Source organism: Anabaena sp. CCY 0017, assembly GCF_963920885.1.
GTDB lineage: Bacteria > Cyanobacteriota > Cyanobacteriia > Cyanobacteriales > Nostocaceae > Nodularia.
The window spans coordinates 1-57671 of record NZ_CAWUDG010000015.1 but is presented as its reverse complement, the minus strand read 5'-3'; the positions used below and the strand labels follow the sequence as shown (position 1 = coordinate 57671).

Below are 57671 nucleotides of genomic sequence, written 5' to 3'. Positions count from 1 at the left end.
GTTACCATTTATCATTAAGAGTTTTAATTACTACCTGATTACCACTGGTATTATCTATGGCAAAATAAGTAATACCAAAACCACCTTGACCTAATACACCTTGAATTGTGTATTTACCATTATTTAGGGTTTTATTAGCATTCCAGACCATAACGTGAGCGTATGTATAGATGTTTTCCTCAGTATAACTAAAAAATAGTATTTTTTGATCACTTTGGTTTAGGACATTTTACTGTAACTTTTTGGGTATGAGTCGGGAGAGCGATCGCACCATCAAATACCAACTTAACCCCCTCACTCCTGCTGACAGATGTAGGTTTTTTACAATTAGGAGGAGTTAAACCAAAAAAAATCGTCAACAGGAGTATGAGGAAAAGAACTCCAGCGACGAAGACGAATAGGAAGATGGTTGAGTAAATCAGCAATCAGGATCAATAATCGCAACAGAAAACAAGATATCACCTGAAATAAACTTAAACTGATTTTTGTCAAATCAAGAAACTGAATTTTTAATTTGTGATCAAGCTGCGCTTAAAATTTGTTGAATTTACTCATGTCTAACTAATCATTTGCACGTTACTAAGGTGTTTGATTAAAGTATTTACACATATCAATCCATTTTTTACGTATATCTTCATGAGATTGACGGTCTGGATACCAACTAATAGTGGTACGGCGACAACCTTTACATTTTTCACCTTGGGAAACTTGTTGTTGTCTATTACAATGACCACAATAGAGAACTTCACTATCGTAGCTACCCATATTTGACTCCTTTCATAATATCTAGTAGTAGGGACAAATAATCTATTCATCCCTAAGCATTAAAAAACTATGATTTCTTGCCACCTTTAGCGGCTTGAGCCGCTGCTTGTGCGATCGCCGCTTGAGCAGCACGATTTGGTTCTTTAGAGCCTTTTTCTGCGTTACCTTGCTCTCTATTACCGTTTCCTTTTGAGTCCATGCTTTCAGACATTATTGTTGTCTCCTCTATCTACTGGTTAAATTTACGGTTTTTGGAGGTGATTTTTCGTCACTTTTTTAGGGTAACAATCCTCTTCATCAATCAGCCAGATCAGTTAAAGTAGATCAAAACTGATCCTTAAAGGATCTTGACAAATGAAATAATTAGATGCAGGGCTATTTCAGCCTAGATTTAAGCGACGAATTTAGGTATTTTCAGCCATCGTGAGATAGAATCCCTGAAGCCAAAAATAACGACATTCTCGTAAATACATGAAATGTCGGATTTTAGAATGAAATAGCCCTGTATTTAGATGTGTATCAGCAAAATGTCTTAAGTCACTGCTTGGAGATACTTGACAAATGAAAGATTTAAATACACTTCACTCAGCCGAGAAAAGCTAGATTAAGAATTATTACTTAATCTCAAATAAAGCTCTGCCCAAACGTTGTAAAACCACAAGCGATCGCGCCGCCACTAGAATTGGTTTATCATCGATATAACGTTTACCACGTTGGACAAAGCGGGGCTTAGTTGTGTCAATAATAGTCAACCACTCCCAATTCTGTAACCCTTTGGGAATAGCGAACTCCAACATTTCATGGTGAGCATTGAAGCACCACAAGAAGGAATCATCCATAATTCGTTCCCCCCGTGGCCCAGGAGTCGCTATTTCTTCGCCATTCATAAAGACACCAATAGCCTTCGTAAAACCTTCATTCCACTGTTCTTCTGTCATCTGCGTACCGTCGGGATTGAACCAACCAATATCATGTACCCCAGAACCGTGGATAGCTCTACCTTGGAACCACTTGCGTCTGCGGAAAACTGGATGCTTGCGGCGAAAATCAATCAGTTGACGGGTGAAATCTAATAGCGCTTCATTTTCTTCTGGTAAATCCCAGTCTAACCAAGCCACTTTATTATCTTGACAGTAGGCGTTATTGTTTCCCCCTTGACTCCGCCCCATTTCGTCACCCATCACCAACATCGGTACACCTTGGGAAAGCAGTAAAGTTGCCAAAAAATTTCGCCGTTGCTGTTTCCGTAACTTTAGGACTACCGGATCATTCGTTTCCCCTTCAACGCCACAGTTCCAAGAGCGATTATGATTTTCTCCATCCCGACTATCTTCCTCATTCGCCTCATTGTGCTTCTGGTTGTAACTGACTAAATCATTGAGAGTAAAACCATCATGGGCGGTAATGAAGTTAATACTAGCGCTGGGATTGCGTCCATTTAACTGATACAGGTCAGAACTACCCGTAAACCGATAGGCAAACTCTGCCAAACGACTATCTTCACCTCGCCAGAAGTCCCGCACAGTATCTCTATACCTACCATTCCATTCCGACCACAAAAGAGGAAATTCACCCACTTGATAGCCACCTTCACCCACATCCCAAGGTTCGGCAATTAATTTCACATCAGCTAAAACCGGGTCTTGGTGAATAATATCAAAGAAAGCCGCCAACCTGTCAACTGCGAACAGTTCCCGCGCCAGTGCAGAGGCTAAGTCAAACCGGAAACCATCAACGTGCATTTCTAGTACCCAGTAACGCAGACTATCCATAATCAGTTTCAGCACTTGGGGATGGCGCACATTCAAAGAATTACCGCAGCCGGTGAAGTCCATATAATAACGAGCGTTACCATCCACTAGGCGATAATAAGAGGTATTATCTATACCTCGCAGAGATAAAGTAGGCCCTAAATTATTACCTTCTCCAGTATGGTTGTACACCACATCTAAAATCACCTCCATTCCGGCTTTGTGTAGTGCCTTGACCATCTGCTTAAACTCTTTCACCTGCTCGCCATGACCAGAATTAGCACTATAACCGTGGTAGGGAGCTAGATAGCAGATAGAGTCATAACCCCAGTAATTTCTCAGTCCTGTATCGACTAAGTGTCGGGGATATGCCAGATAATGATGCACAGGCATCAATTCCACGGCTGTCACACCCAGAGACTGGAGATGAGAAATACTGGCAGGATGAGCTAATCCAGCATAGGTTCCTCGGAGTTTGGCAGGAATTGCTGGGTGCAGCTTGGTAAAGCCTTTGACGTGGGTTTCATAAATTACCGTTTCATGCCAAGGTATTTGCAGCAGTTCATCCCCTTCCCAATCAAAAGACTCATCCACCACCACAGCTTTAGGTACGAGGTGCGCGTCATCCAGTTCCGAAAATCCCAAATCCTCTTGAGGATCATCCCAGCGATAGCCAAACATTTCTTCCCCAAAACCAATTTCGCCGTCAAGTGCTTTGGCGTAGGGGTCTATCAACAGCTTATTGGGGTTAAATCGATGCCCTTCTTGGGGGTTAAAGGGTCCGTGTACCCTAAATCCGTATCGCTGACCAGGGACGATAGAGGGGACGTAACAATGCCAAGTAAAGTTACTAATTTCTGTGAGAGTTAGTCTAGTTTCTCTGTCTTGCTGGTCAAACAGGCACAATTCAACCCCTGTGGCGTTTTCGGAAAATAGAGCAAAGTTAGTGCCTTTACCATCCCAAGTTGCTCCTAAAGGATAGGGTTTACCAGGCCAGAGAGAGAGATACATATCGTCAAATTATCCTTATGGAATAAATACACCTATCTTCAGTATTAGAGTAAGTCTGCAACTATTGCAAATACACAAGAGGCTCAGACTACTTCTAATAGACATCTGGTAAAAATAAAATATGCGTTATCACAGAACCGTTGTAGAGATGTTTCATGGAACGTCTCTACATTCTTTGTCGGAGATGTCTAATAGCTATAACAACTGCCAAGGCGATTAATACGTTTTTGCTAGTTTCAAAACTTGAAGTAACAGGTTTATACGCTGCTCAACGCCTTGTTATAACTAATAACACTTAGAATTTTGCTATAGTACGTAAAAACTATTACACTGTTAATAAAGGTGTAAAATAAAAGCATCGAAAGATAGAATTTATCTGATTATGCTATGCAGAAGTTTACATCTGTAAAGAACAGAGATTTTATGCGGCAATTTGCCACATTTACCGCAATTATTGGCGCTTTTGTTGTCAATGTAGTATCAAACATTTTTCCGTTAAATGGATTAAGTATAGGAGAAATTTCTAATACTGTATTCTCTAACGTGTTGATTATCCCTGCTAACTATGCTTTTGCAATTTGGGGACTGATTTATCTGGGCTTGTTCGCATTGGCAATTTATCAATTTCTCCCGAAGCAAAGGCGTGATGGATATCTACGCAAAACTGGATATTTATTGGTCATTGCGTCTGTGGCTCAAGGTGTCTGGGTATATCTGTTTCTCTCTAGACTTTTTGCTTTGTCTGTGATAGCGATGGTGTTAATTTTGGCATCACTGATTGCTATTTATATGCGTTTAGACATTGGTCGCAAGGGTGTTTCTAAAATTAAGAAGTGGTGCGTTCATTTTCCCATCAGCATTTATCTGGGTTGGATTAGTGTGGCGACTGTTGTGAATGTCGCTTCTTGGTTGTATTTTGTGGAGTGGAATGGATGGGGCATTTCTGCTGAATTATGGACTGCTATGATGTTATTAGTAGCTTCTTTGATTGCCGCATTCATTGTGAATAAGCGTCGAGACTTTGCTTACACAGGAGTTACAGTTTGGGCATTGATAGCGATCGCAATCAAGCAATGGAATAACTCTTTACTCAGAAATTTAGCCTTAATTTTGGCAATTTCTCTGATTCTGATGATCACGATTAAAGGTCTACAGAATCAACGGAGAGTAATTCGTAATTCGTAATTCGTAATAGAAACTGGGTTTATGCTCATCAGCACTCAGCACTCTCCCTACTCAGCATTCGGTGTCCGGGCGGGTTTACTAAGGATTTTGACGAACCACCCATAGACTGACTGCTTGAACCCGCCCCTACTCACTCAGCACTTTCCTATTCAATCAGCGATTTTGTATGCGCTGTAAATCTGGCGTTTTGCAAAGCTTGAACTGTTCTACCAGAATACTGCACACAAAATTGCCAACCCAAGCGCACCAATTGGCGAGAATTTTCTGATTGTATAATTCCAATTACTGGCGTTCTTGCCTGTTCTTTATCCCCTGACTGTTCTTGTAAAATTGTCTTTAAATGATGTAGATGTTCAATGTCACCAGCTTCTTGAGGATTTAGTTCAACCATCACCATTTTGACTTCCTCTACTTTTTCTACATCTTCAACAATCAGTTGAGTTTGGTCATCTCGCCGATCTACTTTACCCCAGATAATTAACCTGACATCTACGATAAGTTGCTCACTGATGCGTTCATAGGTTTTAGGAAAAACAACTGCTTCTGATTGGGTTGTTAAATCTTCTATTTGCAAAATTGCCATTTGATCACCTTTTTTGGTCATCACTTTTTTGACATTATTCAGCATGATCACCGCACAAACTTTGGTATCTTCTTTTTGTTCATTAAGTTGTGAAAGGTTAATCGGACTCAGCACCGATGCTGCTTGTCTTAAAGCTTTTAGGGGATGATCTGACACATAAAAACCCAGCAATTCTTTTTCTTTGCGTAACTTCTCTTGTGGGGGAAAATCCTTCTCCACAGGGTCAGCTTTAGGAACGACTGCAAAAGCATTACTTCCTTTTTTAGGATTAGTATCAGTAACGCTACCACCTAGACCAGAAAAATCAAAGAGATTTCCCTGACCGCTAGCTCTATCTTTGTCGCGGGATTGCGCCCAATCATAAACTAGTAATAAATCATTAATTAACTGTTGACGGTTTGCTTCAATTTTGTCAAAGGCTCCACAGTGAATCAACGATTCTACCGTGCGGCGGTTAACAGCACGCAGATCGACGCGATCGCAAAAATCAGCCAGTGTTTGAAATTCGCCACCCTCATCTCTGGCTGACAAAATAGAGGCGATCGCATTCTGCCCCACGTTCCGCACTGCTGTAAACCCAAATAAAATCTTGTTGGCTGCTGGTGTAAAATCCAACCCAGAACGATTAATATCCGGCGGATCTATGGTAATCCCCATATTCACGCAGTTATTAATATATTTCTGCACTTTATCGGTATCGCCACTGTTCGCTGTCAACAGTGCCGCCATATACTCTAAGGGATAATTAGCTTTTAAATATGCGGTTTGATACGTGACATATCCGTAGGCAGTTGAATGGGATTTATTGAAACAATTGGAGGCGATCAAACCATGTTTAATTGTAAAATTATGGTAAAGTTCAACCCCAATATCATAGACATTTTCTCTGCCTACAAATTTACGACCAGTGATTTTGACCATTTTTATCAACCTCCAAAACAGAATTTATAAAAGGGACTGGGAAGAACCAGGGGGGCAGGGGGAGAAGAGGCAGGGGGCAGGGGGCAGGGTGCAGGGGAGAATAAACCTTAGCACTCAGCACTTTAAAAACGGATGCCTGTATTTCCCAAGGATTTGTGGCACTGTGATTGATGCTGAGGCGAATAGTGCTAATATAGTCAAAATATAAGATAAGTAGACAACGTAAAAAGTATTTCTGAGTTGAAATACTGTGTCATTTCGTAGTCTACCAACTAAATAAACACACAAAACCGGTTTGTTATAGTACGGCAGGACAGTCCGGATTTTAGGCTTGGGGAGAAAAGGCCTCTGCTTTGATACGTCATGTCAAAGCAAGCAGCTTCGTAGAACCAAGAATTTCCTGATTTATAATCAGGAGAGTGTCAAAATTGAATGTCTGGGTAAAGTTAACAGGATTAGATTAAGGAAACTCATGTCCCGATATAGAGGGCCACGCCTCAGAATTGTACGTCGCTTAGGCGAATTGCCAGGATTAAGTCGCAAAACTGCTAGACGAGCCTATCCACCAGGGCAACATGGTCAGAACCGCAAAAAACGTTCTGAGTATGCAGTCCGTCTAGAAGAAAAGCAAAAAATTCGGATGAACTACGGTTTGACCGAAAAGCAACTATTGCGTTATGTACGTAAAGCTAGACGCGTCACTGGTTCTACCGGACAAGTGCTGCTACAAATGCTAGAAATGCGCTTGGATAATACCGTTTTTCGCTTGGGTATGGCTCCCACGATTCCAGCTGCTCGTCAACTGGTAAATCACGGTCATGTAACAGTTAACGGTAAGCGAGTCGATATTGCTAGTTACCAGTGCCGTCCCGGTGAAGTAGTTGCAATCAGAGACCGCGAAGCTTCACGGAAGTTGGTAGAAGCCAATTTGCAATATCCCGGTTTAGCCAATCTCCCCAGTCATCTGGAATTTGATAAAGCTAAGTTAACTGGTAAAGTTAACAGCGTCATTGAACGAGAATGGGTGGCGTTACAAGTTAATGAACTGCTTGTTGTGGAATACTACTCACGTCAAGCTTAGTTATTATTTTTTGGTCATTGGAGTGCGGATTTAATAAAAGACATAACCTCACCCCAGCCCCTCTCCTTGGTAAGGAGAGGGGGGACTTGGATGAAAATGACTAACCACCGATTTGCGACATGGTACGGCTGTAAAGACCGGCAGTACCAGAGTCGCGCCCTTTAAAGTTAATTTCTGGTTTAATTTCTAATAGCTGTCTGACTTGTGCTTGTAGTTGGTCAGTGCTAGTACCAGTACGCAGGGCTGTTTTTAAATCAAGTTGTCCAGTTTCATTTAATAAACAGGGACGCAGCCAACCATCGGCAGAAAAGCGCATCCGGTTACAGCGATCGCAAAAACATTCTGACATCTGACTAATAAATCCCAGGGTTCCCTTCGCACCTGGAATTTGAAATACATCAGCAGGCCCAGCACCACAAACTTGGGATGTTGTCAAGCCCCAGCGATCGCGGATACGTTGGCGCAAGTCTTCTGAAGATACCCAACCGCGATCGCTAAATAAATCGCCATTACCAATGGGCATAAACTCAATAAATCTGACGTGCCATTGTTTATCAAGGGTTAACGCCGCTAAATCCAGAATTTCATGGTCATTGACACCAGGAATTACTACTACATTCAGCTTCAAAGGGTCAAATCCTACCCCATAAGCTGCTTGAATCCCTCGCCAAACTTGTTGCCAACGAGAACGACCATGATTGCCGATAATTTGGTCAAAGGTGTTAGAGTCCAGGGAATCCAGGCTAATATTTATTCGCCGGAGACCAGCATCATAGAGCTTTTGGGCTTGGGAGGCTAATAAAAACCCGTTGGTAGTCATAGAGAGGTCTTGGGTTTGGGGTAAAGAAGCGATCGCCTTAACCAAATCTGCTACACGGGGGCGCAGCAAAGGTTCCCCACCCGTCAATCGAAACCGGGTAAAACCCACAGGAATAAATACCTCTTGAATCAGCGTCAGCAATTCCTGATCAGTTAATAATTCTTGTTTGAGCAGATAATCTAGCTCTGCCCCCTCTGGCATACAGTACTGACAACGAAAATTGCAGCGATCGACAAGGCTAATTCGGAGATAGTCTACCTGGTTCATAGTTTGGTGTTTATTCTCTATCCTACAAAGTGCTGAGTGGGGAGTCAGTAGGGGCGGGTTCAAGCAATCAATTTGTGGTTCGTCAAAATCCTTAGTAAACCCGCCCGGAAAGCGTCAAGAGTAAGTTTATTCCCCCATGCCCCTGCTCCCTGCCCCCCTGCCTCTTCTCCCTGCCTCTTTACCTACGGTGTACACACAAGTGATCTGATCCCCCTAAATCCCCCTAAACCCCTTCGGGGATGCGCCTTCGGCGTAGAAAAAGGGGGACTTTGATTCTAGTTCCCCCCTTATCAAGGGGGGTTAGGGGGGATCGAAACGCTCTTAGGCAACTTGATAAGACTTGTGTGTACACGGTAGGCCTCTTTACTGACGATTAATATCTTGCAGATCAAGAGCATAATTTAGTCGCAGCACATTGACTCCCGGCTCACCAAAAATCAAGAGAAACCTGCCATCAGTGAATCTATTAATTAAAGGTAATATTTCATCTTCTCCGATACCACGGGTGCGAGCAACTCGTCCCAACTGCTGCCTTGCTGTTCTGACAGAAATATGTGGGTCTAAACCAGAACCAGAAGTATAAATTACATCAGCAAAAGGTTGAATATTCTCATCTCGAAATTGATTTGCCTTGGCGACAATTCGATCTAGCAGTACTGGATTGCTAGGAGCCAAATTACTCGCACCAGATATACCAGTGGGACTGGCCTGTTCTCCTTGGCTATATCTCACACTACTGGGACGACTTTGAAAATAACTATCAGATGTGAATGTCTGACCAATTAAAGCAGAACCAATTGTTTCGGCTTCTACATTCACCATCACACTGCCATTAGCTTGAAATGGAAACAAGGCTTGACCCATAATCAAGATTGCCAAAGGATAAATAATTGCCGTTACTAACCAAAGCACCAGAATCAAACGAAAAGCCTTGATAATTTCGCGAATAAAACTCATAAAAATTCCTATTGTTCTGAATGTATAGCAACCGTCAAGGTGGTGAGGACATTATTGATTGCTGAAAGCCTGGAAGTAGGGGCGGGTTTACAGATATGTTCAATTACCAATAATAATTTTAATAAACCCGCCTTTGTTTACTTTATTGAGATGCAAGCTAAAAGTTATTTTTAATTTCTAAACTAACCCTGTTGTCGCCAGGAGCATATCTATTAACTTAATAGCAATAAACGGTGCAATTACCCCACCTAAACCATAAATTAAGAGATGGCGTTGTAGCAGTTGATTAGCTGTCAGGTATTTTAACTCCACACCTTTCAAAGCCAAGGGAATGAAAGCGCAAATAATCAAAGCATTATAAATGAGTGTCGATAACACAGCAGTATTAGCACTCGACAAATTCATAATATTCAAACTTTGTAGATTAATGGTAGTAAAGATAAATGGGATAATTGCAAAGTATCTAGCAATATCATTAGTCAGGGAAAATATAGTCAAAACTCCACGAGTAATCCGTAACTGTTTACCAATACTGACAATATCAATTAGCTTTGTGGGATCAGAGTCCAAATCGATGATATTGGCGGCTTCTTTAGCAGTTTGAGTCCCTGTATTCATGACCACGCCAACATTGGCCTTTGCTAGTGCGGGAGCATCGTTAGTGCCGTCTCCTGTCATTGCTACTACTTTACCGGCTGCTTGTTCTCGGTGAATAACCCTGACTTTCTCCTCTGGTGTAGCTTCAGCAATAAAGTCATTAACTCCGGCTTCCTGGGCAATCACAGATGCTGTAATCAGGTTGTCGCCAGTCAGCATAATAGTATTGATCCCCATCCGGCGTAACTGCTCAAAACGTTCGCGGATGCCGGGTTTAATTATATCTTTGAGATAAATCACACCGTAAATTTCTTGATCTAGACAAACTGCTAGGGGTGTACCTCCTTGTCGGGAAATCCTTTCGTAGACAGTATTCAATTCAGGGGGTACTTGTCCATTGCGGAGACGGATAAATTCTCTAATTGCTCCTACTGCTCCCTTGCGGACTTCACGCCTCCCCGACAAGTTTGTGCCACTCATTCGGGTGTCTTCAGAAAATTCTACTCCTACGGCTTGGTTGGGATCGAAATCAAATTGTGCGCCATAGCTTTGTGCCAGTCGGATAATTGATTTTCCTTCAGGCGTATCATCCAAGATACTCGCTGCTAAAGCAATATGAGCCATTTCCTCTAATGAATGACCATTGATGGGAATTAACTCTTCTGCCAAGCGATTACCCAGAGTGATTGTGCCTGTTTTGTCGAGAATGAGGGTGTTAACGTCGCCACAGGTTTCTACGGCTCTTCCAGAGGTGGCAATGATGTTAAATTGGGCAACCCGATCCATGCCAGCAATCCCAATCGCACTTAATAATCCGCCGATGGTAGTGGGAATCAGCGCTACCAACAGGGCGATTAACATTGTGACGCTGACTGGACTCTCAACGTAGTAAGCAAATACTGGCAAGGTAGCCACAACCAACAGACAGATTAAACTTAAAACGGCGAGGAAGATTGTCAAGGTAATTTCATTCGGTGTTTTACTGCGTTGTTTTCCTGCTAATAAAGCAATCATCTGGTCAATAAACCCTTTATCCGGGTCAGATGTAATCCGCACAATTAATTCATCAGTGATCATCCGCGTACTACCGATCACCGAACCGGCAACGTCTGAGCCGGATTCTTTGAGGATTGGTACTGTTTCCCCAGTAATTGCTGATTCATCCACTGAGGCCACACCCATGATCACTTTGCCATCAGCAGGAATGATATCGCCTGCTACCAAATAAACAGTGTCACCTTCTCTGAGGCTAGTAGAAGGAACTTCAGAAATTGCGCCATCGGGGGCAAGTTTTTTAGCTATCGTCTTTGACTTCGTAGATTGCAAAGCATCGGCTTGGGCTTTACCTCGTCCTTCAGCTAAGGCTTCGGCAAAATTAGCCAGCCACACAGTAAGAAACAAGATTGCTGTTAATAAGCCATTAAAAAGTTGTGGGTTATTTTCTGGGGCTGTTGTCCCCAATAAGTTGGGATCAATGGTGAATCCCAAGGTGGTCAGTGTCCCCAACCAAACCAAAAACATGACAGGATTTTTAATTGCATGGCTGGGATTAAGCTTGATAAAAGCATCCCTGATGGCTAGGAGATAAAGTCTTTTGGTATTGATTTTGGTTTTTTTGAGGGCTTGGCGGCGATCGCCAGAACGAAAACGTGATGATTTAGAGGTAGGTGCAACGTTCATTTTAGATGCGGAATGGTGATTGGGGATTGGGCAATAGGGATTGGGCAATAGGGATTGAGAAATAGGGATTGGGAAATAGGGATTGAGAAGTTTCTTCCCCCTGCACCCTGCACCCTGCCCACCTGCCTCTTCTAACTACCGACAGCTAGTTTAAAACTTTCGGCGATGGGGCCTAAAGCTAAGACTGGAAAGAAAGCCAACATTCCCAAAATCACTACTAATCCAGCCGTAGCCGTGGTAAATAAGAGTGAATCTGTTTTGAGGGTACTAGTGGTTTCTGGTATCGTTGGTTTACGAGACATACCATCAGCTAATAGCAAAAGGGCAATCATCGGAATGTAGCGCCCGGTCAACATACTGAAACAGGTACTTAAATTCCACCATAGGCTGTCGTTCTTCAATCCTTGTAAACCGGAAGCATTATTTGCACCGGCTGAAGCATATTCATAAACTACTTGGGAAATGCCGTGAAATCCAGGGTTAGTAATTCCAGATAGAGAAAAAGGATAAGCCAATGTAATAGCGCTGGGAATTAAAACCACAATGGGATGAATCAGCAGCACCACACTAGCAAGGATGATTTCTGTCCGTTCAATTTTGCGCCCTAAAAATTCTGGGGTGCGTCCTACCAGTAATCCTGTTAAGAACACAGTCAAAATCAGGTAAATAAATAGGTAAGCTGTCCCTGTTCCCTGTCCTCCCCAAACCATGCGGAGGAATAAGTTGAATAAGCTGGAAAATAACCCTTGTGGCATTAAGGAATCATGCATCCCGTTGACTGCACCGCAAGCGGTGGCGGTAGTGATAACTGACCAGAGTGCTGTTTGTACCCAACCTAAGCGAATTTCTTTGCCCTCTAAATTTGGCAGTTCTAAGCCCAGTGTGCCATTCACTAGGGGATTACCTTGTTGTTCTCCGCCCACTGCTATTGAAATGAGAATTATAAACACCACAAATACCATCCAGAATACCAACCAAGCCTGTTTGATATTTTCAGCAAATATGCCGTATGTATAAATTAAGGATGCTGGAATGGCAATCATGGCGATGATTTCGATTAAATTAGTAGCCCCATTCGGATTTTCAAAGGGGTGGGCTGAGTTAACGCCAAAAAAACCACCACCGTTATCACCCAACATTTTAATCATCTCAAAGGACGCTACAGGCCCTCTGGCAATATATTGGGTTCTGCCCTCCAAGGTTTGCACAACTAGGGTTCCATCTAATGTTTGGGGTACACCGAAGAAAACTAAGGCGATCGCTCCAATCACTGAAATGGGTAGTAATATCCTCGTAATGGCACGAGTCAAATCCACGTAAAAGTTACCCATCTTTTTGCCTGTCAAACCCCGAATAAAGGCAATTCCTACCGCTAAACCTGTGGCGGCTGAGGTGAACATCAAAAAGCCTAAAGCTGCTACCTGGCTAAAATAGCTTAAAGTTGTTTCCCCAGTGTAATGTTGCTGCCCAGTATTAGTTACAAATGAAACAATTGTATGTAGTAAGATATCCCACTTCGGCGCATCAAGATTATTGGGATTCCAGGGTAATAATTGCTGCAAAAATATGAGTGCGTATACTAAAATCCCCATCACGAGGTTGCTGGACAATACTGCCTGAATATACTGCCAACCCGTCAGATCATCTTTACTCCGAACACCTGCTAAAACGAAGAAACTGCGCTCTATCGGGTTCATTAATGGATCAAGCAGTGTTTTTTCTCCCAAGAAAACACGCGCCATGTATTTTCCCAAAACTGGAACGATTGCTATAACAATACACAGCGTTAAGCCAATTTGCAAAAAACCTTGTCCCATCTATTTCGTACTCAATTCAAGTTTTATGATAGAAAGCTAATTATTTACATAATCCAATCAATTACTCTGCAATTAAATCACGAGCAGTGTAGTAATGTCTCTTATATCTAACCTCAATCGATTTAGTTTTTTCAGTTATTACTAGTTTTCAGATTTTTTTGCAAGTTTCAGTCAAAAATACTGAAATTTCACTCTTATATAACTTATTAATATAACTGCGTCATACAACAAATTACCGAAATTTGCTAATTTAAAATACATGGTTAACTAAGATACATTTATTACACAATACTTCTGTATTTGTATACATTTACACTAAATATTATCCATGTCCGTAAAATAAACTCGAAGTTAGCAAAAAATTATATTGCATATTTATTTCGAGATGCAAGCTCTTATCAAGAATATTTTCTGATTTCCTGCCTCTAAAATTTATCTATGGGGTGTTGAAAAGAGGCAGGGGTGCAGAGAGCAGGGGCAAGGATTCAGGATTTTCCTTGCCAAATTAGATATTTTCCGATAAAAATGTATCGGTAGGCCAAATATTAACTTATATGGATTAATTACTAAGGAAATATGAGGAAAATTAGCAATAAGAGATTGTCGATTATATAAAGTTTATTAAGGGGTGAACGGATATTAAATAAAAATGTCATGTAGTCCGGCTTCACTTGTAGGCTGAATTTTATGCCTAGGTAATTATCTCAAGGGCATACAGCTGACTTTAGTTTTTTACTCTTTTGAATAATAGGAGAGTTGCTATGTATCAACCATATTTATCTCCAGACGATTTGCCATCTAATAAAACAACGCTTCTGAGTGGGATTTGGCTAACCCAATTAGAAGAAGCCACCAAAAATAGCTTTTTCTTAGCCTGTAAGAGTACAGTCCGGATTTTGTTATCGAGTTGTCACTGGTATTTCAAAGTCAATAGCGGCATTCTGATTTTAATTTTGGTCTGTCATGATCTCAAAAGCTATCAACATCTAATGACGACTATTCCTTATTTAGCCAATAAGTTAAAACGATTTGCTAACCAAGCTAAAATTAGTGTCAGTTCTCCAGTTAATGAAGGTATACCCTGGATGGTTAATATCAATGAATTCTGGACTGGGGAAGATTGAATCTAGTATTTAAATTCAAACTGCTACCAGATATATGACTTGTGTAGCACTTGTGAATCATTGAACATCGACCTAAATTAAATATGCTTGTTATAGCGGTTATCAGTTAAGTGAGATACAAGAACCCCACCCCCAACCCCCTCCCCGCAAGCGAGGAGGGGGCTATGATGTACTTCATTGAAGTGGATACCGCTATATCAAACTTTTGTAGAGACGTTCTGTGGAACGTCTCTATATTCTGTGTTACATGATGTTTAATGGGTCTACATCTATCGTTAAACTCACAGACTTATCATCAGACTTATCACCATACTTATTACTAGAATTAGGACAAAGCGATCGCACATACTCCCAATCAGGTAAATTTGGTAAAGCATCGGGATCAAACTTGAGCATAATTTGCCAACGATAACGGTTAGCTACTCGCATAACACTAGCTGGGGCTGGACCGAGAATATCAAAGCCTTGGCTAGAACTTAAAGCTGTGGCGATAATTTGCGCTGTGTTCTGGACTTGAATCGGATCTAAACTACTCAAGCGCAATAAAATTAACCGTCCATAGGGGGGATAATTCAGCGCTTGGCGTTCTTCTAATTCTGTGTGGGAAAAAGACTGATAATCATGTTGTTTTACCGCCCCAATTACGGGATGTTCTGGGGTGTAAGTCTGCACAATTACTCGACCGGGATCATCGCCTCTACCAGCCCGACCGGCTACTTGAGTTAAGGTTTGAAAAGCTCTTTCACTGGCGCGATAATCTGATAAATGCAGTAAACCATCAGCAGAAACCACACCTACCAATGTCACCTGGGGTAAATCTAAACCTTTGGTAATCATTTGTGTCCCAATTAATAAATGAGCTTCACCGTTAGCAAATTGAGTCAATAGGTGACGGTGTGAGCCTTTGTTGCGAGTAGTATCGCTATCAAAACGAATATAACTCAACTGGGGAAACTGTTTTGCTAATTCTTGGGCGACACGCTGAGTCCCGCTACCAAAGAATTTCAGGTAAGGGGAACCACATTCAGGGCAGTGTTGGGGATGCGATCGCGTATAGTTACAATAATGACAGCGTAGTATTTGCGGCGCTCCTGCTTCTGTCTGGTGATAGGATAGCGACACATCACAATGGGGACATTCCATCACATAGCCACAGCTGCGACAAGAAACAAAAGTACTGTGTCCTCGGCGATGAATAAATAAAATTCCTTGTTGTTGCTTCTCTTCTAGTTGCTGTAAAGCTGTTTGTAGCGACCGACTAAATATAGAACGATTTCCCTGCTGTAACTCTAATCGCATATCGACTAATTCCACCGGTGGTAATGGGCGGGAGTTGATGCGTTCGGGGAGGGAAATGTAGTAGGTGGGGTGTGGGGTGTGGGGTGTGGGGTGTGGGGTGTTGGTGAGATTTACCCAACTTTCTAATGAAGGGGTGGCGGAACCGAGAATTAAAGGACAATTTTCTAATTCGGCGCGCCATTGGGCGACGGTGCGGGCGTGATAGGTGGGGATGGGGGAATCTTGTTTAAAACTGCTGTCGTGTTCTTCGTCTAAGATAATTAAACCTAAATTGGGTAAAGGGGCGAAAATGGCGCTCCGAGTCCCGATGACTATTTGGGGTTCCCCTGTAAGCATTTGTCGCCAAGTGTCGTAACGTTCGCCGTCGGAAAGGGCGCTGTGATAAACGCTGACTTTACCACCGAAACGAGCGCGGAAACGGTCTGTTAGCTGAGGCGTGAGTCCAATTTCGGGAACTAAAACTAGGGCGGATTTTCCTTGGTTGATTAGCGGGGCGATCGCTTGTAAATATACCTCTGTTTTGCCTGACCCTGTAATCCCATGCAACAAGACTTGAGCAAACCCATTGATGGCTTGTATGGTGGTTAAGGCATTTGCTTGATGAGGATTTAAAGTTTTGGGGACATCTGGGGCTAATGCTAGCCCCTGTTCTGTTCGCAGCACTTCTTTTTCATCGATGACAATGTAGCCCTTTTCTGCCATCGTCTTCAGGGTAGAGGAACTAGCATGACAAATTTGCAATAGTTCGGTTTGCCATAATTCTCCGCCACGTCGCCGCAATATTTCCAAAATTTCTCGTTGGCGTTTAGTTAAATCACCATCGATGGAACCAATCAAGGTAACGGCTTTTTGTCTCTTGGGTCGATTTAGTCGCGGTGGTTCTAAGTAACTTTCTACTAACCCAAATCGCAACAATTCCCGCACACCTCTATAGGCTGTTTTGACTTTTTGTTGCAGGTAGACGAAGCTGTAGTCTCCGGCTGGTTGAGATTGCAAAAGGTTTAAAACTTGCTGGGCTGCGGGACTAAGGAAAGTTAAAGATGAGGAGATTTGTCCTTTTATTTCTGCGTCTGAGAGCAAGCGGATACGACGTTGCGATCGCCCCAGTAACCCTGGTGGTAACGCCACCCGGATCACCTGAATTAAAGGCGTATAGTAATATGCAGCTACCCGATTTAATAGTTCCCAATAGGTACTGGGGAAGAAACCTTCGCTAACTATATCTTCTACTTCTTTGATTTTTTCTGGTGGTAGATCGGTATTTAGTTCTGTCAATAAACGAATGGCGATCGCTCCCACTTTTTGAGTACCAAATGGTACACTTAAAATATCACCAGGTTTGATTTTTAACTGAGTTGGCAATCGATAGGTAAATAATCCGGTAGTTCCTGGACAGTCTACCAGGACTTCAATCCATCGATTTACATTTTCCGCCTGGTAAGTTTCTCCTGGTTCAGCTACCACCAAATTAAGTAAATTTATGCCAGTTTTATACATGATTTTGCAATTTTATAGACAAATGTTTCTATTACTTTCGCTAAGTCCTTTAGAGTTCACCTAGCTTTACGAAAAGTTTTTATTTTTTGGAAGTAAAATGTGTTTGATAATACTTTTGTTTCCGAGAATACTTGATAAGTTTCCCTTTATGTAATTTACCAGACAATTTTGTCTTTACAATCCATGCCATAAATATTTAAAGTCCGCTATAAAGAATAAAATTCTCTTTTTTTGAGATTCCCGAATATAGTCTGACTAACTACTAAATAGGACATATCGTTTTTCAGCCCCTTGATAGATATTCAACCCTTTGTGTATATGAGATGCTTTTATACAAATAACTTATTTCCTGAAAAATAGACTACTCAATCCGTGTCCTTGAGAAAGCTGCATGAAATAAGCACCAAACCCAAAGCAAGACTGTGATTTTTGGCATAATTTCTCACCGATGAAGCTTAAAAACTGATGTAACTTATAAAAGATTTAAGCTGGGGGGTATTTACTAGAGTTTTTTATATTTGTTAAGGTGGATAAAGGTTGGGGGAATTTGACAGATTTGGGTATTAAGAAAAAAATAAGGAAAATCTCTGTTGGAACCTGAGAAGATAGCTTTTGGGTGCAAAAACCAGTATTTGTTAGAGGTTCTATCTAGCAGGAGCCAAGAAATGACAGCGAGGGGCTGATTTTCACTAATGAATAAGCAATTAGCAAGAAGATGTATTTTTCTGACAAAGGGGTGCATTTGTTTGTTAGGGAAAACTACCAAAGCTTCAAGCAAGCTGCTGTCACTAAATTATGTACCAAACAAAGCAACAATCCCTAAAGGAAACTATGAACATTGCTGAATTGGGAACAATGGAAATACTGGAGACTACTGTCGAACATGAAGATCCTTCACTCGAACTTCTAGAACCAGTGGTGGAGTCAGAACCCCCAATCATTGAAAATCTGGAATCAGACGAACGTGATGGGGATGACATGGCGGCGGCTCGGCCTTCAGGATACAATAAAACCGAGCATGATGATGCTGTAGGCGCGTTTTTTAAAGAAATGGCGCGTTATCCGTTGTTAAAACCCGACGAAGAGGTAGAGTTAGCACGGCGAGTCAGGTTTCTAGAGGAAGTTAGGGAAGTCCAAGCTGCTTTGGAATTAGAACTGGGACAGCCAGTCAGTAAGGTACAAGTAGCCGGACAGCTAGAAATGACTGAAAAGCAACTAGAAAGTCGCTTATATCAAGGTAGAGTGGCGAAACGCAAAATGATTCGCTCCAACCTGAGATTGGTGGTCTCCATCGCCAAGCGATACCTGAATCGGGGTGTACCGTTTCTGGATTTAATTCAGGAAGGCGCAATGGGCTTAAATCGCGCCACAGAAAAATTTGATCCCGATAAAGGCTATAAGTTTTCGACCTACGCCTACTGGTGGATTAGACAAGCAATTACGCGAGCGATCGCTAACGATGCGCGAACTATCCGTTTACCGATTCACATTGTTGAAAAACTTAACAAACTCAAAAAAGCCCAACGGGAACTCAAACAAAAACTCTGTCGCAATCCCAACGAAGCGGAAATGGCCGAAGCGTTGGAAATTAGCGTCCAACAATTGCGCCAATTACAACAGTTACGGCGACAAGCCCTTTCTCTAAATCACCGTGTAGGTAAAGAGGAAGACACAGAACTGATGGATTTGCTCGAAGATGAGGATAACTTATCTCCCGAAGCAAAAATGAATGAAAATATGATGCGTCAGGAAATTTGGGATGTCCTGGGTGATGTGCTGACTCCACGGGAAAAAGACGTGATTTCCTTGCGCTACGGTTTGACCACCAGCGAACCCTGTACCTTAGAAGAGGTGGGTAATATGTTCAATTTATCCCGTGAACGAGTCCGCCAAATTCAAAGCAAAGCGATGCGGAAACTACGTCGCCCTCATATCGCCAAGCGCTTAAAGGGTTGGTTAATTTAATTCGTAATGCGTAATTGTTTATGGTCAAGGTGGGTGACGCTACTTGTTTCTGGTGACGGTGGGTTACGCTACGCTAACCCACCCTACGGTTTTGGGTAATTTATCTGGTGTTCTCTAAGTCCTGAATTTTGTCTGTAGTTATTAATTATTAGTCACAAATTTGACAGCATTGACTATAAACTATGGACTATGGACTATGGATGATGGACTAATGATTTCTCGTAGCGATTTGATTTTGCGTTTAGCTGAACCAGATGATAGCAACGTACTGTTTGATTTAATTAAGGGGCTGGCTGAGTACGAAAAATTATCTCACGCCGTAACTGGGAATGCCTTGGATCTTAAGGAGCATTTATTTGGCTCTCCCAAGTATGTTGAGGCAATATTAGCAGAATATGCAGGGCAGGCGGTTGGTTTTGCCCTGTTTTTTTATAATTATTCTACTTTTCTAACTAAGCCAGGAATTTATTTAGAAGATTTGTTTGTCTTACCAGAATATCGCCGTCAAGGTATTGGTAAAGCTCTTTTGTCTAAATTAGCTCAAATAGCTGTAGAGCGCAACTGTGGACGCTTAGAGTGGAGTGTATTGCAGTGGAATGAATCAGCGCAGGCATTTTACCGCAGTATGGGTGCTGCTATTTTAGATGATTGGCGAATTTGTCGCGTCACACAAGAAGCAATGCAAGAGTTAGCAAATAAAGGTTGAATCGGTTAATTACAATATCTTTCATCAAAGTGAAGTTTGACAACTTGTCTTTTGACGCAGGCAATTCATTGAACTGACAATTATGAAAGGTATTGTACCTAATCAGCCGTTTTGCAGAGAGAACACGAAATGAAAAGAATTATTTCCTTGCTACTTTTAGGTATCACTATCTTCACTTTTGCCTTTAGTAGTCCAGCTTTGGCAGCCGATACAGTCAACGGAGCTAAAATATTTAGTGCTAATTGTGCTGCTTGTCATGCTGGTGGTAGAAATCTAGTTCAAGCTCAAAAAACTTTGAAAAAGGACGCTTTAGAAAAGTACGGTTTGTACTCGGAAGCAGCAATTATTAGTCAGGTGACAAATGGTAAAAATGCTATGCCTGCCTTTAAAGGTCGTTTAAAATCAGAACAAATTGAAGATGTTGCTGCTTACGTATTGGAGCAAGCTGATAAAGGTTGGTAGTTAGAGGTTGTTTGAAAAGTCCTTAGTGACGTAGCAAAAAGTTTTAGATCCCCCTAAATCCCCCTTCAAAAGGGGGACTTTAATTCCCATTCCCCCCTATGGTGTACACACAAGTCCAAAAACCTTTCATTTGGTAGGGTGCGTTATAGACTAAAGTTTTAACGCACCGAAATTTAGGATGGTGCGTTGCGCTACGGGACAACACACCCTACAAAAAGAGATTTGGGGTAATTCAATTATTTTTATGTAGACAGTAGCGCTAGCGGAGAGGGGAGAAATATCAATCTAATATCCGCGCTCTTAGGGAAATTATTCCCAGGCGATCGCTGATTTGAAAAAGGCATCTGAATACTTTGAAAACCAAGGGAACAGCATCGCCCGTGAAAAAACTTTAAATTTGCTCCATAAATTGGGGTAACAACTCCAATTTGTCAGCGAAATCACTTAATCTAAAACTATTAAATCTCTCCAGTGTTCCCAAAAATTTATTTCTCTGGAAATAAATAGATAACTACCAGCAAATTTAATGATAATACTCGTTATCATTGATATTAGTGAAAAGGAAAACGAGTAATCATCCCACACTATGTATCACTCATCGATAGACTCCTGCGAAGCAATTGTAACAGGCGAAGAACCTCCGCCGTTACCATTGTCAGAAGAAGTGAAAATCCAGGAGACTAAAGACATATTAAGTGATTGGCAACCAGCCGAGATAGCCACAGAAATTACCGAGCTTCCCTATGGTTGGCAAGCAGAAGCCTTTTATAAGCTACCAAGACATCAAGCGATCGCAGTTTACCAAACTCTGAGTACCAGTGTCCAAGAACACCTGAGAGAAGATTTCCAAAAAAAAGATGATTTAAATTTTACCAACGAATTATCAGCAGACGAGCGGATACAAATATTTGAGTTACTGTATAAACCCAACGCCGAACATGATGCACAGCCAGAGGAGAATCACTATTCTGATAATAGCCCTATAGCAATTGTGAAGCGACGGTTAGGTTGGCTATTTATTCTGCTGCTTGCTAGTACTGCAACCACAACTGTGATTAAAAGTCAAGAATATATTTTAGAACAAGTCGTGGTACTTGCTAGTTTTATCCCCCTGCTGATTGCTTACGGCGGAAACGTCAGTACCCAAACAGCCACAGTTGTAGTCCGGGCGTTGAACGTTCAGAATACTCAGTTAAAAACTCTGATTCTCCAAGTTCTTTACCGAGAGATGGCTTCTGGCGTTATTCTCGGAGCAATTTTGGGAATACTGGTGACAGGTGAAGCCATGCTGTTGCAAGACAATCAAATTATAGCGATGGTGATTGGGGTGAGCTTGTTTACCATTTCCGTCTTAGCTAGTTTCTGCGGTGCGATGCTGCCATTTTTCTTCCAAGTTCTCGGATTTGATCCGGCTTTAATGTCTGCTCCTTTAGGCGCTACCCTGGTAGATGTAGCCGGAATCCTGATTTATCTACAAATAGCCCGGTTGTTTTTACACATCTAAAGTCTCCGATTCAAAAAAGCTAACAAATGCTAACAAATGCCAGCTTTTTCTTCGGTGCCTCTTCCTGGAAGTGTTGGTACTGTCCAGTCCACAGGCTAACACGAAATACGGCTACTAAAAAGCCGGGGTCATGCCCCGGGCTTTTTAGGTCTGCGTCGTTTCGATTCAACAGCCGTCTGGCCCGCAGAAAGTGTGCGCGTACAGTACCTCCGCGTCACAGATATAAGCAATGCCCGCATAATCGTTGAAAAACTTCATTGCGATCTGATCCGCAATATTCTCGGCCATATCCCGATTTTCGGTGAGCACCTCAAACTTTATATTCGCCTGGGTATCGGAAACGTTGGGTTGTCCCGACGAGCGCACGTTGCGACTGCCTTTACCGCCAGTTTCCACCACCGTATAACCAGTCACTCCGGATTCATCGATGATATTCGCGACCTTTTTCAGCAGAATCTTTTCCGTGATGATGACGAGCTTTTTGGCTGACTTGGCCATGTTGGTTACCTCCTTACCTACGTACATTGATATTATATATTGAGTTGCTTGGTCTGCTGGGTCAAGGGAGCGCCGACAGACTGCAACTAGTCTGGGATTAGCTGCCGCCTATCGCCTGGGCAAGACCGAGGAAGAGCGGTATTGCCACGCCGATCGCAATGGGTGTACCGATGGCTGTGGATGCGCCGATGTAGGCGGAGGGATTGGCCGACGGAATCCCGGCTCTCAACGTGGGTGGCCCTGAGATGTCTGAACTGGAGGCGGCAATGACGGACAGAATCACGACACCGCCAAGGCTGAATCCTGTTGCGTAGTGGGCAATCATACCGAGACCGAAGGCAATGAACCCATGCAGCAACGGTGCTATCAGGCTATACACGACGTACCACTGGGCCACCTTACGCAGTTCGCCAATCCTTGACCAAGCCTCCATACCCATGACCAGCATCAAGATCGAAAGCAGTCCACGGAAGGCTGGGTCGTAGAAGCTTTTATAGACACTTTCCGGCTGAGTGAACATTCCAAGAGCAAGGCCGAGCAACATTGCCGATAGGGCAGGTCCCCGGAGGCTTTCCTCCACGATCGGCCATATCTTGACCCGATCATCCGGAGACTGCTGCTTGCTGAGATACTCTTGCCGGGTGCTGGGATAATCTTGCTGATCGGGATAATCCCCTGCTGTAACGGGCTGCTTGCCTAGATACTCCTGCTTGCTGACATACTCGTCTGCTTCACTACGCTTTTTCTGTTTGTTGAGATAAATGTTGGCTATCACAATCGCAGTTACGAGTGCTGGGATATCCATGAAGGGATAGAGTGCGCCCGCCCATGGATCGTAATAAATGCTTTGTTCGTCCAGTACCGTCAGGGCGGCGGCCATAGTAGAGCCACTCACAGCACCAAACAACCCCCCGGTCGCAATCGCATCCACGGTTTTGACCTTCGGCAGCTTGGCTAATGTATAGCGCGCGATGAATACAATGATAATCCCTACTAATACAGAAAACAGTACGGGTAACACCATCTCCGTCAGGTTGGAATTGCGGATCGCAATACCACCAGTCAGACCGATTTTGGTGAGCAGCATGAAGACGATGATCTTAGAAATCGACTCTGGAATTACCAGTTCGCTACCAAGGGCGGCAATTATCATACCACCAATCAGAAAGCTGAGTGTTGGGGACTGCAACTGCTTAACGAAGTCAATGAAAAAATTGGACAAAAAATCCACGAATACCTCCTTCCGGCTCCTCTAAACGAAGAGCGATTATTGTGATAAGTGAGCTTTAAAAAGTAAGGATGAAGCGCTTCATCCCTACAGCACAGGTGTTACGCGAATACCCGCCGACAGGTTGTTCAGAGGTGGTCACTCTCTGAACTGGGCTAGAAGGTGTCGCTTTCCCGAAGTAATTCCTAAACCAAGACCTATTAAGAACAAAATTTCTATGTGCTTAAGTCTATCCTTAAATCTGCACAAATTTGCGATCGCTCTACATGGATCTACTAAGTAATTTCCAATTCAAATCATAAGTTTTCCTTTTACTTTCAGAAAACCCGCATATCTCTGGTTAATGTAAATTGCGATCGCAGAATTTTCTCTATAAGTTTTTTTTATTAAGAAGGGTTTTCTATGACTGCACTTCGCAAATTGCGTTGGATAGCGCTGCCAATCGCAGTCGGCTTGGGAGTCATTAATTTGTCTCCAGAGCCAGCTGCTGTGTCCGATGCCTCTATAAAGACCTTTGCTGCTGGTGCGCTATAGTTCAGTCTGCTCTGATCCCGTTGGCTTCTGCATCCCGCACAACACTGCATCTTGGCGAACCCGCTTTCCCAAAGGATAAGTGTTTTTTATAAAATGCTTCCGCTAATCTGAGTCAATCTTTCTCAACAGAGCGTAGTGGATTCGCCGATCTTTGGCATAATCTTAAAAGATGTGGTTCAAGGCAAAACCATATTGTAATGACATCTGAGAGATCCCAGAGAGCTAGAGCGGTTGCCAGAAACGGGTTTGTTCTACACCATCGTCAGTTCGTTTCGCCAGCGTTTGTCGTCGCTAACCGGACAAACGCACGGGCAAAAATACCCGCTATGGGATGGAGGATACCGCTTTGAGCGCGTTTAGCGTGTTCTTCACCCGAACCCCGTCCTTATCTGGCTTATCAACGCATGGTGGCGGGCAGTAAGGGGAAGAGTACAGTAATTTATTCTTTGTCAATTGATAATTTAATTGTTTAACTATTTTCTCTCTCATTGTTTGAGTGCGTGTGAGAATTTGTCAATCTGTTTTTGGTTTTTAGTTCTTGATAATGGAACCGCGAACTCTTTTTCATGATTTTACCCCCTCTTTTTCCTTAACCGAACAGTATTAGGTTGGGGGTGAGGTTCTATATTTTAGTAATTTTAGGAAGATTACCCTCAGTTTTGAGTTGAAGTATCGCTTTTTGGTAAGCGGTATTTTTTTATGCCCCATTAATTTTTCTATCAGGTAATAATTGAAGCAGAGCAAATTTTTAATATGATTAATTTTCCCTTAACAAAAAGTTACACCTATGTCAGAATTATGGACTAATTTATTTACAGCAGGGCAATTTATCCCCCACGGACACTGCTATTTATGGAAACCAGATTTAGTCTGGTTACACTTAATATCTGATTTGGTAACAGGACTAGCCTATTACTCCATTCCAGCGACACTGTTTTACTTTGTTCGCAAACGGCAAGATTTACCCTTTAATTGGATGTTTCTGCTGTTTATTGGATTTATCTTAGCTTGCGGCACAACTCACTTCATGGCAGTTTGGACACTTTGGTATCCCACTTATTGGCTGTCGGGGCTAATCAAAGCAGTAACGGCAATTGTATCTTTAGTTACAGCATTAGAGCTTATACCCTTAGTTCCCCTAGCTCTTGCACTTCCAAGTCCGGCTCAACTAGAACAAGCCAACCAAGAACTGCAAACACAAATAGTTGAACGATTACAGGTAGAGGCAGAATTGAGAAAACACCAAAATCATTTAGAGGATTTGGTCGCTATTCGTACCAATGAGATTACTCAGTCCAACGAGCAATTGCAGCTAGAAATTTCTGAACGCCAGCGCATTCTATCAGTTCTCGAACAAAGTGAAGAGCGCTACCGTTATTTGGCTGAGTCCATTCCCCAACTTGTATGGACATCTGATGCCGATGGTAATACTGACTATTTTAACAGCAATTGGTGTAAATACACGGGACTGAACATGGAGCAGTCTATGGGTTTTGGTTGGTTGACAGCGTTGCATCCTGACGATGTAGAAAGAGTAGGTCAAGTATGGTTAAATGCCGTATCTAGTGGGACTTTATATGAAACCGAATACCGCTTCCAACGAGCTGATGATGGTTGCTATCGCTGGCACTTAGGGCGAGGCTTACCACTCAAAGATGAGCAAGGTCGTGTAGTTAAGTGGTTTGGTACTTGTACGGATATCCACGAACAAAAGCAAATACTAGAAGAACGGGCGCACCTGCTGGAATTAGAACAAACGGCCAGAGAAAAAGCCGAAACAGCTAATCGAATTAAAGATGAATTTCTGGCGGTACTTTCCCATGAGTTACGCACCCCACTAAATGCCATTCTGGGCTGGTCTAAGTTATTGCAAACCCGGAGTTTTGATCAAGCCAAAAGATTAGAAGCACTAGCGACAATCGAGCGCAATGCTAAATTACAGGTGCAACTAATTGAGGATTTGTTGGATACTTCCCGCATTTTACAGGGCAAATTGACGCTGCAAATTATGAATATCAATTTGGCATCTACAATATTATCTGCATTAGATACCATGCGGTTAGCATTAGAAACCAAATCGATTCAGGTGACTACAATTTTTGAACCGAATGTGGGCATGATTCTGGGTGATTCTACTCGCTTGCAGCAAGTGGTCTGGAATCTTCTTTCTAATGCGATTAAATTTACACCCAATCAGGGCAAAATAGCAGTGGAACTCAGGCAGGCGGATGGTTATGCTCAAGTTATAGTCAGTGATACGGGTAAGGGAATTAATTCGGAGTTTCTGCCCTATGCTTTTGATTATTTCCAACAAGCAGATAGCAGTTCTGTGCGGAAATTTGGCGGATTAGGACTAGGATTAGCCATTGTGCGTAATATTGTGGAGATGCATGGCGGTATGGTCAAAGCAGAAAGTCTTGGTGAAGGAGAAGGGGCAACTTTTACCATCAGTTTACCGATTTGTCCAGATGACAGCCCCAGTGTCCTAAATTCTGCTCATCTCCCCACAGATTTAGCAGCTAACTCTTTACCTCTAGCGGGGATAAAAGTTTTAATTGTTGAGGATGATGCTGATTCGCGAGAATTTGTGCTTTTTGTATTAGAACAAGAAGGGGCTGAGGTGATGGGAGTATCTTCGGCTTTTGCAGCTTTGGAAGTCTTAACACAGCTAAAGCCCGATATTTTAGTCAGCGATATTAGTATGCCTGATATGGATGGCTATATGCTCTTACGTGAAGTCAGAACTTTGACCCCAGAAGCAGGTGGAAAAATTCCGGCGATCGCCTTAACAGCCTATGCTAGAGATGAGGATCAGCAACAAGCACTACAAGCCGGATATCAAATGCACTTATCTAAGCCTCTGAACATAGAAAAATTAGTTGCAGCCATTGTGAAACTTGTGGCTGGAGAGTTTAGGTAGTCGCCAAGTATGAGAGCGATCGCTTGCAGAAAATGCTGGTATTTGTTAAAAGTTTTGAACCGGTTCTCCAAATAATTCTACTAATAATTCTCTTGTGTCTTCCAGAGAGTCTAATACTCGATAAGCCCAACGTCTAATTTCCATAGATGGTGCTTCGATATCGGGAACCATAATGGGACACATCCCCGCCTGAAAAGCTGCTTCTATACCCACAAATGAGTCTTCAAAAACCACACACTGCACAGGCTCAATATTCATCCGGCGGCTGACTTCCAGAAAAATATCTGGTGCAGGTTTGCCCTCAGCTACATCTTCACTCGTCACAATTGTGGTGAAATATTGAATAATTCCAGCGTTTGTTAAACGTCGGATAGCTCTAATTCGAGCCGTCCCGGTGGCTAATGCAATCTTCACACCCAGGTGATTTAATCTAGAAAGCAAATCTAAAACCCCTGGTTTCATGGGTAGACCTTCTTGCAATTCTCTCTCATCACCAATTTCAATGCGTTGGACTGTCACAGACTCAAATGGCAAACTGTCCCCGTAAATTTTTTTGAGTAATTTTTCCCGCCATGTCAAGTCTCGCCCAACAAACTCCATATATAAATCGTCGTTCATTATATAGCCATGATCTTTGAGAGCCTGCTTCCAAGCCCATCGAGCAATACTCTCCGTATCAAAAAGCAGACCATCCATATCAAAAATTACGGCTCGGTAACTTGATAACACATTCAATTCCTTGATCTTTGTCAACATTTAACTATTTAACTATGTTTCTAACGAGAATAGACCGGGTTTCTGCTTAAGCTAGAAATAAAAATCAAAAAATAATCGCAAATGGCTGTACATTAACAATTTTCTTCATACACGTGCTATTTAGTTGAAAAAAAGGCTTTTTTAGTCTCGGATCTCAATTTTTGCCTGACTATTGCTGATCATAGCTCATTTCCTGTATAAACTAATACGTTTCAATTCAGAATGCAGATGAGGTTTCTATCTTGATTTTAGGTTTTGTTATTATTAAGAGAATTTCGCCCTAATCGCCTGTTTTACAACCATTACCACAAACGATTACAATTGGTATGGGCTGTACTGGTTATAATAACCAAATATGGGTTATTATGTATTTTCAGCCTTGATGATGAGGTAAATATAACAGTGAACATTAAACAACAGGATATACCTATAGACAAAATTATATTAGATGATAACTTACAAATTCTGCATAATTTGCCCGATGATTGTGTCGATTTGATTGTATCTTCACCACCCTATAATCCAATACAGTTCAGTTAAGCCTAAAAGTCTACGACTACGTAGGTTGGGTTGAGGAACGAAACCCAACGCTTGCATGACTTTGTTGGGTTTCACTTCGTTCTACCCAACCTACAATTTTCTTAACTGAACCGTATTGCCCTATAATCTGGGTAAAGAATACGAATCTAAGCAAGCTCTTGATATTTATTTACAAGAACAAACAGCCGTCTTACGAGAATGTAGCCGCATTCTCAAGAATTCCGGTTCGCTATTTTGGCAAGTTGGAGCTTTTGTTGATAAAGGGATGCTTATTCCTCTAGATATTCGGTTTTTTCCAATACTTGAATCTTGTGGATTAATTCCTCGTAATCGAATTATCTGGGCTAGACAGCATGGATTACACGCTAAAAAAAAGTTTTCGTGTAGACATGAAACTATTCTCTGGTTTACTAAATCTGATAGTTATAAATTGAATTTAAATGATATTCGAGTTCCACAAAAATATCAAAATAAAAAGCATTTTCGGGGTAATCGTAAAGGAGAACTTTCATGTAATCCAGATGGTAAAAACCCTGGTGATATTTGGATGTTCCGTAATGTCAAGCATAATCATGAGGAACAGACAATACACCCTTGCCAGTTTCCAGAAGATTTAGTAGCTAGAATCATCTTAAGTAGGTAGGCACAAATAAACCTAACTATGTAACAAAATGTAAAAACCTCAAAACCCTTGCGTTCGCGGAGCGTGACCGCTTCGGTCTTATGCTTCACTCCGCTACGCTCCGTTCGCAATGACATACCTTGAAATTTTTCCGCCTACCTACTTAGCTACAACTGAAAAAAATGATATTGTGTTAGATCCTTATATGGGTACTGGTACTGTAGCAGTTGTAGCTAGAGATTACGAGCGCCATTTTATAGGAACAGAAATTGAAGCGAAATATCATCAAGTTGCCCTACGTCGTCTAAGTGGCGAACCTGATGAACATGGATATTTTCCCAATTTGAAAACATTGCGTGATTACGTTGAAAAAACTGGTCAATCTATCGATAAATTTAAATTTGATTTGCAAATAGGGAATAAAGCTTCAGAACGCAGCAAAGCCAAAATTTATTCAGAAGACTATCACCTGCAAGAAATGGAAGAGAGACTACTTTATGAAGAAGCTACTTTTAGTGCTAGTTTGCGAGGGGAAGAAATTCCTGTAGATCCCAAATTAAATGGGAATGGAAAGAAGACATCCCTGCCCAATAAAATAGCCAAACCAATAGAACGAGTTGAACAAATTGAATTGAGTTTATGGAGTTAATAAAATTATTATTAATAATTGTATCTGCTGCATTAAAGTCAATATATTGAATAATTATAATTAATTCTCCTTTTGGGTTTTCAGCAATTCCTGAATAAAAGCGAGTGCATCTATTTCCAGAACTTGAACAAGTTCCAAAAATTCAATTAAGTCAAGACGACGCTCCCCACGTTCATATTTTGATACGTAAGATTGGGGACGCTTTAACTTGGCTGATAACTCTGCTTGAGTGAAATTTGCTGCTTTGCGAACTTCAATTAGCATCTGGCGAAACCGATAATATTCCTCGCTATAAACGGATTTAGGCACTTGTTCCGGCCTGTAATTGGCGTTAGTCTGTTTCATCTTAAAACCTAATATAGGATAAACCCAAAATAGGTTTTCATGATGTACAGTAACGCACTCACAAATTGGCAACATTAACTTAACCACTCTTTAAACTTGCCCATGTATAATGCCAGATGCCTGTAATTCTCAGGGGCATTATGGCGAAAACTCAACGGCTAACGTTTATAATTTTCTTGTTTCTATGCCTTACCCTGGTAAGCGTGCGTTCTTATGGGCAAACAACTATGATATCAGCACCGCATCTGCTGACCGACCCATTTTTGCAACTACCCACTACCAACTCAGTGCAAGTAGTTTGGTTTACAGAGTTTTCTGGTAAAAAACACGTAGTGAGCTACGGGGAAAATCTGGATAAATCAAGCTTGGCTATCACTACGAAACTCAGCCGCACAAGAGAAGACCAACAATCAAAAGTAGCAAATATAACTATAAATCAGCCTGTTCAACGTGACATTTGGCGACACGAAGCCGAGGTAACTGGGTTAACTGCTGGTGTGCGTGTTCCCTATCGTGTCATGAGTGTGCGCGAAGATGGCGCAAGTGTCAGCAGTGATGTTTTTACCCTCGCACCGACTCCAGAACCAGGACAAGCACTGAAGATTTTATTGACTTCAGACCATCAGCTAAAACCGATGACAGCAGCAAATCTGCAAAAGGTTGTGGAAACAGTGGGACAAGTTGATGGGGTGTGGTTCGCTGGGGATTTAATTAATGTGAGCGATCGCGCCTCAGAATGGTTTGATGATAGTCGGGGTGGTGCATTATTTCCCGCTTTACAAGGTCGGGCTAATTATGAAATGGCACACAATGGCGTTAAAACTACCTATACAGGGGGTGAAATCATTCAACACGCTCCTATGTTTACAGCTATTGGTAATCATGAAGTTATGGGACGGTTGGAAAGAACAGACAGTTTAAATAATGAATTTAATGATCCTATTCCCCGTGACGTTGCTCAAAAATTATATAGTGGTCAATCTTTAATAGATAATTCCTTTAATACTTATACTTATGAAGAGATTTTCAGCCTACCCCAAAGTAAAGCAGGGGGTAAAAGGTATTATGCAGTTAGTTTTGGTGATGTGCGTTTGGTAGTACTTTACATCACTAATACGTGGCGGACTCCCAACTTAAATACAGCATATAAAGGTAGATATAAAGAAGCACCACAGGATTTAGAACATCCAGAAAATTGGGGTTATGGACAGTTAATTTTTGAACCAATTGCTAAAGGGAGTCAGCAATATAATTGGTTAGAAGCAGAACTAAAAAGTGCAGAATTTCAACAAGCCAAATACAAAGTTGTGATGTTCCATCATCCACCTCATACTCTGGGTGATAACATTGTCCCAGCTTATACTAATCCAGTGCAGATAATTGAACGTGAGCAAAACGGTAAAATCAGCGCAGTTCGTTACGAATACCCCAAAGATGCAGATTATATCAACCGTGATGTTGTCCCTTTATTAGAAGCGGCTGAGGTGCAATTCGTATTATATGGACATTCCCATTTATGGAACCGCTTTGTTAGTCCTAGTGGAATGCACTTTCTCGAAACATCAAATGTCGGTAACTCTTATGGTGCAGCTTGGGGGAACAAAAAACGAGAAATACCAAATGGATATAAAGAAGATTATGTTGCATTGGGAGATCCTTACGGATTGGAACCAGTAACCCCAACAATTGCACCATTGTTAGGCGAAAATAGTCAACCTATTCCCTACATAGCTAGTAACGAAATCACTGTTTTTAGTATATTTGACACAGGCAAAGGAATAGTAAGCAGTTATTATTTTGATACCAGTCAACCCGATTCAGACGTAGTAAAATTTGATGAATTTAAATTGAAATAATTCAGCGTACACCGAATGTCTTTCCTTCTTCCTTCTTTCTTCTCCCAAGGGGAGACGCTACGCGAACGTGTACTTTGCGTACTTTGCGGTATGCGCTTCGCGCACGCTACGCGAACGTTCCTCATATCCCACATTCCGCAGAACCAAACTAAATTTCTAGTCCTCACAAAAAAATATAGCAACCACAGCAGGTTATGATACGCTATCTGCCAGAGAACAGAAGAGGGTACTAAAAATGACTAAGCTGCGGGTGGGACTGCTGTTTGGAGGTCGCTCCGGGGAACATGAAGTTTCAATTAGTTCAGCAAGAGCGATCGCTAAAGCCTTAAGTGCAGAACAAAACGCTAATAAGTACGAAATATTGCCTTTTTACATCCAGAAAGATGGATGCTGGTTAGCCGGAGAAATACCTCAAAAAGTTCTAGACGCTGGTATTCCCCACATAGAAGACAAAAACCTAAGTTCGTGGCGATTACCCGATCAAGTCACAGAAGTAGATGTGTGGTTTCCCATTCTGCATGGCCCCAACGGTGAAGACGGTACGATTCAGGGGTTACTCACATTGATGCAAATCCCCTTTGTCGGTTCTGGGGTTTTAGGTTCAGCTTTGGGTATGGATAAGATTGCCATGAAAATGGCCTTTGAGCAAGCCGGATTACCCCAGGTAAAATACAAAGCTTTAACCAGAGCGCAAGTGTGGTCGAATCCTTGTATATTTCCCAAACTCTGCGATGAAATTGAAACAGCTTTAGACTATCCCTGTTTTGTCAAACCTGCTAACTTAGGTTCATCAGTGGGAATTGCTAAAGTGCGATCGCGTCAAGAGTTGGAAGCGGCCTTAGATAATGCTGCTACTTACGACAGACGGATTATAGTCGAAGCAGGCGTAGTTGCTAGAGAAGTAGAATGTGCCGTATTAGGTAATGATCAAACTAAAGCCTCTATCGTTGGAGAGATTACTTTCAATAGTGACTTCTATGATTATGAAACTAAATATACCGCAGGTCAAGCAGATTTACTGATTCCCGCCCCCATTCCAGATGCAGTCAGCCGCCAAATCCAAGATATGGCATTACAAGCCTTTGCGGCCGTTGACGCTGCGGGGTTAGCAAGAGTAGATTTCTTCTTCGTAGAAACTACCGGGGAAATCTTAATTAACGAAATCAACACCTTCCCAGGCTTTACTGCTACCAGTATGTATCCCCAACTCTGGGATTATAGTGGCATACCCTTTCCCGAATTAGTAGATCGGTTAATTCAATTAGCGCTAGAAAGGTATTCTGGCAAAGAATCGCAGTCATAACCAAATTAATAATTTACTAAAACCGCTAAATTAGTCAAAAATTTGGGATTTGGTAGCATATATTTCCAAAAAAAAGCTACTAAATTCCCAAATTAAGCTACGGATACCTGATGGCTGACTCCTCCAGTACAATCATTGGCTAGAGGGGATCAATCTGAAAGTCATCATGGAACATACTCACAGCTTACAAGATGAGCCAAACCCAGTCAGAAGGCAGACCAAGAGTCAATCGGGATTAATCGGTAGCTCCAAAATTTTTATCTATCTGCTGATCAGTCATCCAGGCTTACTGTTAACTGGGTTGTTAACAATGCTGATTGGAACTGCTGCCTTAGCTTTGTATAGCTTGGGTTACGCTGGTAATGCAGATCATGTAGAAATAGTAGAAGAAATTCCGGCTGTAGTGGCCAAGCCAATGGTAACATCCTCTGAGCATAGCAATCCTACACCTTTATGGTTGGTAGCTGCGATCGCTCTCAGTTGTGCTAGTGGTTGCTTCATGATTGTCCGGTTAGTCAACGGTCCGAAGAAGAGTCCACAAGTGCGTAAACCCATCAAACGCGATGGTAGTTCTCGCGCCTCAAGACCCTTAAAACCAAGCCATAATCCAGAATGGGAACCCAAGACTGTAAAGAATGCCCCAGTGTTTGTACCACTGCGACCGCTGAAGCCGATGCTGCCAATGCGAGCTAAATCAAAGTCCCTAGTCACCGTTCTACCATCCGAACATCGGCATCCACTAGATAAAAGGAAAGAAACTTTGGCAGACTTGATGGATATTCGTAAACAAGCTTCTTTGTCTACAATTTTACAGAAATATTAATCTTCTTTTCCTACAAAAACCTGTAAACTCTTGATTTCACAGGTTTTTTCAGGTAAATAAACCACCTGGTAGGGGCGCAAGGCCTTGCGCCCTCGATGACAGATGTGGTTCAAAGACATGAAAACTGATTTAAGTACAAAGGGTACGCCTCACCGTACCCTTTCTGCTTGCTCCAGAAATTTAAAAATTACAATCAAAAAGTAATATACGAACAATTTAGAAAAATCTAAAAACCTGCCAAAATGGCAACAATAGTGAGATTAACTGAGTTAAATTGTAGAAGACAAAAAACAAAAAAGGTTTTATTAATCGAGATAATCAAAAAGTAATTAACCTAGATAACTGATAACTACTTTAATAATTAGACTTGGTATTTGTCGCACCAGGAATATTAAATGTGTATGGGCATTGTCATTGATATACACATTAGCCCCCTAAATAAAGGGCAGCGCCTGTACATATTCCTGAACACTACAGTGACAAATACCAGAGTGAGAGATTAGAGGCGCTTGGTATGCCTCCTCTCACTTTTTTTTTTATAAAAAATTAGTTTCTTGCAAAAAATCAAGAATAGCTGCATTTACGACATGAGACGAACCAGCAGAGGCATCATGATAGCAGTTATCTAAAATTTTTAACTGGGATAAGGGAATGCGTTGATGTAATTTTTCCCCATGACTGGCAGGAAACCAACTATCTTGATCTCCCCACATAATGAGTGTGGGACACTTAATATTACCCAGATTATTTTGAATTTTACTGAGCATATTAGGTTTATTGGCTTGCCAATTCTCTATTTCCTGCGCTGCTAGTTGTAACTCCTCAGCCACTTTCACAATAGTTCCAGGAAGCTCAATAAATGGATAAGTTATCCAATACACATCTTCAGTTGTCAAAATTGATGGATCGAACAGCACCTTACGCCTTTCTATAGCCATAACTTCTCTGACTAGAGGTGCAAATAGATATGCTAAACGCCAAGAATCAATGGCTTGTAAGATTTCTAGTGGCGTTTTGGCAAGTATCGACATTGCCCAATGTGGTAAATTTTCTGTAAAAACAGGTACATTTATCACTATTAAACGGGCGATTAGTTGGGGATTGTGTTGAGCTAGGGCTAAAGCTACTAACCCCCCTAAAGATTCGGCGGCAATGATCGCAGGTTGATCACATAACACCTGAAGAATGCGTTCTAACTCAATCAGTTGATGCCCATTTTTTTCTCGACGCAACCCAGGTTTTTCCGAAAAACCGTAGCCTTTAGCATCAAAACAAATCACCCGAAAATATTTAGATAATGGAGCGATGCTGTGTCGCCAATTATAGCTCCAACTACCCATTCCATGTAAGAAAACTAAGGGTTTACCTGTACCTACTTCCCCATAAGCAATTTGTACAGGATATCCATCTGTATCACTAATGATTAGACTTTGCCTTCCTTGGGGAAACGTAGCCTGCCACCAATCTTCCATTCCTTTATCAAAAATTTGTTTAAAGCATTCTAATTATTATCATGGGAATGCTATTAAGACAATGGCAAAATAAATTAATGGTTTAAAGTTTCCTGCTTTGAGGTAACTGCAAATGTGCTTCTAATAGTTTGATATTATACTCATTAGCTGTCCAAGCAAAATCAAATAAATCTCCCATTACTGGTACAATTCCGACTAAACCATCAATAGCAATATTCCAAAACATTCTGCCTAAAGTAGCTTTAGGTACACCCATTCGTGCAGCTTCTAAGATGATGTAGCTAGAAAGCACAAATCCCACAAAGTCCCCAGCACCAAACACTAAACCCACAATGGGATCTATGCCAATGTGAATTGGCGTTCCGGGAATAGTCACCACTTGATCGAGGATACGACTCAGCCTACGTAGGCGTTTCAATGTGACTGCTTGAGCTTCAGAATCAATATAATACTCCCGTCCATAAGAATCAGGCATGAAGGCGATCGCTTATTTGAGGTTAGATGAAATACTTGAATACTGTAGTTATTTTTTTATTCCTTGTCCATTAAGTTTTTAGCTGATTTTAGGTGTATTTGTTCACCGACAGTCACATTTAATTGGTCGCCGATCAGCATCACCGCCGCACTCATCCACAGCCACAGCATTAAAACTATCACTGCACCCACAGCACCATAAACTTTGTTATAGTTGCCAAAATTGGCTACATAAGTCCGAAATAAGGCTGACAGAATTGCCCAAAAAACGGCTGCTGACATAGCACCCGGCATTATTGGTGTCCCTGATTTCCAGACGCTTGGACCATAGCGATAGATAAGGCTAAAGGCAGTGGCAATAATCCCCAATGCCAAAGGCCAGCGTAACAGTTGCCAAATATGCAGCAAAAACGTTAAATAACTACTTTCATTTACCGCCATTCCTAATAGTAGGTCGCTGATAAATACGAGGAAAGAAGCCAAGATAAATAGTAAAATAGTACCGCTTGTTAATCCTAGGGAGACAAGTTTGGCTTTCCAAAAAGGACGTTTGTTCTCGGAGGGAACTTGATGAATTTGATCGAAGGCAGCCATTGCAGTACTGATCGCCCCTGAAGCAGTCCAAATGGCGATCGCAAAGCTGGCAGAAAACAAACCACCATTTCTAGAGTTAGTAATTTCTCTACTGGCAAAATCACGGACTAAGACTAACACTTCTTCAGGTGCGACTTGACTGAATTGATCTGCCAGCTGTTTAAAGGTATTTTGGAAGGATTCTTCAAATAAGCCGATAGCTGTCAGCAATGCGAGAATCGCCGGAAACAACGATAACATAGCATTGAAGGCAATTTCCGAGCCAAGTCCTAAAAGTCGCCTTTCGGTTGTCCTGGCAAAAGTGTTTTTCAGGGTGCGCCCATTGACATGGCGAAAGAAACTGAAAAAACGAGTCTTTGGCATAACTAATCTTCTCTCTGTCTCCAATTAGCGCGATTCGGGCATAGTTGCCACCGGCGGGTTTCTCCGTGATTTTACCGTAAGTTGGAGTATTGCGCTACGTTGAGACTCAGTTCCTGTTTTCCACTCGATGCGATTAGCGCTACTAATTTGCCACTGTGATTCCAGATATTCGATAATTGCTTGCGATCGCGCCAAGACAACTTCTGATAACTCGTCTTCTTCCTGATTGACAATTATTTCCAGATTTAAACTAGGCTGTTGCTGTAAAATTTGCCCAACCCGGTCTAATAATTGAGTATTTTCTGGCGTAATTTCTGATTGCTCATTCTCAAAGGATATAGCTCCTTGATTGCTGGCTATTCTTTGCATACTCACTACAGCAGACTCATAATTTAGCCGATTTCTGACGCTATCGGCCACTAGAGTTTGAGCATCTCCATCAATATCGCGTTCACTCAGATATACTACTCGGATGCTTAAAGGTGTAACTGGACTAGTAACTAACTCGTAATTAACCATTTCAGCTGGCGGGGGAAGTCTCAAATCACGCAAAGCAGATTGAACTTCTTGCACAAAAGTTAATTGTAATTGAGCGATGGTTAAAACTGGTTCGGGAGGTTGTTCCTTCGGTACTGGGCGTAAAAGTTCGTTGGAAGCAGTGGGAATTTCCACCAACTTTAGGGCTAATAATTCTGGAGGTTTACCCAAACGGGCGGCTAACTGTTGAATATAAATATCCTGTTCATCAGATGAATATTGCTGACTCGTAAACACCTGAAGTTGAATTGTCAGCTTCTCATTTTGTTCTGATGTCGAGATATTACTAATGAAAGAACGTGCTTCACCATCAGGAAAGGTTGCAAAGTTTTTCTGCCAGACATCCGTTGCCAAACTCCGGTTACGATTATCCTGTTGCTGGAGAGCAATTTCTCTTCCAAGTTGACTGAGGGAGCGATTGAGTGGAAAGATAATGGCGATAATAGTAATAAAAATTAATAATAATCTCCCTGGAAGCGAGCCAATTTTCCGCAATTTACTATATGCGGGTAGTTTCTCCAATAAACCTTGAACCCAGACACTTTCAGGATGTGTGTGCCGCCATTCCCTAACTCTTTCTCTGACGAGATGATTATCAATATGCAGTCCCAGAAATACCAGCATGGCGGTAAAGGTAATCGCGACCAAGTTGGTGAAAAAAAGTAAGCCGCCACCACTAGCTACCTGTATTCCCTGAGCGCTATTGAGGCTGATAGCGACCCCGATACCATATCCTACAACGCATAATGGCGGCATTAAAGCCACTGCGATCGCCACACCAGGAATGGAAGTAGCCACGCCTTTGGGTTCTTTACAAATTGCCACAGACCCCACAGCACCAGAAAATAGGGCGATGACTAAATCTAGAATATTAGGTCGAGTCCTGGCTAAAATTTCACTGGTAATTTCCTTAAATGGCAGTAATGACACCAGTAATACAGCAAAGGAAATAGCCACCAAACAACTCAATAACAAATTCAGCAGTGAGCGCATCGCTAAAATTACATCACCCGCAGCTAGTGCGAGTCCATTGGCTAAAATCCCCCCCATTAAGGGAGAAATCAGCATCGCGCCAATAATGACGGCTGGACTATTTAGCACTAGTCCCAGGGTCGCAATACCAGCCGAGAACAGAACTTGAATCCAATAACTCACATCGTCCAGGCTGAGTGAATTGCATATTTCCAGGTACACTTGCTCTTTACGAGCTTGACTCACTCCCAAGTTGTTGGCAAACCAGTCTCTAAACATATCAAAGTCCTAATTGTGCTAATTTGATGGTTGGTTTCTGTACTGTTGAAAAATAATCATCTCATTACCAACAACTGGGTTACGTGCTATCAGCTTGTCTTGGGAGTCGAGAATTTCTAAATGAGTAAAATCAAGTTCTTGAGCGCGTTGTAATATTTCCGCCGCTAGTTGCTTTTGTTCAGTTTCTGGGAGAGTGTACCAATCGTCATTAATTTTGACAATCAAATTACTGGTACGGAAGTTAGCTTGTATTGACTGTATCAGACCAGAGGCAAAGCGATCGCTTATTTCAGCCACTTGATTTTCAATAGCTGCGATCAAAGATTCTTCTGGTGTTAATTTGACGATAGGCGTTGGTTCCGGTACAGGTTCTGGCGTTGGTTCCGGGATAGGTTCCGGCGTTGTTTCCGGGATAGGTTCCGGCGTTGCTTCTGGTGCTGTTAACTCTGGTGGAATAGTTATTGTCGGTGTAGGTGCTGGAACTTCCTCAATTGGCACTTCTTCAACTTGCGGAACTGTAGCTACTTCAGTCGGCTTCTTCGTAAAAACAGTTGCAGTTGACCAAACTACCGCCACAGTAACTACCGCTAAAATTCCCGTCAACACTGTATCTGACAAATTGTTAGACACATTTGATGGTATAAACAAACGAACTTGTCTTAAAAATCGATTCCATTGTGTTTCCAGAAGTTGCCAAAAACTGGGTGTTTCTTCAGCACCTGGTGGGGGTAAAGTTTCCAGTTTGACTACCGCCGTTTCTAAAATTCCCATCGTCCCCCTGAGAATTTGGATGATTTTAACCTTCCAAATGGGTAGTTGAGGCGAAGAATCAGGTTGTGAATTTTGATTGTCTTGTGACATGGAACTTTTCCCAAAAGCAGCGACTCAAAGACAAATAACTGGCATTATTAATGCTGCGGCCTGTTTGCCTTAATGTATCACCAAAAAAGTGCTGCTAAACTGACTAAATATTGAGTTTGGTAAGTTTATGAACCTGAAACGCCGTCAATTCTTATTTTTAGGCAGTCTTGGCACTATGGGAACAGGACTTGTAGGCTGGAAGTTAGCTCGTCAAAATAGCCAAATTGCTAATATTGCCGATTCAGCAGTTATAGCTGCTACCCCACCCAAAAAAAAGTTACTATTGCGTTTTAGTTCGGTTGCAGACACAGGAACTGGTGCTAGAGGTCAATATGCCGTAGCTGGGGCGATGAATTATTATCACCAGCAAAAGCCTTATGATTTAGTGGTTTTAGCGGGAGACAACATTTACAACAATGGCGAAATTGAAAAAATCGGTGCAGTTTTTGAGCGTCCCTACAAAGAATTATTGACCCAGGGCGTAAAATTTCATGCTTGTTTAGGTAATCACGATATTCGCACCGAGAACGGTGATCCACAAATTAAATATCCCGGCTTTAATATGAAAGGGCGTTATTACACGTTTCGCCGTGACGCTGTGCAGTTTTTTGCTTTAGATACTAACGGTAATGCTGATTGGGAAAAACAAGTAGTTTGGTTAGAGCAAGAATTAAGCCTTAGTGATGCACCTTGGAAAGTGGTATTTGGGCATAATCCCTTTTATTCATCAGGTCATTACGGAGTTAATCAAACACTGATTAAACGTTTCACTCCTTTATTTAAAAAGTACAATGTGCAACTTTACATCAATGGTCACGACCACCATTATGAACGAACTCATGCTATTGATGGCACAACTTATTTAACTACTGGGAGTGGTGCAGGTGTTCGTGCTGTAGGTCGTTCTAAGTGGACACAACGTTCTGCTGACAGGTTAGCTTTTGCGGCCTATGACGTGTATCCAGATAGAATTGAAGTGAGTGCTATGGGTACTGATAAACGGGTTTTTGATTATGGTGTAATTGGCATCCTCCCCACCCTATAGCTACGGTGTACACGTACACACAAATGACAGACTAATAGAGACTTCCCAGAAATAAAATCCCCAATTTGTAGGGTGGGTTAGGACGATTGTCCATAACCCACCATTATCGCTGGCGTGGCGTAGCCATACCCGCCCCGACTGGAGTTGTGTTCTCGCATAGCACACACACACAACGCCACTACGAGACTACGAGTTGCAAACCAATGTCAGTAATATTTTTCTTTAATCAAGTTTTTTAACTTTTTCACAGATAAAAAGACAACAAACAACAAAGAATATATACTGAGTTACAATGCGGCAAAAATATTTCCTAACTTTAGGTCAAAAGCGGGGCAAAATATGGTCTACGAAAGAGTGCAAAAAAATAGTTCCTCGTGGAATCCCGCAGTTCCAACAGAGTCCCCAGAGAATCAATTCAAACCACGCTCTTTTGTAGTCCCACCACAGAAAAATCAAAATTCATCCCCACCATCAGAAATACAAGCCCCTCACACAGCATCGAGTGTCTTCAGTACCAGTAATGTCAACATCCAGACTCAGACAACACCAGAAGGGCAAAAGTTTGAGTTGGAATCACCTGAAACAGAGAACAAATTAAAAAAAGATGCAATAAAACTCCAAGGACAGGGAGAATCAGGAGAATCAGGTAATAATGACTCTGATTTATCAGCAAACGGGGGAACTATCCAAAGGCTGGCTTCAAAATTTAGCACAGAACAGCAAGAGGGTAACAAAGAAGAAACAACCCTCCAAACCAAACTCACTATAGGCGCACCAGGGGATAAATACGAGCAAGAAGCAGACTCAATGGCAGAACAGGTGATGTCAATGGATGCACCAACTGCTACTAATTCCCCAACAATTCAGTCTGATTCGGAAGCACCATTCGATTCAATTCAGCAACAACCTTTAGTCCAAAGCATCCACCCACTGATTCAGCGTCAGGTAGAGTTAAATGTTTCCAGACAACCCATAATGTCCATCAGCCCACTGATTCAGCGTCAAATAGAGTCCAATAGAAATAGCACTCAGACCAGGCCAATAATATATACTAACCCATTTATTCAGCGCTTTATACACAGGGCTGGAGGCAATATTCCCAGTCAAGAAAATCCCAGTTTAGAGAGCCGTTTAGCAAGTCAAAAAGGCTCTGGAAGTCCCTTAGATGAGCAGACACGCTCCTTTATGGAACCTCGTTTTGGCAATGATTTTAGCTCTGTACGTGTGCATACAGATAGTTCTTCTGTGCAGATGAATCAGGAATTGGGGGCGCAGGCGTTTACTCATGGTTCAGATGTTTACTTTGGGGCAGGAAAATATAATCCGGGAGTAGATGACGGTAAGCGGTTATTGGCTCATGAACTGACTCATGTAGTGCAGCAAACAGGGGCTGTTCAGCCTAAATCAAATCCTCACCAAGCATTCAAGCAAAATAAGATCCAGACAAAAGCCCTTTTTACCTCATCTCCTGAAGCGCAATCAGTTATCCAGTCCAAAAAACAAGGTTCTCAGGAATCAACAAAGCAAAATCGTCAAGAACCAATTAAGGAAGAGCAACAACATCTGCAAGAATCAGTACCAGTAGCTGATGTTGAACCAGAGAAAGAGCAACCAGCTAAGAATCAGGATAGAGCCAAAGAACCAGCTACAGAAAAATCTAGTGACGGTGCGGCAGTTGCACCCCAAGTAAAGATTCAGGGTGAAGCTGATAGCAACAGTACGGCAATTGCACCCCCAGTAGAGATTCAGGGTGAAGCTGATAGTACCAAAGCCCCAGCTACAGGAAAAACTAGCAGTAGTGCTGCGAAAACCACAGGTGGAACAAAAGCTGCTGCTTCCCCTCAAAAAGATCCAGAATTTCAAGCAGTAGTCAATAATGCCAAGGGAGTCACAGCAGAAAACAAAAAACATGAACCAGCTCAGGTAGAAGCTCAAGAAGCCCAAGATGCAGCTCAACCACCCAGTAATGAAGTAGAGAGCAAAGCCCAAGACCAGCAAGTTCAGGAGATGGACCAGCAGCCGCCTGGAGAATTCAACGCCGCAGCCTTCAAGCAAAAAGTGATGGATAAGGTCAATGCGGTTGCACCAAACACCTTAGAAGAGGCTGATAAATTTAAGGATAGTAATCTGCTGAACTCTGTAGGGGGAGACTTATCGAGCCAAGCGCAAGAAGCAACAGCGCAAGCCACTGGCCCTGTGACTGAGAAAACCCAGGCAGCACCTGACAGCAGTGGTATTGAACCCAAAGCAGTAAAACCACTAGAAAATCCAGAAGTGGGACCTCAACCCCCCGATATTGGTGCTGCTAAAGCCACACCTAAACCCAAGCCAGAAGCTGAGGTATCTGCACCACTGACAGCAGAGAGCCAAAAACTCGACCAGCAAATGGCTGAGGCTGAGGTGACTGAAGAACAACTGGCAAATTCCAATGAACCCCAGTTTATCAATGCTGTCGGTGCAAAGAAATCAGCTCAAACCAAAGTTGTGGAAGCGCCCCAAGCCTATCGTCAACAGGAACAAGCGACTTTAAACCAAGCACAAACTGAAGCACAGACCACCAGTCAAACTCAATTAGAGGGAATGCATGGTCAACGGGAACAGCTATTAGCTCAAGTCAGTGGTCATCAAGATGAAACCAAGACCAAGGATGAGCAAGCACGGGCTAAAATAGCTACCGATATTGATGGCATTTATCAGCAAACTAAGTCCGATGTTGAAGGTGTTCTCAATGGTTTAGACACAGAGGTAACAAACAGATTTAAGACAGGTGCGGATACGGCGAAGAAAAAATTTGAAGAGTATGTTGCTCCTCAGATGTCCGAGTACAAAAAACGGTATGAAGGGTTTTGGGGTGCTGGACGTTGGGTAAAAGATGAACTGCTAGGAGTGCCATCGGAAGTTACGGCTTTCTTTACACAAGGAAGGGAATTATATTTAGCAGAAATAGACCAAAGCCTGACTGATATTTCTCAATATGTTGTCGAACAACTGACCACAGCGAAAGAAAAAATTCATGCAGGCAGACAGAAAATTCAAGATTATGTCAACGCTCTGCCAGAAGCACTTCAGCAGGTAGGTGTAGAAGCGGCGCAAAATATTCAAAGTGATTTTGATCAATTAGAGCAGAGTGTTCAAGATAAAGAAACTGAATTAGTTGACCAGCTAACTCAACAATATAGTGAAAATCTCCAGGAACTTGATAGCCAAATTCAGGAGATGAAGGCATCAAATCAGCCTTGGTTTGCTCAAGCTTTTGATGCTATGGCGGGAGCTATTGAGAGTATTAATAAACTCAAAGATATGCTGCTGGGGGTGTTGGCTAAAGCCGCTAGTGCTGTCGGCTCAATTATTAAAGATCCCATTGGCTTTTTAGGCAACCTGGTGACTGGGTTGAGACAAGGTTTTGAAAACTTTGCGGGCAAAATTGAGACACATCTGCAAACTGGTTTAGTTGGTTGGTTGACTGGAGCCTGTGGTGCTATGGGTATCCAATTACCAGAAGATATTTTCAGCTTACCAGGAATTTTTAGTTTAGTGACTCAGATGTTGGGACTGAGTTGGAACTACATTCGCACGAAAGGGGTGAAGCTGTTCGGTGAGCCTGTGATGGCTGGGATGGAAAAAGGTTCAGAAATCTTACCCATGTTGATGAGTGGCGATTTTATGGGGATGTGGGAACACGTGAAGGCAGATTTCACTGACCTGAAAGAGACGGTAATCGCACAGATTAAGGACATGGTAATTACTCAGGTAATTACTGCTGGGGTGAAATGGATTATTGGGTTGTTAAATCCCGCTTCGGCGTTTGTGAAGGCGGCGATGGCGATTTACGACATTGTGATGTTTTTCATCAATAGTGGTAGCCAAATTATGGATTTGGTGAATTCTATTATAGATGCTGTGGGCGCGATCGCTTCTGGTGCTGTGAGTGGTGCGGCTAAGTTGGTGGAAAATGCTTTAGCGAAGTCTTTACCTGTGGTGATTAGTTTCTTGGCTTCGTTGCTGGGTGTGGGGAATTTGGCGAAGAAGGTTCAGGCTATTGTTGAGAAGATTCGCCAGAGGATTGATCAGGCGATCGACAAGTTGCTGCTGAAGGCGAAGAACTTATTTAAGGGGAAAGGTAAGAAGGGTAAAGACGATAAGGATATCAAAGAAGGCAAAATTGATGTACCCAAATCGCTTGCAGCTTCCAAGATGGGACATATCGAGCAACCACCACAAAACTTGATTCAAGAAGCCGCAAAGACTTCATCTGGCACAGTTATCTATCAGGCAAGTGTGAAAGATCCTAAGCAAGCAACAAAAAAGCTTCTAAAAGAACATCCAGACGCTAAGTTAAATGATAAAACTGATGTGCTTACACTTCCTCCGCTTCAAAGCGCTACATTCAATGGAGCAAACTCACTCAAAACGTTAGGCAACCTGGTAGCTAAACAAACGGGGTTAACCCAGATCATCTTCAATAAGAGCCAGACAGGATGGAGTTTAAATGGAAAACTTAACCCTACTATTGCCGGTCTGGTAACATATGCAGGTGCGCCTCCATCTCTAGATCCGCTAATTCAGGAGATAAAGGGTCATGAGATGACTATCAATCCTTCAAAGGAATTCTTCAAGTCAATTTGTACGGAAGCAGCAAAACGGCACGGAGCCAGCGTTGACTTCAAAGAAAAACGGGATACGTCAGTGAAGCCACATCGACCTTACACGGAAGTTACTTTTAGTCAGGGAACTCCTTCAGGCGCTACAGAGACTTTTGTCAGCGAGATTGTCTCTGTTTCAGATAACACCTGTCCTGCTTGCGATGCTGATTCAGGGATTACACGACCGCACAATGTCATTCCTGCTTCAATGTGGAAGAAAGTCATCCATACTGCCCTCACAAACTTTAATGTGTCTATTAGTCTTGGAGATCCATATATCGGTAAGATATCAGCTGCTGGAACGAGTACTAAGGGACCTGCTGTTACGGAAGACAAACAATGTCGTAAGTGTGAAGACAATCAAGATAAACATCCTGGACCTTATTCTCTTCTCCAGCGACGTGCAGGGCAGTTAGCAGGCTTTGCTGGAACTGTTTCTCACCCTAACGCCCCAGGCAAGAGTAGTGGTGATCTCTTTACTGGGTCGCAATTTAAGAACACTACTCAAGCGCAGTTGGAGCAGTTCACTAAAGATAAAATTGACCAAGTAGTTGAACAAATTCAAAAAATCCTGAGTACAGTTCCGGCAAACCATACTCTATATGCAAACATAACCAGTGATCCGACTACACAAGCTGCTTTTCTTCAAAAGATTCGCACTGACGCACTGGCCGCAGCACAGGCCTCTCCAGCAGCATATCCACCTTAAAGGAAGTAGACATGATAGCAACTGATGCAGATTGGAAGGAAGTCCGGCAACAGCTACTCAATGAATGGGGTGGTTTGATCCATACTGTTTATGACACTGCACAACTTCAGCATATCCACACTCAAATACCGTCATCTTGGTTGCGAGTAGTTGACACACCATGTACTACTCTTATCAATGAGATATGGAGTGAAGCAAAGAGTGTGTTGCCACGGTTTATGGAATATCTTAATCAGTCAACTTGGGCTATAGCTATAGCTGACGGTTTGCTCGGTCCCACTCTGATCTACTACATTAAGGATTGGGAAGAGACTCAGATTGGCCAGTATGAACCTGGATTTATGCTGGCTGGTTTGCCAACACCTGTTGAGCGTATCCGCGCCTTTGAGCAGTCTATGGGAAGGATACCAGCCAGTCTACAAAAATTGTGGCAGGTGCATGGATTCGTGTTGATCAAGAGTGGGGCTATTCTCTCATCACTTGATCATTCGTTAGAAGAGTTCTGTGGCTCACCTACCGTTTTGGGTTTGAGAAAAGCTCCTTCTGATCCCCAAGAACAATATGAGTGTCTAGCGATCGCTGATGTACGAAGTGAACTACCCGTTTGTCTAACCAGAACGCCAGGTTTTTCCGTCTGGGAAGACTTTATTGTTCTTGCAGATCGAGATGGGGAAGAAGTTGCCCCCGCAGTACGCACTAGAATTGATGACTTACTGACTGACTGGACTTTCAGCGAGTGGACACCATGACTAAGGTTATTAATTGCCTAAATGCCACCGGATATTCTGCTGATACGGATTACCCATCAATTTAAAAAAAATTGATAATCCGAAAATGGAAAAGTTTCTTCTACAAATTAAGTGATAATTAACCAAGAATATTACAAATTAGCTGGTGGATATTATAAACACTATACTATTAAAAATAATTTTCTATGGAAGTTCAAACTAAAAATCATCAATTGAATAGCGAATTAATTCTATATGATTCCTCATGCTCTTCCCTAACGGTTCACACAATTACCCTATCCCTAACCAAACAAGATGACAACATAATTGAATGTCATCTCACCTTCTGCATAACCTGTGAACTCTACCAACGCATCGAAACAGAAGCCTTATTCAACCTCAAACCCGAACTAAGCACACCTCTGAGCAACGGCGATTTCCAACCCTCACCCGATATCCAAATTGAAGCCATTCTCAAACCCGATTTACTCCCTCTCTTACTAGAAAATGCCACTAACGCTGATGAAGCAGCAGCCTATATTTTAGAACTCAGCCAACAACAGCCAGGATTAACATCTGAAACAGAGAAAAATAACAAACTATTTAAAAATCCCAAATCTCCATACTCCCTACTATATACAGAAAGTTGGTTAGCTTTATCAGTCAAACAGCAGCAGGAATCAGGTGAAACAGGCTATCGTACATTTTGGTCTTATGTTAGTCCCCAAACCCTTACAGGAGAAGCAGCTTCTAGTGAACAAATATCTGAGAGTATCACCAACTTCTTCCAAGATTTAGTCAGTGATAGTCTTAACATTACTGCTAAAGAATTCGCTAATGAAACTATCGGGGCAATATCTAACTTCTTCCAAGAATTAACCCAAGATACCCCAGAAGATAACACTTCAACACAACCAATTTTTCAAGCAATAATTAACTTCCTCACCCAAGACGATTGGCCTTTCACCAAAATTCAAGGAAAACTAGCCTTGCGTCTGGGGTTTCAGGGAAAAAATGGTAAATGGAACTGCTACGCCGAAGCTAGAGAAGAAGAGGAACAATTCGTTTTTTATTCAATTTGCCCCCAAAATGCTTCCGAATCTCAGCACATGGCTATAGCTGAGTTCATTACTAGAGCTAATTTTGGTATAGTTATTGGCAACTTTGAGATGGACTTTAATGATGGCGAAATTCGCTACAAAACCAGTATTGATGTAGAAGGTGACAGAGTGAGTTTTGCGCTCATCAAACAGTTGGTTTACGCCAACATAGCCACAATGGATGAATATCTCCCGGATATAATGTCTGTGATTTCTGGAGATGTATCGACGGAAAAAGCAATTAACCAAATTGAACTGACTCCAGATATTCCCCCAGATTCAGAGGAACAAGAACAGTTGTTATCTGTTGTACCTGCTGAAAATCAGCAAAACTTAGCAGTTAATCCATCTCCACAAGCAGAAATACAGCAAGAACCGGAAAAACAACCTCATATACTAGCAAAATTAACACCAGATGAAATTGGTCAATTACATCAAGCATTGCAGATGCTGGAACCATATCAGCGTAAACAAACCCAAGAAATTATCGAGAAAGTCAAGAGATTAATTATTACGAGATTGGGTAATTTAGGAACAGAAGTATTTGATGAAGCATTCAGTTTCTTTACAAAAGTTAAATTCCCAGGAATAATTCTGAAATTAATTCAACGTTATGCAAAAATGGCGGGACGGACAAGATTATTTATACAGCAATTAAAAGATAGAGCTAAACAATCTGGAGAACCATTTGATAATTCTGAGATTAACCTAGCTATAGAAGATTTAGAAAAACTATTTGCAAAGATTGACAAACGCCTGGAAGAGTTACCAACAGATAAGTTGCTAGGTGACAAAGAACTAATATATTTACTTGAGATTGAACAATTTAACGAGCAGTTAGCCTTTTTTGAAAGATTGATTAAAAATCTCTCTGAAAATCCAGATCCAGGGTTGGCTTCTACTCCATAAATATTTTCCACTAGACTAACTTTAAATTTAATAGATGTAGCAGAGGTCAAAAACCCGACCAGCAAATGGCTGAGGGGAACATCCGAAAGATGCACCTTTAAATTCGGTTGATATCTAATGATTTTGAACCTTTGGTGATTGTCTATAAATTTTTCCATTACGGACTTGCACTACTGGATGATTGCACCGACGTACCAATTGTTCATCATGAGTAGTTACAATTACTGTTGCTCCAAAGTTATTTAACTTTTGTAAAATCTGCATTACTTGCCAAGAATTGTCAGAATCAAGATTACCTGTTGGCTCATCAGCTAAAAGTAACGGAGGTGTACCAACGATCGCACGCGCAATACTTACCCGTTGTTGTTCTCCTCCAGAAAGTTGATCGGGAAAACAGTCAGCTTTACTCAGTAAACCTACTAACTTCAAAGTTGGTGCTAACCGTCGATGAATTTCCTTACGAGTATATCCTTGAGCTTGCAACACAAAGGTAATATTTTCTGCCACTGTGCGCTGAGGAATCAATTTATAGTCTTGAAATACAATCCCAATGCGTCGCCGTAATCCTGACAAGCGATCGCCTCGTAAACTCTTGATATTATAGCCATTAACAATTACATCACCCTGAGTGGATAACTCTTGACCATACAAGAGTTTTAACAGGGTGGATTTACCCGAACCACTTGGCCCTGTAATAAACAAAAAATCTTGCTGTTTCACCTCCAGATTCACATCCAATAAGGCGTGACAGCCATTGGCGTAGGTTTTGGTCACAGACTGCAACTGTACCATTACCGCCGTATTACTAGTATGCTGTTGACTCTTTTTATCTGCCGTTTTGTCTGATTTATCAGTATTTTTTGTGGTTGTTAATACTGGCATTACTCAAGTTTCCTCACATCCTCAACCAAATCGCCGGAAATTTGTGATTTGAAATTAACCTTAACACCAGGATTCCCACTTAGAAGCCAGGAATCTCAAATAGAAAGTCCAAAAATAAAAATTTGTTAAAGCACCGAATATTTAACTAAGTAATTACACTCTGTTCTTGTACAGACGCGATTTATCGCGTCTCAGCCCTCAGCCCTATATTGCACCCCTTGCAGTCAAACGATAAATAAAAGCTTTCACAGCAAATTGCGGTAAAGCCAACATCCGCCGCCAACGCCAGGGTTCTTGATATAGCCGATACAGCCATTCCAAGTTGTTATTTCCTAACCAAGCCGGAGCGCGAGTTTTGACCCCTGACCAAATATCGAAACTACCACCAACACCAATCCAAATTGCTTCGGGGCATAAATGACGGTTTTGGGCAATCCATAACTCTTGACGTGGTACTCCCAAACCCACAAAAATGACTTGTGGCTGCAATTGGGTGAGTGTTTGTTTTAACTGCTCTTCTTCTTCTGGGGTATGGTAGCCAGAATGAGTACCTACTAAATTCAAGGTAGGAGTTTGCTGATGCCAAAATTCTGCTGCTTTTACAACTACTTCAGGTGTTCCACCGTAGAAAAAAATTTTGGCCTCTGATTTTTGTTGTCCCAGTTCCTGCAACAGGGTTTCTGCTAGCTCAATCCCAGGACAACGCTGTACTTCTTGCCAAAACAGCCATCGCAAATACAGAACTACTCCCGCACCATCTGGAATTACTAGCTCGGCATTTTGAATAATTTGAGCCAGAGTTTGATTCTGTTCTGCCTGCATTGTCATTTCTGCATTCAGCGTAACTACATGAGTACCCCTGCTGTGTTGCAGGCATTCCAGCAACCAGCCAGGATAATTACTCATCACATGAACTGGTATTCCCAGTACCGAAAACACTTGAGGCGATTTAAACATAGCCCAATCTTGAACTAGACTCATACCAAATTCTCCCGACCGTAAGTTTATCAAATTTTTTCAGAGACCGTGCGTCGAAAATTTAGCAATAAATAATTTATCTCATTAGGCAGCTAAAACTAGAATAATTACTGACTCAATAATTTAATAGGCTACATTAAAATTTGCAAAATTTGGTAATTGCAACAGTATGTAACAAAACGGCTTTATATTACTTAAGTAGCTCTTAATCCGCGATTTTACGGTTATCTATGGCAAACCAAACCAAAAACATTGGTTTTAGCTCAATTTAACTCATCTTGCGAGTTCACACACCTGCCACAATAGAAAGTAAGAAGAAACTAATTGAGGTTAAGTGCTGTCCAAATATCTTGAAACTGCATCTATATGGGATTTTTGAGCAAGTATTTTCTCTAAATCACATTAGTGGGCTTCCAGAGCGAAGAGATTCGTGGACTCCATTCTAAAGTTAAAGTAATGTAACGTGTGGAATTTGACTATGAATACAATTCGGATTGCTCTGATTGAAGATCATGACCTCACTCGTGTAGGGATTCGGACAGCTTTACTACAAAGGAAAGAAATTGAAATTGTCGGAGAAGCTACTAATGCGGCAGAAGGGCTAAAAATGTTAAAAAAGGTACGACCAGATATTGCCATTGTCGATATTGGTTTACCAGACAAGGATGGTATTGAACTGACAAGGGAATTAAAAGCCTTCACTAATGGAGACGATTCAGCAACCAAAGTGCTGATTTTAACGCTCCAGGATAACAAGGAAGCTGTGCTGGCAGCTTTTGCAGCTGGGGCTGACTCGTACTGTATGAAGGATATCAAGTTTGATAATTTACTCGAAGCCGTGAGAGTCACTTACGATGGCAATGCGTGGATTGATCCAGCGATCGCGCGAATTGTGTTACAACAAGCACAGGAGAGTCCCTCCTGGCGACAAACCGTTGCCACCGATCATCAAAATATTTCCCTAAACTCAGAATCTGAGGAGAAGGAAAATATTGACGCTTATACCCTTACAGAAAGGGAGTTAGAAGTGTTACAGTTGATCGTCGAAGGTTGTAGCAATGCACTCATTGCCGAACGACTTTATATTACCGTTGGCACAGTGAAAACACACGTCAGAAATATTCTGAATAAGCTATGTGCTGATGACCGCACTCAAGCGGCAGTACGCGCCTTGCGTTCTGGATTGGTGGGATAAAGTTAAATGTGAGTGTAAATATCATCAAGTCAACTCCACTAAAGTTGAAAACTGTGAGTAAATTCATCAGTTCAAAGTGGGTAACTTCTCTTTAAAGATTACTTTTAATCTTTAGGTAACAGGTGGGATAAAAATTGCCAAATCTCGCCATTTTAGTATCCCAAAATTTCCAGTCAAATATGACTCTAACAGACATAGCAAAATTAAAGCTCATGGTCGTAGACGATGAGCCGGATAACTTAGACTTACTCTATCGTACTTTTAGGCGAAATTTTCAAGTATACAAAGCTCATGATGCCCTGAGTGCGCTCCAAATTCTGGACAAAGAAGGCGAGATGGCCGTGATTATTTCGGATCAAAGAATGCCGGAAATGAACGGTACTGAGTTTCTTAGTCTCACAGTCCCCCGCTTTCCCGATACCATTCGGATTTTACTGACTGGTTTTACTGATGTTGAGGATTTGGTAGCTGCAATTAACTCCGGTCAAGTATTCAAGTACATCACCAAACCCTGGAGTCCTGATCAACTTAAAGCATTAGTTGAGCAAGCCACTGATATATATTGCCTAGTCAAGAGGCGTACCCGCGAATTAAGTCGCGCTTTGCGTCGAGAATCTTTATTCAATGCGGTGACAACGGCAATTCGGGAATCCCTGGATTATGACAGTATGCTGCAAAGAATTGTCACTACCATTGGACAGACATTTGCAACTACTTGTTGTTTGCTTAGACCAGTGGAAAGAGACCGCTTGACAGAAGACGAATTTTGCTACGTGGATTCTAAGTCTAGTTTAGCTAATTGTGCTTATGACCCCAGTATATTAATTGAAAAAGTTCTGCAAACTCACCATTATCAACTGACTCAAGAGACTTATGATGGCCAGCACTGTCAGCAGATGGTTGTACCCCTGGCTTATCAGCAGCATTTGCTAGCAATTCTTGCTATCTACCAGTGGGGAGACGAGCAACTTTGGCAAGAGGAAGAAATCGACTTGATGGTATGTGTAGCTGAACAAGCAGCTTTAGCTCTCTCCCAGGCAAAACTCTACCAGCGCCTCCAGGAAAAGCAAGCACAACTCAAAACGGAATTGGAAGTTGCTCGCCAAATTCAAAACAATCTGCTACGCCAAACGTTACCTGATATCCCAGGTGGGAAGGTGCAAGCCTGTTGTTACCCGGCGCATGAAGTGGGAGGCGATTTTTTTGAGGTCTTTGTTCATCCCAAGGGCGATTTATGGTTAGCTGTAGGTGATGTTTCCGGTAAGGGTGTTCCAGCTGCTTTATTCATGGCTAGTGCAATTTCGGTATTACGCCGGGAATTAGCTCAAGAAACACCAGCCGAACCCAATGTAGTATTACATAACCTCAACAATGCTCTTTGTGATGACTTGATTAGCAACAATTGCTTTATTACCCTGATCTTAGCTCGTTACACTCCTACCACTAAAGAATTAGTTTATGCTAATGCCGGTCACATCTATCCCCTGCTTTGGTCACATCAAACTACTGTAGGTATTAACCCTAATTATCTCAAAGTACGTAGCATTCCTTTGGGTATCTTGCCTCAATGGCAGGCAGAGTCGGGTCGCTTAGTTCTTGCTTCTGGAGATTCTTTATTATTAGCTAGTGATGGCATTACCGAAGCGATGGTATCAAATCAATTATTAAATTACGAAAATATAGAGGATAACGGACAGCTAATTAGGCGTTCTATGCTCAATCAAGAAGGGCTTTGGCAAATCTTACAAAGAGAACCCCAACCGTTATCTCTGGAGAATTTACTCGCTCGAATTCAGGCAGATAATCACGTTCAAGAAGATGATCAAACTATACTTTCTCTGGAGGTTTTTTAGGTAATGAAAAGTGAGCTTCATGTACCAAGTGATCTGAATTATTTAAATATTGTTGAAAGCTGGTTACTAGGATGCTTAAAAATCCATCTCAAAGAATCAGTTGATTGGTCAAGGCAATCAAGTCGTTTGCGCCTAGCTTTGGTGGAAGCATATTCAAATGTAGTCCGTCATGCCCACAAAGAACAGCCTAGTTTACCGATTCTGCTGCGCTTGGAACTGAAAAACCGAGATATTGCGATAGAAATTTGGGACTATGGCGAAGGCTTTGATATGTCTACTTACTTTCCGCCTAATCCTACAGATAAACAAGAAGGCGGTTATGGATGGCTGATTATGAATCGTCTGATGGATAATGTTGAATATCAGTTGCAAGTTGATGGGGCTAATTGCCTGAAGTTAGAAGCTACTCTACCAGAATTAACTAGTTAACAATTGTGACAATTTGGGCAGTTTAATTTGGAGATGACGATCCTTTTTCATTGAGGCAACCTACCTCACCGAGCTAAGAAACGACTTTCAGGCAGCTTGTTTTTTCTGTATTTATCATTACAGGGTTCATTTTTTTATTTATTAAATTCAGATAAATTGACAAACTGCTGAAAATTCCTCTGTATGAGGTTATTAAACCTCGCCTATTAAATCCAGCTACTGAGGCGGAACTAAAAGTGAATTTATTAATATATGTTAAGTTAGATAATAATTTTTGCTAATTTAAGTTGATTTATGACTGGTAATTATTAAATACTGGATACAGTAGCAAGCTTAACTGCCAATTTTATATCTACACAAACAGCTAATGGCAATAGCTCTACAAATCCAGTATTAGCCAAGGGTGTAAATAATTACACGAAAATCAACCAAAGTTGTTATGACGAAATCTATGGAAGCTTTATTTTGTTTGTCGCCACGCTATCGCCTGGATGACGAATCACCTTGGCTACAGGGTATCGATCCCAGTCGTCATTACTGGATTACAGTCAATGGAGACAAAAATTTTACAATAGCTATACCTGGATTAGTAGTTTCTTCAATGAGTGAATTGCAGCAAGCTATCCGCCAATTTCGCTCTTTGCAGCCTGGAGAACAAATGACTGTGAACAGAATTGCCAGTGATTGCACAATTCACTGTGTCAGTCCTAACTGTTATGCTGTGGAAGAAGAAATTAATCATGCTCCGGTTTGGCATCTGTTTGACCAAGAAACCTTAGATAGCTTATTAATGACTGCACACCCAGAATGGCAATGTTCGCCCTCAGATATTGATTTAGGTCGGAAATTGTTAATGCGCTCTTTGCTACAAGCATCCGTTACCAAAAAATAACTCAATTCAAAATGGAGGCTAATCTGGTTGGCGCAGAGCAAGTAACTCTTGGGGAGAACCTAATAGTTTGATTTTGGTGCTGATAATTTGCCGTTGTTGGTTGAGGATAAAAAACCAAGTGACATTAACACCACACCAGGAAGTTTGCGCTTTACCTGTTACCTGAAATTGGGTTTGGTCATTTTCACAAGTTTCGACAATTCCTTGACGGGGACAAGCTTGAATATTGTCAGCTTCTTGTTCTAAATATAGAGCGATCGCCTCTCGTCCCACAATACCAGATTCAAAAGGCGGATACATCACGCCATGATCAGCAAATAGTGCCGCAGTTGCTGTATATTCTCCGGCGTTGAGAGTCTCAAAGTAAAGCTGGATAATGGGTTCGGCGATTCCGTCTATCTGGAATTTTTCAGTGTTGATAGGGGCGACATTTCTCTGCGTTGCCTGCATAGATTCAGCAGTTGTCATATATTTATCTTCATTACGCTAGCTGAAGTTAATTAAAAGATAAAAATAGAATAAAAAAAAGATACTCTAGAAATAGATTGCCGAAAGTGCGAATATTTCCCCGTCTCTTTGTCTGTTTGCACTCAGCACTCATTACTCCTGTACGGGCGGGTTTACTAAGGATTTCGACGAACCACAGACTGATTGCTTAAACCCGCCCCTACCCACTCAGCACTCATTACTCAAAAAAAGGATCAACACTCATATCAGCTACTGCTTTGCGAAGCACAGAGATTTGCTGACATACTCCTAATTATTATATGTATGTATATTCGCAAATGTTGAACACTGGTTTTCAAAGGATAATGTATAAATAAGTTGCCTATGATTGGGGCTAAATTCACATCAGAAAAATGGAACAGCATTCTGTGACTAGCAGCAGTGTAGTTAAAGAAAAAGCCAGAGAGTTGGGTTTCCACAAAGTTGGGATTACGGCTGTAGATGGGGTAGATAATACAGACGCGCAGAGGTTACAAGCATGGATAAGTTTGGGTTATCACGCTGATATGGAGTGGATGAATAGTCCCAAGCGTCAAGATATAAGCTTAATTATGCCAGAGGCGCGATCGCTTATATCTGTCGCCCTCAATTACTACACCCCAGATCAACGTCCTGAAGGCGAAGAATATGCCAAAATCTCTCGCTATGGCTGGGGTAGGGACTATCATAAGGTCATGCATAAAAAGCTCAAGGCGCTGATGTTCTGGCTAGAATCATTGGGGGCTGGTATTGAAGCGAGATATTATGCAGACACTGGCCCGGTACAAGATAAAGTGTGGGCGCAACGAGCCGGGATTGGTTGGATTGCCAAAAATGGTAATGTGATTACTAGAGAATATGGTTCTTGGGTATTCTTAGGAGAGATCATCACTAATCTGGAATTAGAGAGCGATCGCCCACATACAGAACACTGTGGTAGCTGCACTCGTTGTCTAGACGCTTGTCCCACAGGCGCAATTACCCAACCGTTTGTAGTCGATGCTAATCGCTGCATCGCCTATCATACCATCGAAAATCGGTCGGAAACATTACCAGAGACAATAGCACCTAATTTACAAGGTTGGGTTGCTGGTTGCGACATTTGCCAAGATGTGTGTCCGTGGAATCAGCGTTTTTCCCAGACAACCGATGTAACAGACTTTCAACCGTATCCTGCTAATATTGCACCTCAGCTGATAGAATTAGCCAACATCTCAACCGAGGAGTGGGATAAACGATTTCCCGCATCAGCCTTGCGGCGGATTAAGCCAGAAATGTTCAGACGAAACGCCCGTGCTAATCTTGACGCATCCAAACTTAAAGAATGACCCAGAAAGTAATTATTTTTGATTTTGACGGCACAATAGCGGATACAGTAGATGCTCTTGTGACTATTGCCAATCGTTTAGCTGTAGAGTTTGGTTATATCCAAATTACTCCAGAAGAACTGGCTCGGTTAAGAACCTTTAGCTCTAGAGAAATTATTAAATACTCAGGAATCTCTTTATTTAAAATTCCGTTTTTACTTAAAAAAGTTAAAGGAGAATTAAAACAAAAAATTCAAGAATTAAGACCGATACCAGGTATTCACGCCGCTTTAATAGAATTGCAAGAAGAAGGTTATCGATTAGGAATTATCACGTCTAATTCTCAAGAAAATGTGACGGCTTTTCTAAAAAATAACGAATTAGCATATTTATTCGACTTTATTTATTCAGGAGTCACAATTTTTGGTAAAACCACCATAATTAATAACGTTTTAAGACAAAAACAACTCAAAACTCAAGCCGTCATTTATGTCGGTGATGAAACTAGAGATATAGAAGCTTCCAGAAAAGCTAATATTAAAGTGATTGCAGTCGCTTGGGGTTTCAATTCTCCAGAAGCTTTAGCTCAACAAAATCCCGATTTTTTGATTAACCATCCTAGCCAACTATTAGAAGTGATCAAAAAGTGTTGAGAGGTTATTTGTCAATTGCCAAAATGACTGAATAACCACTCTCTAAACCTCTCCCTCATAGAGAGAGGCTTTGAAAATCCCATATTCAATACTGGTAAAAGTTGGCAAAATTTATAGGACTTACGCGTTGACAATAAGTACCAAATATGTACAAAACTAAAACGTACATATTTCGTAGGGGTTTAGCACTGCTCATTGGTGTCAACTTAACGTAAAACCCTTAATAAATAAAGAGGAGGACAAG

At 41.8% G+C, this 57671-nt stretch carries 46 protein-coding genes and 2 pseudogenes (1 of these 48 running past the window's edge); 25 read left to right on the top strand and 23 right to left on the bottom strand.

Annotated features, from left to right (window positions below; translation table 11 throughout):
* From ACM0OW_RS17395 to glgX, 5 genes are all read right to left on the bottom strand, one after another.
* Positions 1-8: the 5' end (the start) of a GUN4 domain-containing protein gene (locus tag ACM0OW_RS17395; RefSeq protein WP_414551411.1), read on the bottom strand. 553 nt of this gene lie to the left of the window's left edge; 8 of the gene's 561 nt are visible here — the first part of the coding sequence; it begins with the start codon at positions 6-8; its stop codon lies beyond the left edge, outside the window.
* Complete coding sequence (locus ACM0OW_RS17390; RefSeq protein ID WP_414551410.1) at positions 2-151, bottom strand: hypothetical protein; 150 nt, start codon at positions 149-151, stop codon at positions 2-4. Before ACM0OW_RS17390 ends, ACM0OW_RS17395 begins: the two co-directional genes overlap by 7 nt.
* A 428-nt stretch (positions 152-579) precedes the next feature.
* Positions 580-765, bottom strand: coding sequence for a hypothetical protein (locus tag ACM0OW_RS17385; RefSeq protein WP_414551409.1), 186 nt, complete (start codon positions 763-765; stop codon positions 580-582).
* A gap of 67 nt (positions 766-832) precedes the next feature.
* On the bottom strand, positions 833-976 hold the full coding sequence (locus tag ACM0OW_RS17380; RefSeq protein WP_414551408.1) for a hypothetical protein: 144 nt from the start codon (positions 974-976) through the stop codon (positions 833-835).
* A gap of 403 nt (positions 977-1379) precedes the next feature.
* Positions 1380-3527 carry a glycogen debranching protein GlgX gene (gene glgX / locus ACM0OW_RS17375; RefSeq protein WP_414551407.1) on the bottom strand — a complete coding sequence of 716 codons (2148 nt, stop codon included), beginning with the start codon at positions 3525-3527 and terminating at the stop codon, positions 1380-1382.
* 387 nt (positions 3528-3914) lie between these two features.
* Here glgX and ACM0OW_RS17370 point away from each other — a divergent pair, with 387 nt between their 5' ends.
* Positions 3915-4712 carry a tryptophan-rich sensory protein gene (locus ACM0OW_RS17370; RefSeq protein WP_414551406.1) on the top strand — a complete coding sequence of 266 codons (798 nt, stop codon included), beginning with the start codon at positions 3915-3917 and terminating at the stop codon, positions 4710-4712.
* Positions 4713-4857: 145 nt separating this feature from the next.
* Here the strand turns inward: ACM0OW_RS17370 and ACM0OW_RS17365 are convergent, their stop codons facing one another.
* Entirely contained in the window at positions 4858-6216 is a 1359-nt protein-coding gene (locus tag ACM0OW_RS17365; RefSeq protein WP_414551405.1) for an OB-fold nucleic acid binding domain-containing protein, read from the bottom strand.
* Positions 6217-6688: 472 nt separating this feature from the next.
* Between ACM0OW_RS17365 and rpsD the strand changes: the two genes are divergently transcribed.
* Positions 6689-7297, top strand: a complete 609-nt coding sequence (rpsD, locus tag ACM0OW_RS17360; RefSeq protein ID WP_006198464.1) for a 30S ribosomal protein S4 — start codon at positions 6689-6691, stop codon at positions 7295-7297.
* 100 nt (positions 7298-7397) lie between these two features.
* On the opposite strand, the gene moaA is transcribed toward rpsD, so the two are convergent.
* From moaA to kdpA, 4 genes are all read right to left on the bottom strand, one after another.
* Positions 7398-8384, bottom strand: coding sequence for a GTP 3',8-cyclase MoaA (gene moaA, locus ACM0OW_RS17355; protein WP_414551404.1), 987 nt, complete (start codon positions 8382-8384; stop codon positions 7398-7400).
* A 363-nt stretch (positions 8385-8747) separates the two neighbouring features.
* On the bottom strand, positions 8748-9341 hold the full coding sequence (gene kdpC / locus ACM0OW_RS17350) for a K(+)-transporting ATPase subunit C (RefSeq protein WP_414551403.1): 594 nt from the start codon (positions 9339-9341) through the stop codon (positions 8748-8750).
* Positions 9342-9518: 177 nt separating this feature from the next.
* Complete coding sequence (kdpB, locus tag ACM0OW_RS17345; RefSeq protein WP_414551402.1) at positions 9519-11618, bottom strand: potassium-transporting ATPase subunit KdpB; 2100 nt, start codon at positions 11616-11618, stop codon at positions 9519-9521.
* 131 nt (positions 11619-11749) lie between these two features.
* The gene (gene kdpA / locus ACM0OW_RS17340) at positions 11750-13435 is read right to left on the bottom strand and encodes a potassium-transporting ATPase subunit KdpA (protein ID WP_414551401.1); all 1686 of its coding nucleotides are present in this window, start codon (positions 13433-13435) and stop codon (positions 11750-11752) included.
* A 761-nt stretch (positions 13436-14196) separates the two neighbouring features.
* Between kdpA and ACM0OW_RS17335 the strand changes: the two genes are divergently transcribed.
* Positions 14197-14559 (top strand): hypothetical protein, encoded by a 363-nt coding sequence (locus ACM0OW_RS17335; protein WP_414551400.1) that lies wholly within the window; start codon positions 14197-14199, stop codon positions 14557-14559.
* A 243-nt stretch (positions 14560-14802) separates the two neighbouring features.
* On the opposite strand, the gene priA is transcribed toward ACM0OW_RS17335, so the two are convergent.
* Positions 14803-17355 (bottom strand): primosomal protein N', encoded by a 2553-nt coding sequence (priA, locus tag ACM0OW_RS17330; RefSeq protein WP_414551399.1) that lies wholly within the window; start codon positions 17353-17355, stop codon positions 14803-14805.
* A 795-nt stretch (positions 17356-18150) separates the two neighbouring features.
* On the opposite strand from priA, the gene ACM0OW_RS17325 reads away from it, so the two are divergent.
* From ACM0OW_RS17325 to ACM0OW_RS17310, 4 genes are all read left to right on the top strand, one after another.
* The gene (locus tag ACM0OW_RS17325; protein WP_414551398.1) at positions 18151-19320 is read left to right on the top strand and encodes an RpoD/SigA family RNA polymerase sigma factor; all 1170 of its coding nucleotides are present in this window, start codon (positions 18151-18153) and stop codon (positions 19318-19320) included.
* A 196-nt stretch (positions 19321-19516) separates the two neighbouring features.
* Entirely contained in the window at positions 19517-20026 is a 510-nt protein-coding gene (locus ACM0OW_RS17320; RefSeq protein WP_414551397.1) for an N-acetyltransferase family protein, read from the top strand.
* Positions 20027-20155: 129 nt separating this feature from the next.
* Positions 20156-20488, top strand: a complete 333-nt coding sequence (gene petJ / locus ACM0OW_RS17315; protein WP_414551396.1) for a cytochrome c6 PetJ — start codon at positions 20156-20158, stop codon at positions 20486-20488.
* Positions 20489-21074: 586 nt separating this feature from the next.
* A complete protein-coding gene (locus ACM0OW_RS17310; RefSeq protein ID WP_414551395.1) occupies positions 21075-21992 on the top strand; it encodes a magnesium transporter in 918 nt (305 codons plus the stop codon).
* 165 nt (positions 21993-22157) lie between these two features.
* On the opposite strand, the gene ACM0OW_RS17305 is transcribed toward ACM0OW_RS17310, so the two are convergent.
* Positions 22158-22490 (bottom strand): P-II family nitrogen regulator, encoded by a 333-nt coding sequence (locus ACM0OW_RS17305; RefSeq protein ID WP_414551394.1) that lies wholly within the window; start codon positions 22488-22490, stop codon positions 22158-22160.
* 97 nt (positions 22491-22587) lie between these two features.
* A complete protein-coding gene (locus tag ACM0OW_RS17300) occupies positions 22588-23721 on the bottom strand; it encodes a sodium-dependent bicarbonate transport family permease (protein WP_414551393.1) in 1134 nt (377 codons plus the stop codon).
* A gap of 399 nt (positions 23722-24120) precedes the next feature.
* Between ACM0OW_RS17300 and ACM0OW_RS17295 the strand changes: the two genes are divergently transcribed.
* From ACM0OW_RS17295 to ACM0OW_RS17285, 3 genes and pseudogenes are all read left to right on the top strand, one after another.
* Positions 24121-24252, top strand: coding sequence for a hypothetical protein (locus ACM0OW_RS17295; protein WP_414551392.1), 132 nt, complete (start codon positions 24121-24123; stop codon positions 24250-24252).
* Positions 24253-24510: 258 nt separating this feature from the next.
* Positions 24511-24683, top strand: a pseudogene (locus ACM0OW_RS17290) (ISNCY family transposase); the annotation flags it as partial.
* 356 nt (positions 24684-25039) lie between these two features.
* A complete protein-coding gene (locus ACM0OW_RS17285) occupies positions 25040-27172 on the top strand; it encodes an ATP-binding protein (RefSeq protein WP_414551391.1) in 2133 nt (710 codons plus the stop codon).
* A 45-nt stretch (positions 27173-27217) separates the two neighbouring features.
* Here ACM0OW_RS17285 and ACM0OW_RS17280 read toward each other — a convergent pair whose 3' ends face one another.
* Positions 27218-27901 (bottom strand): HAD family hydrolase, encoded by a 684-nt coding sequence (locus tag ACM0OW_RS17280; protein ID WP_414551390.1) that lies wholly within the window; start codon positions 27899-27901, stop codon positions 27218-27220.
* Between the two features lie 682 nt (positions 27902-28583).
* Between ACM0OW_RS17280 and ACM0OW_RS17275 the strand changes: the two genes are divergently transcribed.
* Both ACM0OW_RS17275 and ACM0OW_RS17270 read left to right on the top strand, forming a co-directional pair.
* Entirely contained in the window at positions 28584-29111 is a 528-nt protein-coding gene (locus ACM0OW_RS17275) for a DNA-methyltransferase (protein ID WP_414551389.1), read from the top strand.
* 109 nt (positions 29112-29220) lie between these two features.
* Positions 29221-29739: a DNA methyltransferase gene (locus tag ACM0OW_RS17270; RefSeq protein ID WP_414551388.1), complete on the top strand. Its 519-nt coding sequence runs from the start codon at positions 29221-29223 to the stop codon at positions 29737-29739.
* A gap of 60 nt (positions 29740-29799) precedes the next feature.
* Here ACM0OW_RS17270 and ACM0OW_RS17265 read toward each other — a convergent pair whose 3' ends face one another.
* On the bottom strand, positions 29800-30084 hold the full coding sequence (locus ACM0OW_RS17265) for a helix-turn-helix domain-containing protein (protein ID WP_414551387.1): 285 nt from the start codon (positions 30082-30084) through the stop codon (positions 29800-29802).
* Between the two features lie 227 nt (positions 30085-30311).
* Here ACM0OW_RS17265 and ACM0OW_RS17260 point away from each other — a divergent pair, with 227 nt between their 5' ends.
* The 3 genes from ACM0OW_RS17260 (at position 30312) to ACM0OW_RS17250 (ending at position 34066) form a co-directional block, all read left to right on the top strand.
* The gene (locus tag ACM0OW_RS17260; protein ID WP_414551386.1) at positions 30312-31940 is read left to right on the top strand and encodes a metallophosphoesterase; all 1629 of its coding nucleotides are present in this window, start codon (positions 30312-30314) and stop codon (positions 31938-31940) included.
* Between the two features lie 235 nt (positions 31941-32175).
* On the top strand, positions 32176-33243 hold the full coding sequence (locus tag ACM0OW_RS17255) for a D-alanine--D-alanine ligase family protein (protein WP_414551385.1): 1068 nt from the start codon (positions 32176-32178) through the stop codon (positions 33241-33243).
* Between the two features lie 166 nt (positions 33244-33409).
* A complete protein-coding gene (locus ACM0OW_RS17250) occupies positions 33410-34066 on the top strand; it encodes a hypothetical protein (protein ID WP_414551384.1) in 657 nt (218 codons plus the stop codon).
* Positions 34067-34602: 536 nt separating this feature from the next.
* Here the strand turns inward: ACM0OW_RS17250 and ACM0OW_RS17245 are convergent.
* The 5 genes from ACM0OW_RS17245 to ACM0OW_RS17225 all read right to left on the bottom strand — a co-directional run bounded on the left by ACM0OW_RS17245 (position 34603) and on the right by ACM0OW_RS17225 (position 39618).
* The gene (locus ACM0OW_RS17245; RefSeq protein WP_414551383.1) at positions 34603-35538 is read right to left on the bottom strand and encodes an alpha/beta fold hydrolase; all 936 of its coding nucleotides are present in this window, start codon (positions 35536-35538) and stop codon (positions 34603-34605) included.
* 82 nt (positions 35539-35620) lie between these two features.
* Complete coding sequence (locus ACM0OW_RS17240; RefSeq protein WP_414551382.1) at positions 35621-36013, bottom strand: DUF4112 domain-containing protein; 393 nt, start codon at positions 36011-36013, stop codon at positions 35621-35623.
* Between the two features lie 56 nt (positions 36014-36069).
* Positions 36070-36969 carry a YihY/virulence factor BrkB family protein gene (locus tag ACM0OW_RS17235; protein ID WP_414551381.1) on the bottom strand — a complete coding sequence of 300 codons (900 nt, stop codon included), beginning with the start codon at positions 36967-36969 and terminating at the stop codon, positions 36070-36072.
* Between the two features lie 24 nt (positions 36970-36993).
* Entirely contained in the window at positions 36994-38757 is a 1764-nt protein-coding gene (locus tag ACM0OW_RS17230; RefSeq protein WP_414551380.1) for a DUF389 domain-containing protein, read from the bottom strand.
* An 18-nt stretch (positions 38758-38775) separates the two neighbouring features.
* Entirely contained in the window at positions 38776-39618 is an 843-nt protein-coding gene (locus ACM0OW_RS17225; RefSeq protein WP_414551379.1) for a hypothetical protein, read from the bottom strand.
* A gap of 127 nt (positions 39619-39745) precedes the next feature.
* Here ACM0OW_RS17225 and ACM0OW_RS17220 point away from each other — a divergent pair, with 127 nt between their 5' ends.
* The 4 genes from ACM0OW_RS17220 to ACM0OW_RS17205 all read left to right on the top strand — a co-directional run bounded on the left by ACM0OW_RS17220 (position 39746) and on the right by ACM0OW_RS17205 (position 48752).
* The gene (locus ACM0OW_RS17220; RefSeq protein ID WP_414551378.1) at positions 39746-40663 is read left to right on the top strand and encodes a metallophosphoesterase family protein; all 918 of its coding nucleotides are present in this window, start codon (positions 39746-39748) and stop codon (positions 40661-40663) included.
* Positions 40664-41002: 339 nt separating this feature from the next.
* Positions 41003-46015 carry an eCIS core domain-containing protein gene (locus ACM0OW_RS17215; protein ID WP_414551377.1) on the top strand — a complete coding sequence of 1671 codons (5013 nt, stop codon included), beginning with the start codon at positions 41003-41005 and terminating at the stop codon, positions 46013-46015.
* Positions 46016-46026: 11 nt separating this feature from the next.
* Positions 46027-46764 (top strand): hypothetical protein, encoded by a 738-nt coding sequence (locus tag ACM0OW_RS17210; RefSeq protein ID WP_414551376.1) that lies wholly within the window; start codon positions 46027-46029, stop codon positions 46762-46764.
* 185 nt (positions 46765-46949) lie between these two features.
* Positions 46950-48752: a YbjN domain-containing protein gene (locus tag ACM0OW_RS17205; RefSeq protein WP_414551375.1), complete on the top strand. Its 1803-nt coding sequence runs from the start codon at positions 46950-46952 to the stop codon at positions 48750-48752.
* 114 nt (positions 48753-48866) lie between these two features.
* Here ACM0OW_RS17205 and ftsE read toward each other — a convergent pair whose 3' ends face one another.
* Together ftsE and ACM0OW_RS17195 are read right to left on the bottom strand one after the other, a co-directional pair.
* Positions 48867-49634: a cell division ATP-binding protein FtsE gene (ftsE, locus tag ACM0OW_RS17200; protein ID WP_414551374.1), complete on the bottom strand. Its 768-nt coding sequence runs from the start codon at positions 49632-49634 to the stop codon at positions 48867-48869.
* 204 nt (positions 49635-49838) lie between these two features.
* Entirely contained in the window at positions 49839-50591 is a 753-nt protein-coding gene (locus ACM0OW_RS17195; protein ID WP_414551474.1) for a WecB/TagA/CpsF family glycosyltransferase, read from the bottom strand.
* A 499-nt stretch (positions 50592-51090) separates the two neighbouring features.
* Here ACM0OW_RS17195 and ACM0OW_RS17190 point away from each other — a divergent pair, with 499 nt between their 5' ends.
* The 4 genes from ACM0OW_RS17190 to ACM0OW_RS17175 all read left to right on the top strand — a co-directional run bounded on the left by ACM0OW_RS17190 (position 51091) and on the right by ACM0OW_RS17175 (position 54981).
* Positions 51091-51807, top strand: coding sequence for a response regulator (locus ACM0OW_RS17190; protein ID WP_414551373.1), 717 nt, complete (start codon positions 51091-51093; stop codon positions 51805-51807).
* A 179-nt stretch (positions 51808-51986) separates the two neighbouring features.
* Entirely contained in the window at positions 51987-53660 is a 1674-nt protein-coding gene (locus tag ACM0OW_RS17185; RefSeq protein ID WP_414551372.1) for a SpoIIE family protein phosphatase, read from the top strand.
* A 3-nt stretch (positions 53661-53663) separates the two neighbouring features.
* Positions 53664-54089 carry an ATP-binding protein gene (locus tag ACM0OW_RS17180; protein ID WP_414551371.1) on the top strand — a complete coding sequence of 142 codons (426 nt, stop codon included), beginning with the start codon at positions 53664-53666 and terminating at the stop codon, positions 54087-54089.
* Positions 54090-54540: 451 nt separating this feature from the next.
* Positions 54541-54981 carry a hypothetical protein gene (locus ACM0OW_RS17175; RefSeq protein ID WP_414551473.1) on the top strand — a complete coding sequence of 147 codons (441 nt, stop codon included), beginning with the start codon at positions 54541-54543 and terminating at the stop codon, positions 54979-54981.
* A gap of 18 nt (positions 54982-54999) precedes the next feature.
* Here the strand turns inward: ACM0OW_RS17175 and ACM0OW_RS17170 are convergent, their stop codons facing one another.
* A complete protein-coding gene (locus tag ACM0OW_RS17170; RefSeq protein WP_414551370.1) occupies positions 55000-55449 on the bottom strand; it encodes a ketosteroid isomerase family protein in 450 nt (149 codons plus the stop codon).
* A 392-nt stretch (positions 55450-55841) separates the two neighbouring features.
* Between ACM0OW_RS17170 and queG the strand changes: the two are divergent.
* Together queG and ACM0OW_RS17160 are read left to right on the top strand one after the other, a co-directional pair.
* A pseudogene (gene queG / locus ACM0OW_RS17165) lies at positions 55842-56817 on the top strand (tRNA epoxyqueuosine(34) reductase QueG).
* The gene (locus ACM0OW_RS17160; RefSeq protein WP_414551369.1) at positions 56792-57427 is read left to right on the top strand and encodes an HAD-IA family hydrolase; all 636 of its coding nucleotides are present in this window, start codon (positions 56792-56794) and stop codon (positions 57425-57427) included. The pseudogene queG and the gene ACM0OW_RS17160 overlap by 26 nt, the downstream one beginning before the upstream one ends.
* Positions 57428-57671 lie beyond the last annotated feature (244 nt).

Coding starts and splice junctions, on each gene's coding strand:
- ACM0OW_RS17310 (WP_414551395.1), top strand. CDS start 21,075: ATGTATCACTCATCGATAGACTCCTGCGAAGCAATTGTAACAGGCGAA.
- kdpB (WP_414551402.1), bottom strand. CDS start 11,618: ATGAACGTTGCACCTACCTCTAAATCATCACGTTTTCGTTCTGGCGAT.
- ACM0OW_RS17180 (WP_414551371.1), top strand. CDS start 53,664: ATGAAAAGTGAGCTTCATGTACCAAGTGATCTGAATTATTTAAATATT.
- ACM0OW_RS17265 (WP_414551387.1), bottom strand. CDS start 30,084: ATGAAACAGACTAACGCCAATTACAGGCCGGAACAAGTGCCTAAATCC.
- ACM0OW_RS17365 (WP_414551405.1), bottom strand. CDS start 6,216: ATGGTCAAAATCACTGGTCGTAAATTTGTAGGCAGAGAAAATGTCTAT.
- ACM0OW_RS17240 (WP_414551382.1), bottom strand. CDS start 36,013: ATGCCTGATTCTTATGGACGGGAGTATTATATTGATTCTGAAGCTCAA.
- ACM0OW_RS17210 (WP_414551376.1), top strand. CDS start 46,027: ATGATAGCAACTGATGCAGATTGGAAGGAAGTCCGGCAACAGCTACTC.
- ACM0OW_RS17175 (WP_414551473.1), top strand. CDS start 54,541: ATGGAAGCTTTATTTTGTTTGTCGCCACGCTATCGCCTGGATGACGAA.
- kdpC (WP_414551403.1), bottom strand. CDS start 9,341: ATGAGTTTTATTCGCGAAATTATCAAGGCTTTTCGTTTGATTCTGGTG.
- ACM0OW_RS17230 (WP_414551380.1), bottom strand. CDS start 38,757: ATGTTTAGAGACTGGTTTGCCAACAACTTGGGAGTGAGTCAAGCTCGT.
- ACM0OW_RS17185 (WP_414551372.1), top strand. CDS start 51,987: ATGACTCTAACAGACATAGCAAAATTAAAGCTCATGGTCGTAGACGAT.
- ACM0OW_RS17235 (WP_414551381.1), bottom strand. CDS start 36,969: ATGCCAAAGACTCGTTTTTTCAGTTTCTTTCGCCATGTCAATGGGCGC.
- ftsE (WP_414551374.1), bottom strand. CDS start 49,634: ATGCCAGTATTAACAACCACAAAAAATACTGATAAATCAGACAAAACG.
- petJ (WP_414551396.1), top strand. CDS start 20,156: ATGAAAAGAATTATTTCCTTGCTACTTTTAGGTATCACTATCTTCACT.
- rpsD (WP_006198464.1), top strand. CDS start 6,689: ATGTCCCGATATAGAGGGCCACGCCTCAGAATTGTACGTCGCTTAGGC.
- ACM0OW_RS17190 (WP_414551373.1), top strand. CDS start 51,091: ATGAATACAATTCGGATTGCTCTGATTGAAGATCATGACCTCACTCGT.
- ACM0OW_RS17195 (WP_414551474.1), bottom strand. CDS start 50,591: ATGTTTAAATCGCCTCAAGTGTTTTCGGTACTGGGAATACCAGTTCAT.
- kdpA (WP_414551401.1), bottom strand. CDS start 13,435: ATGGGACAAGGTTTTTTGCAAATTGGCTTAACGCTGTGTATTGTTATA.
- ACM0OW_RS17255 (WP_414551385.1), top strand. CDS start 32,176: ATGACTAAGCTGCGGGTGGGACTGCTGTTTGGAGGTCGCTCCGGGGAA.
- ACM0OW_RS17215 (WP_414551377.1), top strand. CDS start 41,003: ATGGTCTACGAAAGAGTGCAAAAAAATAGTTCCTCGTGGAATCCCGCA.
- priA (WP_414551399.1), bottom strand. CDS start 17,355: ATGTATAAAACTGGCATAAATTTACTTAATTTGGTGGTAGCTGAACCA.
- ACM0OW_RS17220 (WP_414551378.1), top strand. CDS start 39,746: ATGAACCTGAAACGCCGTCAATTCTTATTTTTAGGCAGTCTTGGCACT.
- ACM0OW_RS17250 (WP_414551384.1), top strand. CDS start 33,410: ATGGAACATACTCACAGCTTACAAGATGAGCCAAACCCAGTCAGAAGG.
- ACM0OW_RS17205 (WP_414551375.1), top strand. CDS start 46,950: ATGGAAGTTCAAACTAAAAATCATCAATTGAATAGCGAATTAATTCTA.
- ACM0OW_RS17320 (WP_414551397.1), top strand. CDS start 19,517: ATGGATGATGGACTAATGATTTCTCGTAGCGATTTGATTTTGCGTTTA.
- ACM0OW_RS17245 (WP_414551383.1), bottom strand. CDS start 35,538: ATGGAAGATTGGTGGCAGGCTACGTTTCCCCAAGGAAGGCAAAGTCTA.
- ACM0OW_RS17325 (WP_414551398.1), top strand. CDS start 18,151: ATGTACCAAACAAAGCAACAATCCCTAAAGGAAACTATGAACATTGCT.
- ACM0OW_RS17380 (WP_414551408.1), bottom strand. CDS start 976: ATGTCTGAAAGCATGGACTCAAAAGGAAACGGTAATAGAGAGCAAGGT.
- ACM0OW_RS17370 (WP_414551406.1), top strand. CDS start 3,915: ATGCAGAAGTTTACATCTGTAAAGAACAGAGATTTTATGCGGCAATTT.
- ACM0OW_RS17385 (WP_414551409.1), bottom strand. CDS start 765: ATGGGTAGCTACGATAGTGAAGTTCTCTATTGTGGTCATTGTAATAGA.
- ACM0OW_RS17170 (WP_414551370.1), bottom strand. CDS start 55,449: ATGACAACTGCTGAATCTATGCAGGCAACGCAGAGAAATGTCGCCCCT.
- ACM0OW_RS17160 (WP_414551369.1), top strand. CDS start 56,792: ATGACCCAGAAAGTAATTATTTTTGATTTTGACGGCACAATAGCGGAT.
- moaA (WP_414551404.1), bottom strand. CDS start 8,384: ATGAACCAGGTAGACTATCTCCGAATTAGCCTTGTCGATCGCTGCAAT.
- ACM0OW_RS17285 (WP_414551391.1), top strand. CDS start 25,040: ATGTCAGAATTATGGACTAATTTATTTACAGCAGGGCAATTTATCCCC.
- ACM0OW_RS17305 (WP_414551394.1), bottom strand. CDS start 22,490: ATGGCCAAGTCAGCCAAAAAGCTCGTCATCATCACGGAAAAGATTCTG.
- ACM0OW_RS17260 (WP_414551386.1), top strand. CDS start 30,312: ATGATATCAGCACCGCATCTGCTGACCGACCCATTTTTGCAACTACCC.
- ACM0OW_RS17295 (WP_414551392.1), top strand. CDS start 24,121: ATGACTGCACTTCGCAAATTGCGTTGGATAGCGCTGCCAATCGCAGTC.
- ACM0OW_RS17390 (WP_414551410.1), bottom strand. CDS start 151: ATGGTCTGGAATGCTAATAAAACCCTAAATAATGGTAAATACACAATT.
- ACM0OW_RS17270 (WP_414551388.1), top strand. CDS start 29,221: ATGACATACCTTGAAATTTTTCCGCCTACCTACTTAGCTACAACTGAA.
- ACM0OW_RS17335 (WP_414551400.1), top strand. CDS start 14,197: ATGTATCAACCATATTTATCTCCAGACGATTTGCCATCTAATAAAACA.
- ACM0OW_RS17225 (WP_414551379.1), bottom strand. CDS start 39,618: ATGTCACAAGACAATCAAAATTCACAACCTGATTCTTCGCCTCAACTA.
- glgX (WP_414551407.1), bottom strand. CDS start 3,527: ATGTATCTCTCTCTCTGGCCTGGTAAACCCTATCCTTTAGGAGCAACT.